General features: G+C 76.2%; 54 protein-coding genes and 1 riboswitch (2 of these 55 cut by a window edge). Of the genes, 31 read left to right on the top strand and 23 right to left on the bottom strand.

What is annotated here, in order from left to right; all coding sequences use genetic code 11:
* Window positions 1–1,168 carry the 5' portion of an AMP-binding protein gene (locus tag ACI782_RS04045; RefSeq protein ID WP_456906345.1) on the bottom strand. Its footprint begins 497 nt before the window's first position, so only the first 1,168 of its 1,665 coding nucleotides appear in the window; its start codon is at window positions 1,166–1,168; the stop codon falls past the left edge of the window.
* Between the two features lie 6 nt (window positions 1,169–1,174).
* Entirely contained in the window at window positions 1,175–2,173 is a 999-nt protein-coding gene (locus ACI782_RS04040; RefSeq protein WP_456906343.1) for a cyclase family protein, read from the bottom strand.
* A 212-nt stretch (window positions 2,174–2,385) separates the two neighbouring features.
* Between ACI782_RS04040 and ACI782_RS04035 the strand changes: the two genes are divergently transcribed.
* From ACI782_RS04035 to ACI782_RS04020, 4 genes are all read left to right on the top strand, one after another.
* The gene (locus tag ACI782_RS04035; protein WP_456906341.1) at window positions 2,386–2,523 is read left to right on the top strand and encodes a Dyp-type peroxidase domain-containing protein; all 138 of its coding nucleotides are present in this window, start codon (window positions 2,386–2,388) and stop codon (window positions 2,521–2,523) included.
* A gap of 7 nt (window positions 2,524–2,530) precedes the next feature.
* On the top strand, window positions 2,531–3,181 hold the full coding sequence (locus ACI782_RS04030) for a Dyp-type peroxidase (protein WP_456906339.1): 651 nt from the start codon (window positions 2,531–2,533) through the stop codon (window positions 3,179–3,181).
* Window positions 3,182–3,399: 218 nt separating this feature from the next.
* Window positions 3,400–5,037: a protein kinase domain-containing protein gene (locus ACI782_RS04025; RefSeq protein ID WP_456906337.1), complete on the top strand. Its 1,638-nt coding sequence runs from the start codon at window positions 3,400–3,402 to the stop codon at window positions 5,035–5,037.
* A 76-nt stretch (window positions 5,038–5,113) separates the two neighbouring features.
* Entirely contained in the window at window positions 5,114–6,715 is a 1,602-nt protein-coding gene (locus ACI782_RS04020) for a protein kinase domain-containing protein (RefSeq protein ID WP_456906335.1), read from the top strand.
* Between the two features lie 15 nt (window positions 6,716–6,730).
* Here the strand turns inward: ACI782_RS04020 and ACI782_RS04015 are convergent, their stop codons facing one another.
* Window positions 6,731–7,345 (bottom strand): hypothetical protein, encoded by a 615-nt coding sequence (locus ACI782_RS04015; RefSeq protein WP_456906333.1) that lies wholly within the window; start codon window positions 7,343–7,345, stop codon window positions 6,731–6,733.
* Between the two features lie 125 nt (window positions 7,346–7,470).
* Between ACI782_RS04015 and ACI782_RS04010 the strand changes: the two genes are divergently transcribed.
* From ACI782_RS04010 to ACI782_RS03960, 11 genes are all read left to right on the top strand, one after another.
* Complete coding sequence (locus ACI782_RS04010) at window positions 7,471–8,742, top strand: competence/damage-inducible protein A (RefSeq protein ID WP_456906331.1); 1,272 nt, start codon at window positions 7,471–7,473, stop codon at window positions 8,740–8,742.
* Complete coding sequence (locus ACI782_RS04005; protein WP_456906329.1) at window positions 8,739–9,125, top strand: SRPBCC family protein; 387 nt, start codon at window positions 8,739–8,741, stop codon at window positions 9,123–9,125. Before ACI782_RS04010 ends, ACI782_RS04005 begins: the two co-directional genes overlap by 4 nt.
* A gap of 510 nt (window positions 9,126–9,635) precedes the next feature.
* Window positions 9,636–10,223: a hypothetical protein gene (locus ACI782_RS04000; RefSeq protein ID WP_456906327.1), complete on the top strand. Its 588-nt coding sequence runs from the start codon at window positions 9,636–9,638 to the stop codon at window positions 10,221–10,223.
* A 116-nt stretch (window positions 10,224–10,339) separates the two neighbouring features.
* A complete protein-coding gene (locus tag ACI782_RS03995) occupies window positions 10,340–11,959 on the top strand; it encodes an acyl-CoA dehydrogenase family protein (protein WP_456906325.1) in 1,620 nt (539 codons plus the stop codon).
* A 166-nt stretch (window positions 11,960–12,125) separates the two neighbouring features.
* The gene (locus ACI782_RS03990) at window positions 12,126–14,177 is read left to right on the top strand and encodes a putative bifunctional diguanylate cyclase/phosphodiesterase (protein WP_456906323.1); all 2,052 of its coding nucleotides are present in this window, start codon (window positions 12,126–12,128) and stop codon (window positions 14,175–14,177) included.
* Between the two features lie 127 nt (window positions 14,178–14,304).
* Window positions 14,305–15,006 carry an NYN domain-containing protein gene (locus ACI782_RS03985; RefSeq protein WP_456906321.1) on the top strand — a complete coding sequence of 234 codons (702 nt, stop codon included), beginning with the start codon at window positions 14,305–14,307 and terminating at the stop codon, window positions 15,004–15,006.
* Window positions 15,007–15,011: 5 nt separating this feature from the next.
* On the top strand, window positions 15,012–16,508 hold the full coding sequence (locus tag ACI782_RS03980) for a phospholipase D-like domain-containing protein (protein ID WP_456906319.1): 1,497 nt from the start codon (window positions 15,012–15,014) through the stop codon (window positions 16,506–16,508).
* A 62-nt stretch (window positions 16,509–16,570) separates the two neighbouring features.
* Window positions 16,571–16,807: a hypothetical protein gene (locus ACI782_RS03975; RefSeq protein ID WP_456906317.1), complete on the top strand. Its 237-nt coding sequence runs from the start codon at window positions 16,571–16,573 to the stop codon at window positions 16,805–16,807.
* A gap of 168 nt (window positions 16,808–16,975) precedes the next feature.
* Entirely contained in the window at window positions 16,976–17,617 is a 642-nt protein-coding gene (locus tag ACI782_RS03970) for a flagellar brake protein (RefSeq protein WP_456906315.1), read from the top strand.
* Window positions 17,618–17,647: 30 nt separating this feature from the next.
* On the top strand, window positions 17,648–19,345 hold the full coding sequence (locus ACI782_RS03965; RefSeq protein WP_456906313.1) for an ABC transporter: 1,698 nt from the start codon (window positions 17,648–17,650) through the stop codon (window positions 19,343–19,345).
* Window positions 19,342–20,934: a GTPase gene (locus tag ACI782_RS03960; RefSeq protein WP_456906311.1), complete on the top strand. Its 1,593-nt coding sequence runs from the start codon at window positions 19,342–19,344 to the stop codon at window positions 20,932–20,934. Before ACI782_RS03965 ends, ACI782_RS03960 begins: the two co-directional genes overlap by 4 nt.
* Before the next feature lie 127 nt (window positions 20,935–21,061).
* Here the strand turns inward: ACI782_RS03960 and ACI782_RS03955 are convergent, their stop codons facing one another.
* A complete protein-coding gene (locus ACI782_RS03955) occupies window positions 21,062–21,559 on the bottom strand; it encodes an ATP-binding protein (RefSeq protein ID WP_456906309.1) in 498 nt (165 codons plus the stop codon).
* A 154-nt stretch (window positions 21,560–21,713) separates the two neighbouring features.
* Between ACI782_RS03955 and ACI782_RS03950 the strand changes: the two genes are divergently transcribed.
* The gene (locus ACI782_RS03950; RefSeq protein WP_456906307.1) at window positions 21,714–22,442 is read left to right on the top strand and encodes an ANTAR domain-containing protein; all 729 of its coding nucleotides are present in this window, start codon (window positions 21,714–21,716) and stop codon (window positions 22,440–22,442) included.
* On the opposite strand, the gene ACI782_RS03945 is transcribed toward ACI782_RS03950, so the two are convergent.
* A complete protein-coding gene (locus ACI782_RS03945; protein ID WP_456906305.1) occupies window positions 22,405–23,358 on the bottom strand; it encodes a nucleoside hydrolase in 954 nt (317 codons plus the stop codon). The two genes, ACI782_RS03950 and ACI782_RS03945, sit on opposite strands and share 38 nt — an antisense overlap.
* A 306-nt stretch (window positions 23,359–23,664) precedes the next feature.
* Between ACI782_RS03945 and ACI782_RS03940 the strand changes: the two genes are divergently transcribed.
* Together ACI782_RS03940 and ACI782_RS03935 are read left to right on the top strand one after the other, a co-directional pair.
* On the top strand, window positions 23,665–24,402 hold the full coding sequence (locus tag ACI782_RS03940; protein WP_456906303.1) for a hypothetical protein: 738 nt from the start codon (window positions 23,665–23,667) through the stop codon (window positions 24,400–24,402).
* 855 nt (window positions 24,403–25,257) lie between these two features.
* Window positions 25,258–27,303, top strand: coding sequence for a SpoIIE family protein phosphatase (locus ACI782_RS03935; protein WP_456906301.1), 2,046 nt, complete (start codon window positions 25,258–25,260; stop codon window positions 27,301–27,303).
* A gap of 86 nt (window positions 27,304–27,389) precedes the next feature.
* On the opposite strand, the gene ACI782_RS03930 is transcribed toward ACI782_RS03935, so the two are convergent.
* From ACI782_RS03930 to ACI782_RS03900, 7 genes are all read right to left on the bottom strand, one after another.
* On the bottom strand, window positions 27,390–27,818 hold the full coding sequence (locus ACI782_RS03930) for an ATP-binding protein (protein WP_456906299.1): 429 nt from the start codon (window positions 27,816–27,818) through the stop codon (window positions 27,390–27,392).
* A gap of 118 nt (window positions 27,819–27,936) precedes the next feature.
* On the bottom strand, window positions 27,937–28,470 hold the full coding sequence (locus ACI782_RS03925) for a DUF1697 domain-containing protein (protein ID WP_456906297.1): 534 nt from the start codon (window positions 28,468–28,470) through the stop codon (window positions 27,937–27,939).
* A gap of 45 nt (window positions 28,471–28,515) precedes the next feature.
* Window positions 28,516–29,289 carry an energy-coupling factor transporter transmembrane component T family protein gene (locus ACI782_RS03920; RefSeq protein WP_456906295.1) on the bottom strand — a complete coding sequence of 258 codons (774 nt, stop codon included), beginning with the start codon at window positions 29,287–29,289 and terminating at the stop codon, window positions 28,516–28,518.
* Window positions 29,286–30,617 carry an ABC transporter ATP-binding protein gene (locus tag ACI782_RS03915; protein WP_456906778.1) on the bottom strand — a complete coding sequence of 444 codons (1,332 nt, stop codon included), beginning with the start codon at window positions 30,615–30,617 and terminating at the stop codon, window positions 29,286–29,288. Before ACI782_RS03915 ends, ACI782_RS03920 begins: the two co-directional genes overlap by 4 nt.
* A gap of 92 nt (window positions 30,618–30,709) precedes the next feature.
* Entirely contained in the window at window positions 30,710–31,324 is a 615-nt protein-coding gene (locus tag ACI782_RS03910) for an ECF transporter S component (RefSeq protein ID WP_456906293.1), read from the bottom strand.
* A riboswitch (TPP riboswitch) is annotated at window positions 31,321–31,424 on the bottom strand. (Overlaps the previous gene by 4 nt.)
* Before the next feature lie 55 nt (window positions 31,425–31,479).
* On the bottom strand, window positions 31,480–32,772 hold the full coding sequence (locus ACI782_RS03905; RefSeq protein WP_456906291.1) for an Nramp family divalent metal transporter: 1,293 nt from the start codon (window positions 32,770–32,772) through the stop codon (window positions 31,480–31,482).
* Window positions 32,773–32,869: 97 nt separating this feature from the next.
* Entirely contained in the window at window positions 32,870–33,607 is a 738-nt protein-coding gene (locus ACI782_RS03900; protein WP_456906289.1) for a Mut7-C RNAse domain-containing protein, read from the bottom strand.
* Window positions 33,608–33,703: 96 nt separating this feature from the next.
* Here ACI782_RS03900 and ACI782_RS03895 point away from each other — a divergent pair, with 96 nt between their 5' ends.
* A complete protein-coding gene (locus ACI782_RS03895) occupies window positions 33,704–34,216 on the top strand; it encodes a VOC family protein (RefSeq protein ID WP_456906287.1) in 513 nt (170 codons plus the stop codon).
* A gap of 53 nt (window positions 34,217–34,269) precedes the next feature.
* A complete protein-coding gene (locus tag ACI782_RS03890) occupies window positions 34,270–34,824 on the top strand; it encodes a GNAT family N-acetyltransferase (RefSeq protein ID WP_456906285.1) in 555 nt (184 codons plus the stop codon).
* Here ACI782_RS03890 and ACI782_RS03885 read toward each other — a convergent pair whose 3' ends face one another.
* A complete protein-coding gene (locus ACI782_RS03885; protein WP_456906283.1) occupies window positions 34,825–35,271 on the bottom strand; it encodes a rhodanese-like domain-containing protein in 447 nt (148 codons plus the stop codon). It lies immediately after the preceding gene.
* 113 nt (window positions 35,272–35,384) lie between these two features.
* Here ACI782_RS03885 and ACI782_RS03880 point away from each other — a divergent pair, with 113 nt between their 5' ends.
* Both ACI782_RS03880 and ACI782_RS03875 read left to right on the top strand, forming a co-directional pair.
* The gene (locus ACI782_RS03880; RefSeq protein ID WP_456906281.1) at window positions 35,385–36,044 is read left to right on the top strand and encodes a GntR family transcriptional regulator; all 660 of its coding nucleotides are present in this window, start codon (window positions 35,385–35,387) and stop codon (window positions 36,042–36,044) included.
* Complete coding sequence (locus tag ACI782_RS03875) at window positions 36,031–37,050, top strand: 1-aminocyclopropane-1-carboxylate deaminase (RefSeq protein WP_456906279.1); 1,020 nt, start codon at window positions 36,031–36,033, stop codon at window positions 37,048–37,050. Before ACI782_RS03880 ends, ACI782_RS03875 begins: the two co-directional genes overlap by 14 nt.
* 47 nt (window positions 37,051–37,097) lie before the next feature.
* On the opposite strand, the gene ACI782_RS03870 is transcribed toward ACI782_RS03875, so the two are convergent.
* The 6 genes from ACI782_RS03870 to ACI782_RS03845 form a co-directional block, all read right to left on the bottom strand.
* Window positions 37,098–37,424: a hypothetical protein gene (locus ACI782_RS03870; RefSeq protein ID WP_456906277.1), complete on the bottom strand. Its 327-nt coding sequence runs from the start codon at window positions 37,422–37,424 to the stop codon at window positions 37,098–37,100.
* Entirely contained in the window at window positions 37,421–37,552 is a 132-nt protein-coding gene (locus ACI782_RS03865; protein WP_456906275.1) for a hypothetical protein, read from the bottom strand. Before ACI782_RS03865 ends, ACI782_RS03870 begins: the two co-directional genes overlap by 4 nt.
* The gene (locus ACI782_RS03860; protein WP_456906273.1) at window positions 37,528–37,767 is read right to left on the bottom strand and encodes a hypothetical protein; all 240 of its coding nucleotides are present in this window, start codon (window positions 37,765–37,767) and stop codon (window positions 37,528–37,530) included. Before ACI782_RS03860 ends, ACI782_RS03865 begins: the two co-directional genes overlap by 25 nt.
* Before the next feature lie 94 nt (window positions 37,768–37,861).
* Window positions 37,862–38,545, bottom strand: a complete 684-nt coding sequence (locus ACI782_RS03855) for an alpha/beta fold hydrolase (RefSeq protein WP_456906271.1) — start codon at window positions 38,543–38,545, stop codon at window positions 37,862–37,864.
* A 2-nt stretch (window positions 38,546–38,547) separates the two neighbouring features.
* Complete coding sequence (locus ACI782_RS03850) at window positions 38,548–38,757, bottom strand: hypothetical protein (protein WP_456906269.1); 210 nt, start codon at window positions 38,755–38,757, stop codon at window positions 38,548–38,550.
* Window positions 38,758–38,785: 28 nt separating this feature from the next.
* Entirely contained in the window at window positions 38,786–39,808 is a 1,023-nt protein-coding gene (locus ACI782_RS03845; RefSeq protein ID WP_456906267.1) for an NADP-dependent oxidoreductase, read from the bottom strand.
* 119 nt (window positions 39,809–39,927) lie between these two features.
* Between ACI782_RS03845 and msrA the strand changes: the two genes are divergently transcribed.
* From msrA to ACI782_RS03820, 5 genes are all read left to right on the top strand, one after another.
* A complete protein-coding gene (msrA, locus tag ACI782_RS03840) occupies window positions 39,928–40,581 on the top strand; it encodes a peptide-methionine (S)-S-oxide reductase MsrA (protein ID WP_456906265.1) in 654 nt (217 codons plus the stop codon).
* 14 nt (window positions 40,582–40,595) lie between these two features.
* Window positions 40,596–41,729: a class I SAM-dependent methyltransferase gene (locus ACI782_RS03835; protein ID WP_456906263.1), complete on the top strand. Its 1,134-nt coding sequence runs from the start codon at window positions 40,596–40,598 to the stop codon at window positions 41,727–41,729.
* A 57-nt stretch (window positions 41,730–41,786) separates the two neighbouring features.
* Window positions 41,787–42,878 carry a class I SAM-dependent methyltransferase gene (locus tag ACI782_RS03830; protein ID WP_456906261.1) on the top strand — a complete coding sequence of 364 codons (1,092 nt, stop codon included), beginning with the start codon at window positions 41,787–41,789 and terminating at the stop codon, window positions 42,876–42,878.
* 128 nt (window positions 42,879–43,006) lie between these two features.
* Window positions 43,007–44,590, top strand: a complete 1,584-nt coding sequence (locus tag ACI782_RS03825; protein ID WP_456906259.1) for a methyl-accepting chemotaxis protein — start codon at window positions 43,007–43,009, stop codon at window positions 44,588–44,590.
* Window positions 44,591–44,687: 97 nt separating this feature from the next.
* On the top strand, window positions 44,688–45,176 hold the full coding sequence (locus ACI782_RS03820) for a hypothetical protein (RefSeq protein WP_456906257.1): 489 nt from the start codon (window positions 44,688–44,690) through the stop codon (window positions 45,174–45,176).
* Here ACI782_RS03820 and ACI782_RS03815 read toward each other — a convergent pair.
* From ACI782_RS03815 to uraD, 4 genes are all read right to left on the bottom strand, one after another.
* Window positions 45,173–45,739: a DUF6461 domain-containing protein gene (locus ACI782_RS03815; protein ID WP_456906255.1), complete on the bottom strand. Its 567-nt coding sequence runs from the start codon at window positions 45,737–45,739 to the stop codon at window positions 45,173–45,175. The genes ACI782_RS03820 and ACI782_RS03815 overlap by 4 nt on opposite strands.
* Window positions 45,739–46,629, bottom strand: a complete 891-nt coding sequence (gene pucL, locus ACI782_RS03810; RefSeq protein ID WP_456906253.1) for a factor-independent urate hydroxylase — start codon at window positions 46,627–46,629, stop codon at window positions 45,739–45,741. Before pucL ends, ACI782_RS03815 begins: the two co-directional genes overlap by 1 nt.
* A gap of 63 nt (window positions 46,630–46,692) precedes the next feature.
* Window positions 46,693–47,010 (bottom strand): hydroxyisourate hydrolase, encoded by a 318-nt coding sequence (uraH, locus tag ACI782_RS03805; RefSeq protein WP_456906251.1) that lies wholly within the window; start codon window positions 47,008–47,010, stop codon window positions 46,693–46,695.
* Window positions 47,007–47,504: a 2-oxo-4-hydroxy-4-carboxy-5-ureidoimidazoline decarboxylase gene (gene uraD / locus ACI782_RS03800; RefSeq protein ID WP_456906249.1), complete on the bottom strand. Its 498-nt coding sequence runs from the start codon at window positions 47,502–47,504 to the stop codon at window positions 47,007–47,009. Before uraD ends, uraH begins: the two co-directional genes overlap by 4 nt.
* Window positions 47,505–47,572: 68 nt before the next feature.
* Here uraD and aceB point away from each other — a divergent pair, with 68 nt between their 5' ends.
* The 4 genes from aceB to ACI782_RS03780 all read left to right on the top strand — a co-directional run.
* Entirely contained in the window at window positions 47,573–49,144 is a 1,572-nt protein-coding gene (aceB, locus tag ACI782_RS03795; RefSeq protein WP_456906247.1) for a malate synthase A, read from the top strand.
* A 165-nt stretch (window positions 49,145–49,309) separates the two neighbouring features.
* Window positions 49,310–50,560, top strand: a complete 1,251-nt coding sequence (locus ACI782_RS03790) for a DUF6986 family protein (RefSeq protein ID WP_456906245.1) — start codon at window positions 49,310–49,312, stop codon at window positions 50,558–50,560.
* Window positions 50,561–50,604: 44 nt separating this feature from the next.
* On the top strand, window positions 50,605–55,713 hold the full coding sequence (locus tag ACI782_RS03785) for a SpoIIE family protein phosphatase (protein ID WP_456906243.1): 5,109 nt from the start codon (window positions 50,605–50,607) through the stop codon (window positions 55,711–55,713).
* 101 nt (window positions 55,714–55,814) lie between these two features.
* Window positions 55,815–56,661, top strand: partial view of an anti-sigma factor RsbA family regulatory protein gene (locus ACI782_RS03780; RefSeq protein ID WP_456906241.1) — the 5' portion only. 158 nt of this gene lie beyond the right edge of the window; the window shows 847 of its 1,005 coding nt (coding positions 1–847); the start codon lies at window positions 55,815–55,817; its stop codon lies off the right edge, out of view.

Raw genomic sequence — 56,661 nt, 5'->3', positions numbered from 1 at the left:
CGAGGATGCGGACGAGCGTGTTGTAGACCGGCACCCCGACCGACAGCGCGCCCGAGTCGGCGTCCACCGGCGCCTTGCGGCCCAGCGGGACCAGGTGCGACGGGGAGTTGGTCTCGGTGAGCCCGTAGGCGTTGTGGACGTAGTGCCCGGTCAGGGCCTCGAACTGGTCGGTCACGGCCGGGGCGATCGGCGCGCCGCCGGAGTAGATGGCGCGGAACGACGCGAAGTCGTCCCGGGACACCCCCGGCACCCCCATGAGGGAGATGAACACGGTGATCGACCCGATGGTGAAGGTCGGCCGGTGCTCGCGGATCGTGTCCAGCACCGCCTCGGGGTGGAAGCGGTGGGCCAGCACCAGCGGACAGCCGACCAGCAGCGCCACGGCGACGTGCGCGACCAGCCCGGTGATGTGGAACAACGGCGCGATGCCCAGGACGCTGTCCTCCGGCGTCAGCCGGACCCAGTCCCGGTAGGTGTAGGCGTTGAACACCATCGTGCGGTGCGTGTTCATCGCCCCCTTGGGCACGCCCGTGGTCCCCGACGTGTAGGTCAGGATCGCCACGTCGTCCCCCGACGGCGCCGGGGCGCCCGGCTCCTTGCCGGCGTGCGTCGCGAGCAGCTCCTCGAGGTCGAGGGTGCCCTCGGGCCGGGAGCGGACGACGTCGCCGAGGACCCGCGGGTCGTCGCGGCTCTGCCGGTCCAGCGCGGAGCAGGTGACCACGGTGCGCACCTGCGTCTCCGGCAGGACGTCCCGGGCCACCGACTCGTACAGGTCGTCCAGGCACAGCAGCGCCGTGGCACCGGAGTCGCTGAGCAGGTAGGTCAGCTCGCGGGCCTTGTTCATCGGGTTGATCGCCACCGCCGTGCCGCCGGCCTTCCACGCGCCGAGCAGCCCGATGACGAACGCCGGGTCGTTCTGCACGTAGACGCCCATCCGGTCGCCCGGGGCGAAGCCGGCCTCGGCCAGCCCGACGGCGAGGGCGTCGGAGGCGGCGTCGAGGTCGGCGAAGGTGAGGACGCCGTCGAAGTAGCGGATCGCGACGGCGTCCGGCGCGGCCGCGAGGGAGGCCTCGAAGACCTCCAGCACCGTCGAGTGCTCGGGGCTGATGTCGCCGGGCTGGCCGTCGGCGTAGAGGGCCAGCCACGGCCGTTCCTCGTAGACGCTCATGACCGCCTACTTGATCGCGAGGGGGTTGACCGGGGAGCCGGTCGCCTGGTGCACCTTCAGCGGCGCGGCGGCGTACAGGAACGTGTACTGCTGGTCCTGGGCGCAGTCCTCGCCGAGCCGCTCGAGGTCGCAGATCTCGGTGAGGGTGACACCGAGGTTGCGCATCAGCGCGCAGTGCAGGGGGAGTGCGGTGCCGTTGTTCGGGTCGTAGGTGACCTCGTTGGCGATGGTGTCGGTGACCAGGTTCGGGATCTCCATCTCCTGGAACCAGCGCACCAGCTCGGGGCTGTACACCAGGCCGGGTTCGTTGAAGCCGTCGTAGAACTTCTCGCCCTGGTCGTAGAACAGCTGCAGGAAGTTGGTCCGGATGACGAGAACGTCGTGCTTCTCGATCCGGGTGCCCTGGGCCTCGGCGCAGGCCAGGAGGTCCTCGTGGCTGAACGTCTCACCCTTGTCGAGGGTCTTCTTCCCGCGGAAGCGGGCCATGTCCAGCAGGACGCCGCGGCCCACGACCCCGCGCTGGGCGATCGGCTCGACGCTGGCCTTGTCCATCCCGCCGACCGTCGTCCGGGCGTCGTAGCCGTTCCAGATCTTCCCGCCGTACCAGACGTGCCCCAGGGCGTCGTACTGCGTGGAGCCCTGCAGGAAGGCGTTGATCTTGTCGTCGGCGTAGTGCAGGCCGCCGGGGAACTGCGGGGCGTCGGGGGAGTCCCAGCTGGACTCGTCGAGGATCATCGTCCGCTCGGCCGGTGAGCGCCCAGGCCACACCGGGTCGCCCTTGGGGTCCCCGATCAGCCGCTGCAGCGTGAAGACCTTGCCCTGCTTCACGTGCTGGATGCCGCGCAGCACCTCCTCGGCGGTCAGGTAGTTGAGCGACCCGACCTCGTCGTCCGGCCCCCACTTGCCCCAGTTGGTCGGCGCGTCGGCCAGGACCTCGGTCATGTCGGGGACGGCGCGGGGTGGGGTGGGGGCCTGTTCCTCGGCCTGTTCGGCAGCGTTGGTCATCGAAGGGGACCGTCCTCTCGGCGTTGGGAGGTGCCCGGCGGCCCGGACCGGCCGCCGGGGTGTCCACCGTCACAGTCGGCCGTTGCACCTGGCAAGCGTTCGGCGCGCACCGAGCGGTACCGCTGCAACGTCGGCGCAACGGCCGGGGTCGGGGCGCCAGGGTCCTCCGGCCCTTCCCGCCCGGGACGGATGGCCGACGCAACCCTCGCTCGGTGGAGCTGCCCGCGTTCCCCGGCGACCAGCTCGACCCGGCGCGGAGCGGCGGAGACCTGTGCATCCAGGCCTGCGCCAACGACCCGCAGGTGGCGGTGCACGCCGTGCGCAACCTGGGATCGGCGCCGGCGTGGTGACCGTCCGGTGGGTCCAGCTCGGCTTCGGCCGGACGTCGTCCACGACCACCGGCAGGACACCCCGCGCAACCTGTTCGGCTTCAGGGACGGGACGGCCAACCTCAAGGCCGAGAACACCGCCGCCCTGGAGAGGTTGGTGTGGGTCGGTGACGACGACGCCGACGGGGGCCGGGCCTCCTGGCTGGCCGGCGAGACCTACCTCGTCGCCCGGCGCCTCCGGATGACCATCGAGACCTGGGACTCCTCCTCGCTGTTCGAGCAGGAGCAGGTCATCGGCCGGACCAAGGGCGCCGGCGCGCCGCTCGGCCAGCGCGACGAGTTCGACCCGATCGACTTCACCACGCAGGTGGACGGCGAGTTCGCCATCCCCGCGACGTCGCACGTGCTCCTCGCGCACCCGACGAACGAGGGGACGGCGATCCTGCGGCGCGGCTACAGCTTCGTCGACGGCACCGACGGCCTGGGCCGGCTGGACGCCGGGCTGTTCTTCCTCTGCTTCCAGCGCGACCCGGAGACCGGCTTCGTGCAGATCCAGCGCAACCTGCGGACCGACGAGCTCAACGAGTACATCCGGCACACCTCCTCGGCCGTGTTCGCCTGCCCGCCGGGCGTCCGCGGGGACGACGACTGGTGGGGCCGCGGCCTGTTCGAGGCGTGACGAACGACCTCGCCCCAGGGGTCCGCTGACCTGGGATCATGGGGGTGTTCCCCGCGTCGGGCAGCCGCCTCCGCGCCCCCGGACGGCGACACGCCCGGGACGCGGACGGCGGCCGGTCACATGTGTAGCGACCCCCGCCGCGGGACATCCTGACCAGGGGGGACCGGCGCCCCCGGGCCGGGGCAGTCCGGCCGGTCGCAGGCGAGGGGTGAGCCACCGTGGTGGAGCCGGGACGGCGCAGCCTGGGGGACCGCTACGAGCTCGTCGAGCTGATCGCCGCCGGTGGCATGGGCCAGGTGTGGCGGGGCAGCGACGGCCTGCTCGGCCGCTGCGTCGCGGTGAAGGTGCTCCGCAGCGAGTACACCGCCGACCCCACGTTCCGGGCCCGCTTCAAGGCCGAGGCGCAGCACGCCGCCGCCCTCAGCCACCCGAACATCGCCGCGGTCTTCGACTACGGCGAGACCGAGACACCCGACGGCGAGGCGCTGTCCTACCTGGTCATGGAGCTCGTCGAGGGCCAGTCGCTGTCGGCGGTGCTCCAGCGGGAGGGCCGGCTCGACGCCGAGGCCACGCTCTCGCTGCTCGAGCAGACCGCCTCCGCCCTGGCCGAGGCGCACCGCGTCGGCCTGGTGCACCGCGACGTCAAGCCGGGCAACATCCTGGTCCGCCCCGACGGCAGCGTGAAGATCACCGACTTCGGCATCGCCTGGTCGGCCGACAGCGTGCCGCTCACCCAGACCGGCCAGGTCATCGGCACGCCGCAGTACCTGGCGCCCGAGGTCGCCGAGGGCCACCACGCCACTCCCGCCAGCGACGTCTACGCCCTCGGCCTCGTCGGCTACGAGTGCCTGTGCGGGCACCCGGCGTTCGAGGGCGACAACGCGGTCACGATCGCGCTCAAGCAGGTGCGGGAGGACCCCGACCCCCTGCCCGACGACCTGCCTGGTGAGGTCCGCACGCTGATCCGCCGGGCGCTGAGCAAGGACCCCGCGGTGCGGATGCCCGACGGCGCGGCGTTCGTGGCGGCGATCGAGGACGTCCGGGCCGGCCGTCCCCAGCCGGAGCCGCCGGCCACGCGCGCCGTCGCCGTCCCGCCGCCCCCGCCGCCGTCCGACAGCGGGGAGCACGTCGCCCTCGCCCCGGGGCCGCCGAGCCCGCGGACGGACGGCACGCCCGCTCCGCACACGATCAGCCCGCCGGCGCGCCGCCGGCACCGCCCGGCCGCCGTCCTCGTGCCGCTGCTCGCGCTGCTGCTCGGGGCCGGGGCCGCCGCCGCCGTCTTCGTGGCCGTGAGCGACGAGCCGCCTGCCTCGCCGCAGCCGGCCGCGCAGACCGAGGACGCGCAGATCGCGCTCGACTCGGCCGACTACGTGGGCCGGCCGGTCGACGAGGTGGCGCTGGCGCTCTCCGCGCTCGGCCTGCTGGTGTCCCGGGAGGAGCAGGTCAGCCCGGACACGGTGCCCGGGCTGGTCACCGGGCTCGAGCCGCCCCGCGGGTCGCTGCGGCCCGGCGACGAGGTCGTCGTCCGCTACGCCGTCGCGCCGCCGGTCACCCGGACGCCGGCGCGGGACTCCACGCCGGTGACCGGCCACGCCGGGGACGAGAGCGCGCCGGCCGCCCCCGCGCCGCAGGAGGACGACGTCCCGGCCGCGCCGCCCACGACGTCCGCGACCGCGGAGCCGTCGCAGCTGCCGGGCAGCACGGCGCCGTCGTCGCCCACCACGACGGCCCCGACGACCACCACGACCGCCCCGACGACCACCACCGCGCCGACGACGACCACGAGCACGTCGACGACCACCCGTTCGGAGGACTCCTGGCCCCCCGATGAGGAGGACGACGAGGACGAGGGCTGACCACTCCTGGTGTGGGCCGCCGTGCGCGGTGGCACGCTGGGAGGCCGCTGAGAACAGGCGAGGTCAGGGGGCGGGTGTGACGGAGCCGGAGCGGCGCACGCTCGGCGACCGCTACGAGCTGCAGACCCTGCTCGCCACCGGCGGCATGGGCCAGGTCTGGCGGGCGCGCGACCGGCTGCTCGACCGCGCCGTCGCGGTGAAGGTGCTGCGCAGCGAGTACACCGGCGACCCCACCTTCCTCGCCCGCTTCCGCGCCGAGGCACACCACACCGCCCGGCTGCTGCACCCGGGCATCGCCGCGCTGCACGACTACGGCGAGGTGGTGTCCGGGGAGGGGGAGACCCTCGCCTACCTGGTGATGGAGCTGGTGGAGGGAGAGCCCCTCTCCGCGCTGCTCGCCCGGGAGGGCCGGCTCGGCCCGGAACGGACCCTGGACGTCGTCGGGCAGGCGGCGGCCGCGCTGGCCGTGGCGCACGCCGCCGGGGTGGTGCACCGCGACGTGAAGCCGGGCAACCTGCTGGTGGATGCGGACGGCGGCGTGAAGGTCACCGACTTCGGCATCGCCTGGTCGGCCTCCAGCGTGCCGCTCACGCGGACCGGCCAGGTGGTCGGCACCGCCCACTACCTGTCCCCGGAGCAGGCCGCCGGCGGCCGGGCGGGCCCGGCCAGCGACGTCTACGCACTCGGCGTGATCGCCTACGAGTGCCTCGCCGGGCGGCGCCCCTTCGACGGGGAGAACCCGGTGCAGATCGCGCTGATGCAGATCCGCGACGAGCCCGATCCGCTGCCCGGCGACGTCCCCGGTCCGCTGCGCACCCTGGTGGCCACCGCGCTGGTCAAGGACCCGGTCGCCCGCTTCCGGGACGGTGCCGCCGTCCGGGACGCCGTCGCCGACGTCCGGGCCGGGCGGGCGCTCCCGCCGCCCCCGACCGCGCCGCTGACCCTGGCCGGGTCCGTCCCGGTGCCGCGCCGCCGGCGGCTGCTGGTGCCGGTCGCCGCCCTGCTGGCCGGCGCGGGCATCGGGATCGCCGCGCTGCAGGTCGCTCGCGACGACGGCACCGCAGTGGTGGCCGCGCCGCCCGCCGCCGCGGCGGTCCCGGCGTCCGAGAGCGTGCTGGTGGCCGCCGCCGACCACCTGGGCCGGCCCGTCGACGAGGTGGAGGCCGCGCTGGCCGCGCTCGGCCTGCGGGTGGAGCGGGTGACGCAGGAGCGCGGCGACGTCCCCGCCGGGCAGGTGACCGCCCTCGGCCCGGTCGGGGCGCTGGCCCCCGGCGACCTCGTGACGCTCACCGTGGCGGCGGCCCCGCCGCCGGAGCCGGTCGTGGAGGAGCGGGTGGTGGTGGAGACCGTCGTCCCGCCGGTGGCGCAGCAGCCGGCGCCGGCTCCCCTTGCGGTGGACGTGGTCGACGAGGCGGGGCGCTCCGACGACGCGTCGGACGACTCCCGGGACGACGCGTCGGACGACTCCGAGGACGACTCCGGCGGCGACCGGAGCGACTCGGACGACTCGTCGGACGACGACGGGTCGGCCGCCGACGACGGGTCGGAGGACGGGGACTCGGGGAACGGCAACGGGAACTCGGGCAGCGGCAACTCGGGCAGCGGCAACTCGGGGAGCGGCAACGGGAATTCGGGGAACGGCAACTCGGAGAACGGCCGGGGGAACGGCCGCGGCTGACCGGCCCCGGGTGGGTCAGCGCCGGCGGGCCGGGGCGATCCAGAGCGCCGCGCCCAGCGCGGCGAGCGCGCCGGTGAGGACGAAGCCGCGGTTGCTGTCCACCTGGGGCAGGACCACGAGCACCCAGAAGACCGCCAGGCCGGTCAGGCCGGCGGCGGCCACCCGCCACGCAGCTTCCGGGCGCCGCCGGACGCCGGCGACGACCCGCCCGGCGAACGGCAGCAGGCCGAGCAGGCCGGCGAGCGTGGCGAACGCCGACCACAGCGGCACCGTCGACCAGAGGGAGGCCTCGCCGAAGCCGACCGTCAGCCCGACCTCGACCAGCAGCAGGCACAGGGCGGCCAGGCCCGCACCGGCGAGCGAGGCCCGCTGCCGCGCGTCCACCGGGACCGGGCGCTGCCTCAGGGGGTCCCGGCGGGTGCGCGCCTCCCTGCCCTTCCGTGGCCGCGGCGCCGTGGCCACGGGCGGCGGCAGGGTGCCGGCGCCGGGCGGCCCCGGGACGAAGTCGACCGGGCCGGTCGCCTGGACCGGCGGCCCGGCCTGGGTCCGCGGCAGCTGCTGGGTGCCCGCCGCGGCGCTCGGCGCGTCCGGCACCCTCGCCGGCTCGGGGCTGGTGGTCGGCTGGTGCACGGTTCCTCCTCGCTCGCGCGCGGCGTCCGGAAGCGGACCGGTCCGTCCCCGGCACGGTAGCGGGGTGGCCAGCGTGTTCCTCGTAGGCGACGCGGCGGGTCGTCGACCTCACTAGGGTCGGCCGGGTGGGTGTGCGCGCGGGGATCGTCGTCACCGGCACCGAGGTGCTGACCGGCCGGGTGACCGACCGGAACGGGCCCTGGCTGGCCGAGCAGCTGCGGCTCCTGGGCGTCGACGTCGGCGCCGTCCTCGTGGTGGGGGACCGGCCCGAGGACCTGCGCGGCGCGCTGGGGTACGTCGCCGGCGAGGACCTCGTCATCACCAGCGGCGGTCTCGGGCCGACGGCCGACGACCTGACCGCGCAGATCGTGGGGGAGGTCCAGGGCCGGCCGTCGTCGGTGGACCCGTCGCTCGAGCGGGAGATCGGCGCGATCGTCGAGCGCCTGATGGCCCGCCGCGGGTGGCGGGCCGACGCCGAGGCCACCGCGGCGGGTGTCCGCAAGCAGGCGCTGGTGCCCGAGGGAGCCACGGTGCTGGCTCCCGTCGGCACGGCCCCCGGCCTCGTCGTCCCCCCGGCCGCGGGACGCACGGGGCCGGTCGTCGTCGTGCTGCCCGGGCCGCCGTCCGAGCTGCAGGGCATGTGGCCCGCCGTCCTGACCGACGAGCGGGTGCAGGCGGCGCTGGCCGGCCGTGCCGAGCTGCGGCAGGAGACGGTGCGCCTGTGGGGGACGCTCGAGTCGCAGCTCGCGGCCACGCTGCGCCGCCATGACTTCCCTGGGCTGGAGATCACCACCTGTCTCCGGGACGGCGAGCTGGAGATCGTGTCGCGGTTCGGCCCTGACGCGCAGGCGGAGTACGACCGGCTGGTCGACGTGCTGCGCGAGGCGCACGGCGAGCAGCTGTTCTCCACCGGCCCGACCGTCGACGACCTGGTCGCCGAGGCACTGGGTTCGCGCGGGCTCACCGTGGCGACCGCCGAGTCGTGCACCAGCGGGCTGCTCGTGGCACGGCTGACCGAGCGGGCGGGCTCGTCGGCGTGGGTCCTCGGCGGGGTGGCCTCGTACGCCAACTCGGCCAAGGAGCACCTGGTCGGCGTGCCGGCGGAGGTGCTGGCCGAGCACGGCGCGGTGAGCACGCAGGTGGCGGCGGCCCTGGCGGAGGGGGCGCGGGCCCGCTTCGGTGCCGACGTCGGCGTCGGCATCACCGGGATCGCCGGACCCGGCGGCGGGTCGGTGGAGAAGCCGGTCGGCACGGTGCACCTGTGCGCCGTCGGCCCGGACGGGCACCAGCCGCGGTCGGTGGTGCTGCCCGGGTCGCGGTCGGCGGTCCGGCACCGGGCGGTGTCCCTGGCGATGCACCTGCTGCGTCAGCTGCTGCTCGGCGGCCCGCCGGCGTGACCGTCCTGACCCTGCACGCGACCGGCTCCGCGCCGCCGGCGGAGGTGTGGGAGCGCTACGCCGTCCCGGCGCGGTGGCCGGAGTGGGCGCCGCAGATCACCGGGGTGGAGCTGCCCGTGCCCCGTCTGGCGGCCGGTGTGCACGGCCGGGTGCGCGGGCCGGTGGGCGTGATGCTGCCCTTCACGGTGGACGCCGTCGACGAGCCGGCCCGGCAGTGGGCGTGGACGGTCTTCCTCGGGCCGGTGCGGCTGCACCTGCTGCACTGGGTGGCAGAGGGGCCGGACGGCGGCAGCACCACCGGGCTGCGGATCGACGGTCCGGCGCCGCTGGTGCTCGGCTATGCGCCCCTGGCCCGGCTGGCGATGGGCCGCCTGGTGCGCTGACGACCCGGGCTACGCCTCGGGGTGGGCCTCCGCCCAGACGCCCAGGTCACCCGGATCGTGCTGGGTCCCGACGGGGCGCCGCTGGACCACGGCCGCACCCTCCGCCTGGTCCCTCCGCATCCCCGGCGGGCGGTGGAGGTGCGCGACGGTGGCTGCGTGTTCGCCGGCTGCGGCGCGCCGACCTGGTGGTGTGACGTCCACCACCTGCTGGAGTGGATCCACGGCGGCGAGACCAGCCTGGAGAGCAGTGCTCTCCTCTGCGAGCGGCACCACACCAAGGTCCACCACGGCTTCGCGCCGACCGACGACCCGACGGACGCCGGCGCACCCGGCGCCCCGACGGCACGAGATCCCCACCGGCCCACCCCTACCCGCAGCAGCCTGACGCCGCCGACCCGCCTGTCGCTGCAGGTCGGCGCGCGTCCGTATGTGCTGGTGTCGGCATGCGCTGGCCTTGCGAGCCATCGGACCTGGTGGACGGCGAGACCGGCGCGCCGCACCATGCGGGTCGTGGACGGACCCCGGCCGGTGCTGCCACTGGTGCCGGTACCGGCCCTCCTGGTCGCCGCGCTCGCCTTGGCCGCGTGCGGCACCGGCGTGGGTGGACCGGGTGCGCCGTTGCCCCACGTGGCGGCGTTCGCGCTCGGAGGGGACACGCCTGAAGCGCGGGAGTTCGTGCTCACGCCGGTACCCGGACCCGACATCCAGGTGCTCCCCGAGCCGTCCCCCGCACCGCCGTCTCCCGACCTGGGGGAGTACGTGCCGACGCGGCCGCCCGCTGACCCGTGGACACCGCCCGATCCCGGCGGGTGGCCGTCCTTCCAGCCCTCGGTCGCGTGGGTCAACGACGGCCGGTACCTCGCGGTGGTCACCTTCGGCAGCAGCAGTTGTCCCAGCGGGCCGTACGGGATCGAGGTCGTCGCCGAGCAGGAGATCGAGATACGCATTGGTCCGCTGTTCGCTGATCGGGACGTCTGCTCCGCGGACATGAGCGGGCACGTCACCGTGGTGGAGGTGCCGCAGGGGATCACGCCGACGAAGCCGCTGAGGGCCCGCTTCGGGGAGCGGGAGGTGACGATCCCCGCGGTCGGTCGCTGACCGCCGGGCGCCGCAGCGGCGGCGGCGAAGACGGCGGCGGAGGGTTGCGACCGGCCGCCCGGTAGCCCCGCGGCGGGCGCGTTCCACGTGGAACCGCCCCGTCGTACGGTGCCGCCATGGGTGTCACGCACGAGGTCACCAACCAGGTCCCGCCGCTGGCCGGCCACGACCCGATCGCCGGGGACGCCGTCCTCGCCGCGGCCTGCGTGCGGCACGCGGACACCGCGACCCTGGAGTCGCTCAAGGCCCTCGGTGCGCTGGCCGGGAGCGAGCAGGCGCAGGAGTGGGGCCGGCTGGCCAACGAGAACCCGCCGCGCCTCCGGACCCACGACCGCTACGGGCACCGCGTCGACGAGGTCGAGTTCCACCCCGCCTGGCACGACCTGATGCGCACCGCCGTCGAGAACGGCCTCGCCGGCGCGCCGTGGACCTCTCCCGAGGCACACGCGCACGTGCGCCGGGCCGTCGGTCACCTCGGCTGGACCCAGGTCGAGATGGGCCACGCCTGCCCGGTGACCATGACCTACGCCGCCGTCCCCGCGCTGCGCGCCGCGCCCGACCTGATGGCCCGTTACGAGCCCGGCCTCACCGCGACCGCCTACGAGTTCGGGCTCGCCGAGCCGACCGGCAAGCGCGGTCTCGTCGCCGGGATGGGCATGACCGAGAAGCAGGGCGGCTCCGACGTCCGCGCCAACACCACCCGCGCCGTCCCCAACGCCGACGGCACCTACGCGCTGACCGGCCACAAGTGGTTCACCAGCGCCCCGATGAGCGACCTCTTCCTCGTCCTCGCCCAGCTCCCCGAGGGCCTCTCCTGCTTCCTCGTCCCCCGCGTGCTGGCCGGCGGCAGCCGCAACGTGTTCCGGCTGCAGCGGCTCAAGGACAAGCTCGGCGACCGCTCCAACGCCTCGAGCGAGGTGGAGTTCGAGGGGACGACGGCCTGGCTGGTGGGGGAACCCGGCCGCGGGGTCCCCACGATCATCGAGATGGTCAACGCGACCCGGCTGGACTGCGTGCTCGGGTCGGCCGCCACGGTGCGCGCCGCGCTCACCCAGGCGATCCACCACGCCCGCCACCGGAGGGCCTTCGGTGCGCTGCTGGCCGACCAGCCGCTGATGCAGAACGTGCTCGCCGACCTCGCCGTGGAGAGCGAGGCGGCCACGGCGCTGGCCATCCGGCTGGCCGCGGCCGTCGACGCGGGGGAGACCGACCTCCTCCGCCTGGCCGGGGCCGCCGCGAAGTTCTGGGTCTGCAAGCGCACCCCGACCGCGGTCGCGGAGGCCATGGAGGTGCTCGGCGGCAACGGCTACGTCGAGGAGTCGGGGCTCCCGCGGCTCTACCGCCAGGCCCCGCTGAACTCCATCTGGGAGGGCTCGGGCAACGTCATCGCCCTCGACGTGCTCCGGGCGATGGGTCGCTCCTCGGACGCCCTGGCCGCCGTCCGCGCCGAGATCGACCTCGCCCGCGGAGCCGACCCGCGGCTGGACGCCGCGGTCGGCCGGCTGGCCGGCGAGCTGGCCGATCCCGACGAGCTGCCGATGCGGGCCCGCCGCGTCGCCGCCCTGCTCGCCCTCTGCCTGCAGGGCTCGCTGCTGCTGCGGTTCGCCCCGGACGAGGTCTCCGACGCGTTCTGCGCCACCCGCCTGGCCGGGGACTGGAGCCCGGCGCTCGGCACCCTCCCGGCCGGGACGGCGGTGCGCCGGATCGTGGACCGGGCGACAGTGGAGGCTGCCTGAATTACATGCGTGCCGTTACCCTCGGTACTGCGTCGGACGCCGGAGCCGTGGGGGGACGGACCGTGGCGTCGTCCCACCGACCGGGGCCGGCGTGACACCGCAGGGGGAGAGAGAGCGGCTAGTGCACGGACACGTCCGGAGTGGGCACCTCGCGCCAGCCGACCCCTTGTCGCCGGTACCCGACGCCGTCTACCGCCTCGACCGCGACTGGCGGTTCACGTACGTCAACGCCGCCGCGGCGGAGCTGTTCGACCGGGACGTCGACGACATGCTCGGGGAGTTCGCCTTCGAGCTCTTCCCCGAGGTCCGCGGCACCGTCATCGAGGACGAGTACCGGGCGGTCCTGCGCGACAGGCGGCCGCGCAGCTTCGAGTACTTCTACGTCCCCTACGGCCGCTGGTACGAGATCCGGGCCTTCGCCGACGCCGACGGGCTGACCGCCATCCTCCGCGACGTCGACGAGGAGCGCCGCAGCGAGCGGCGGACCGCGGCGGAGCTGCACCAGCTCTCCGCCGTCCTCGAGGCGCTGCCCCAGGCCACCGTGCTGCTGGACCCCGACGGCCGGATCGCCTCGGTGAACCGCCGCTGGCTCGCGGCCAGCGACATCATCCGCGCGGCGGGGTTGCGGCCCGGCCGGATCGGGGACGCCTACCTGGAGACCCTGTCGCAGAACCTCGCCCTGGCAGACCTGCGCACCATCTCCGCCGGGATCGGCGAGCTCCTCACCGGTGGCCCGGGGACGGTGGACCACGCGTTCGTCCACGACTACGCCCACCCGATGGGGCCCGACCAGAACTGGTTCCGGCTGCAGGCCGCCCGGGTCGAGCCCTCCGGGCAGGTGGTCATCACCCACACCGACATCACCGAGCGGGTCCAGGTACAGGAGCAGCTGGCCTGGCAGGCCAGCCACGACGACCTGACCGGGCTGCCCAACCGCTCGCGGCTGCTGCAGCTGATCGGTGAGGCCATCTCCGAGCCGAACGCCCGGGCCTCGCTGCTCTTCCTCGACCTCGACGGCTTCAAGACGGTCAACGACTCCCTCGGCCACGAGGTCGGCGACGAGCTGCTGCGCCAGGTGGGCGGGCGGCTGGCCGACCAGGTGCGCCCCACCGACGCCGTCGGCCGGCTCGGCGGCGACCAGTTCCTCGTCCTGGCCCGCGGGTGCGACACCTCCGAGGCCGCGGCGCTGGCGTTCCGGCTGCAGACGTCGTTCGTCCGCCCGTTCGTCGCCAACGGCATCTCCGTCCCGCTGTCGGCCAGCATCGGCGTCGCCTCCGCGCAGCCCGGCCCCCAGCAGGCGCACCAGCTGCTCAGCGACGCCGACGCCGCGGCCTACGCCGCCAAGGGGTCCGGCCGCGACCGCATCCACCTGTTCACCCCGGGGCTGCGCGAGGCCGCGCGCTGGCGGCTGGAGGTGGCCAACCGGCTGCGGGACGGCGCGGTCGATGAGTTCGTCGTCCACTACCAGCCGGTGGTCCGGGCGGACACCGGCGAGATCGACGGCGTGGAGGCGCTGCTGCGCTGGAACCACCCCGAGCGCGGGCTGCTCACCCCGGACGCGTTCCTGTCGGTGGCCGAGGAGACCGGCCAGCTGATCCCCATCACCCGCTGGCTGCTGGGGGAGACCACCCGGCAGGCGGCGGCGTGGGCGGCGCAGGGCCTGCCGCTGCGCATGTCGGTCAACATCAGCGCCCGGCACTTCTCCGCCGAGACGCTGGTCCACGACGTCCGCGTGGCCCTGCACGACTCCGGCCTGCCGCCGGAGCGGCTGGTCCTCGAGCTGACCGAGACCAGCGTCGCCGAGGACCCCACCCGCGCCGAGGACCAGCTGTCGGTGCTGCGCAACTTCGGCGTCCGGGTGGCCATCGACGACTTCGGGACCGGCTGGTCCTCCCTGGCCCAGCTGCTCGCCCTGCCCATCGGCACGCTGAAGATCGACCGCTCGCTGCTGACCGCGGCGGCCCGGCTGGCCGCCGGCGGCACCGGCGCGGTGCTGGCCGCGATCGTCTCCCTGGCCCGCACCCTCGGCATCCGGTCGGTCGCCGAGGGCGTGGAGACCGCCGAGCACCTGCGGATGGTCCGGGAGGCCGGCTGCGACCTGGCCCAGGGCTACCTGGTGGCCCGGCCGATGCCCGCCGACGACGTCCCCCGCTGGGCGTCCCGGGTGCGCGAGGCCGGCGGCGACTCCTGTGCCCTGGCCCTGCAGGGACGCCGGTGACGGCCGGCTGGTGACCGCGTCCCGCCTCCGCCGGAGGGTGTCCCGTCGGGCCACCGCACCGGCCGGTCCGCCGCGCCCGGCCGCGTCGCCGTCCACCGCTGCGTCCTCGACCCGGCAGACTGCCCCCGTGAGCGACCTCGACCTGGACCTGGCCGCCGAGCCGGACGCGGACACCGCCGCGAGCGCGCCCGAGGGCCGGGCCCGCCCGGCGTTGGACCTGCTCATCTGGGACGCGCCCAACATCGACATGACCCTGTCGACGGTGATCGGCGCCCGCCCGACCGCCGCCTCCCGGCCGCGCTTCGACGCCATCGCCGCCTGGTTCGTGGAGGGCGCGGGCGACCCGGGGGCGCCCGACGCGCCCGAGGTCGAGGCGTGCGTGTTCGCCAACATCCCGCCGGTCGTCGGCTCGCTGCAGCGGTGGGTCGAGGCGCTGCGCAGCTTCGGGTTCGCCGTCTTCGCCCGGCCCAAGAGCCAGCCGGACGACGACATCGACCAGGACATGCTCGACCACATCGCGGTGCGTCAGCACAGCCACCGGCTGCGCCGGCTGGTCGTCTTCTCCGGGGACGGACGCAACTTCGCCGAGCCCCTGGAGGAGCTGGCCCGGGCCGGCACCCAGGTGGTCGTCGTCGCGTTCAGCGAGGTCGCCGGCTACGCGATCGGGTCGGACCTGCTGGAGTTCATCGACATCGAGGACGTGCCGGGCGCCTTCGCCGCCCCGCTGGACCGCGTGCGGCTCGACGCCCTGCCGCCGGACGGCGCCTGGCTGCGGCCAACCCGGAGCCTGCGCGACTTCGTGTCGGGCTTCCTCCGCCGCAACGGCTGACCGGGGTGGCAGACGGGGGGCTCGGACCGGTCGCCGCGGAGGACCTCCTGGTCCCGGGTGAGACCTGCTGGCGGGTGGAGCGGGCCGAGCGGCACGCGGTGTTCGTCGACGCCGCGGACTACTTCGCGGCGCTCAAGGGCGCGGTGCTGCGTGCCGAGCGGCGGGTGCTGTTCATCGGCTGGGACTTCGACCCGCGGATCCGCCTGGACCCGCGCGGCTCCGGACGGCGGCGCACGGGCGCCCGGCGCGCGGACAAGCTGGGCCGGGTGCTCGAGGACGCCGTCAAGGCCAACCCGCAGCTGGAGATCGGCGTCCTGCAGTGGGACTACGGGATGCTGCTGGCCCTCGGCCGGGGGGTGGCGCCGATCGTGCTGCTCAACCGGCGCACGCCGTCCCGGTTGACCATGACCGTCGACACCCACCACCCGGTGGGCGGCGCGCACCACCAGAAGATCGTCGTGATCGACGACTGCCTGGCCTTCGCCGGCGGCATCGACGTGACCGCCGACCGCTGGGACACCCCCGAGCACCTCGACCGGCAGCCGCTGCGCCGCCGTCCCTCGACGCACCGGCCCACCGGGCCCTGGCACGACGTCACCAGCCTGGTGTCCGGGCCCGCCGCCCGCGCGCTCGGCGACCTGGCCCGCGAGCGCTGGGCGAGCGGCACCGGCCGCCGCCTGGAGCCGGTTCTCGACGTGGAGGCGTGCTGGCCGCCGGAGGTCGAGCCGCTGCTCACCGACGTCGACGTCGCCATCTCCCGGACCCGCCCCGAGCACGGCGACGACCCCCTCGTGCACGAGGTGGAGCTGCTGTGGCTGGCCGCGATCGCCGGTGCGCGGCACACCGTCTACATCGAGAGCCAGTACTTCGCCAACCGCCGGATCGCCGAGGCGATCGCCGAGCGGCTGCGCGAGGACGACGGGCCGGAGGTCGTCGTCGTCAACCCGGAGAGCGCCGACGGCTGGCTGGAGGAGAAGGCGATGGGCACCGCCCGCGCCAAGCTCCTCGCGCTCGTCCGGGACGCCGACGTGCACGACCGGTTCCGGCTGTACGTGCCGGTCACCGCCGGACGGCGGCCGGTGTACGTGCACGCCAAGGTCATGGTGGTCGACGACCGGCTGCTGCGGATCGGCTCGTCCAACCTCAACAACCGGTCGATGGGCCTCGACACCGAGTGCGACCTGTCGATCGAGGCCCGCGGCGCCGATCCGCGTCGCGACGAGCTGGCCGCGACGATCACCGGCTTCCGCGACCGGCTGCTCGGCGAGCACCTCGGGGTCCCCCCGAAGGCCGTCGCCGAGGCCGTCGCCGGCTGCGACGGCTCCCTGGTGCAGGCGGTGGAGAGCCTGCGCCGGCCGGTCGGCCGCTCGCTGGTGCCGTTCCGGGCGCCGGACCTCGGCCCGGTCGAGCGGGTGCTCGCCGACACCGAGCTGCTCGACGCCGAGCGGACGCCGAACCGGTGGCGGCGCGTCCGGCGCAGCTTCCGTCCGCGGCGGCGCTGACCGCCGGGTGTCCGGGGGCCGGTGCGCGGGAACTCCCGGGGCCCGGACGACGAGGAGGGGCCATGGCGGTCTGCGAGGTCTGCGGCAACGACTACGAGATGGCGTTCGAGGTGGTGGCCCAGGGCGCGCGGCACACCTTCGACAGCTTCGAGTGCGCCATCTCCAAGATGGCGCCGGTGTGCGAGCACTGCGGGTGCACGGTCATCGGCCACGGGGTGGTCGTGGCGGGCTCCTTCTACTGCTGCGCGCACTGTGCCCGGCAGGAGCACGGGGACGCCCCGGTGAGCGACTCCGCCTGACGACAGCGGGGTCCTCCCACGCGGCGCGGGGTCAGGCCCCGGGGCACCGCCTGACCCCACGGGGTGGGAAGACCGTCGCGGCACGGTTGCGCCCCGCAACGGCGGTTACCGTTCCATGCGGCGCGCCATCCGCAGGGTTGCGGTGTCGCGGAACGGAACGGAGCGCGGATGGACGTCGTGGCGGGGGACCTCCGCCCGGGGGCGGACGCGGAGGCCGAGCTGACGGTCGCCGGTTCCCGGGTCTGCGTGAGCACCCGCGTCGAGACCTGCGGGGACACGGCGCTCGTCGTCCGGCCCTCCAGCACGGAGTCCGTCGACCAACAGGTGGTCCGCGTCGGCGACCGCGTGCAGGTCTTCTGGCGCGACGGCGTCGGCGGCTGGATCCTGCCCGCGGACGTCGCCACCGTCGCGCGCGGCGCCGTGCCGCGCTGGCACCTGACCGTCACCGGCCCGGCCGAGCACACCCAGCGCCGGGAGGCCGTCCGCGCCCGGGTCGTCCGCCCCCTCGTGCTCGCCGTCCACGGCGTCGACCTCGAGGGGGAGAGCCGCGACCTGAGCGAGGACGGCACGCGCTGCGTCGCGGAGGCCTGCGGCAACCCGCCGCTGCCCGGCGAGACCGTGGGCGTCACGCTGGAGCTGGAGGAGGGAGTCTTCACCACCCGCGCCGAGGTCGTGCGCCAGCGGACCCGCGGCGCCCGGTGGCAGCTGTCCCTGCGCTTCCTCGACCTCCCCGAGCGGGAGCAGGACCGGCTGCGCCGCCGCGTCTTCCAGGCACTGCGCGAGGAACGCGCGGGTCGCGGCGAGGACTGAGGACGGCGGTGGCGGGGCAGTCCCCTGGACGTGACCCTCCCCGCCCGCCTGCCCGAGGCCCTGGTCGCCCTCCGGGACGCCGTCGCGGCCGCTCCGCTCGGGCTGGCCACCCCCGGGAGCGAGCCGGCCCGCCGGGCCGCCCGCGGTGTGGTGGAGCAGGTCGACGACTACCTCCTGCCGCGCCTGCGCGACCTCGACGCCCCGCTGCTCACCGTGGTGGGCGGCTCCACCGGCGCGGGGAAGTCGACCCTGGTCAACAGCCTGGTCGGCGCGCCGGTGACCACCGCGGGCGTGCTCCGGCCCACCACGCGCGCCCCGGTGCTGGTCTGCGCCCGCGCCGACCTGCCCGCCTTCGAGGGGGACCGCGTCCTCCCCGGCCTGGCCCGGGTCACCGGCGCGGCCGGGGGCTCCGGAACGCTGCAGCTCGTCGCTCGGGACGACGTCCCGCCCGGGCTCGCCCTGCTCGACGCGCCGGACGTCGACTCGGTGGTGGAGTCCAACCGCGAGCTCGCCGCCCAGCTCCTGGCCGCCGCCGACCTGTGGGTCTTCGTCACCACCGCCGCCCGCTACGCCGACGCCGTCCCCTGGGACGTGCTGCGGACCGCCCAGGAGCGCGGCACCGCGCTGGCCGTGGTGCTGGACCGGGTGCCGGTCGGTGCCGCGGGCGAGATCGCCCCCGACCTCGCCGGGATGCTCGAGCGCGCCGGCCTCTCGGGGGTCCGGCTGTTCGTCGTCGAGGAGCGGCCGCTGGTCGACGGCCGGCTCCCCGAGGACCAGGTCGCCCCGCTGCGGCAGTGGCTGCACGGGCTCGCCGTCGACCAGGAGCAGCGGGCGGCGGTCGTCCGGCAGACCCTCACCGGCGCGCTGGCCAGCCTGGAGGAGCGGGTGGCCGGCATCGCCGCGGCCGTCGACGAGCAGGCCGACGCCGCCACCGCGCTGCGCGCCGCCGCGGCCGCCGCGTACACGGCCGCGGGGGACGGCGTCGAGGAGGGCGTGCGCAGCGGCAGCCTGCTGCGCGGGGAGGTGCTCGCCCGATGGCAGGAGTTCGTCGGCACGGGGGAGTGGATGCGCTCGCTGCAGAGCTCGATCGGCCGGCTGCGCGACCGGGTCACCGCCGCGCTGACCGGGCGCCCGACCCCGGCCGAGGACCTCACCGGCGCCCTGGAGTCCAGCGTGGAGACGCTGCTGCGGGCCGAGGCCGACCGCGCCGCCGAGCGGACGGTCACCGCCTGGCGGGCGCTGCCGGGCGGCCCGGCGCTCCTGGCCGCGAGCGACGAGGACCTCGAGCGGGTCTCCGAGGACTTCCCCGAGGCCGCCGCCGCGCAGGTCCGCGACTGGCAGGGGTACGTGCTCGACCTGGTCCGCGAGGAGGGCGCCGGCAAGCGCACCCGCGCCCGCGTCCTCTCCTGGGGGGTCAACGGCGCGGGCGCGGTCGTCATGGTCGCGGTCTTCGCGCAGACCGGCGGGCTGACCGGGGGCGAGGTCGCCGTCGCGGGCGGGACGACGGCGCTCGGCCAGCGGCTGCTGGAGGCCGTGTTCGGCGACGCCGCCGTCCGGGACCTGGCCGCCCGGGCGCGGGAGGACCTGCAGGCCCGCGCGGACTCCCTGCTCCGCTACGAGCAGGGCCGGTTCGACGACCTGGTGGACGCCGTCGGCCCGGCGCCGGACGACGCCGCCGGGCTGCGCGCCGCCGCCGCCACCCTCGGCGCCGCCCGGAGCGGCCGGTGAGGCGCGGGACGCCGCCGCTGGCCGACCGGCTGGCGGCCCTCCGGGAGGCCGTCGAGGTGGCCGAGGGCCGGCTGGGGGTGGGCAGGGAGGCCAGCCTGGTGGGGCGGGCCCGCGCGCTGCTGGCCAAGGCCGGCGCCCGCGAGGCGCTCGGCGACGCGACCGTCGTGGCGCTGGCCGGGGCGACCGGCAGCGGCAAGTCCACCCTGTTCAACGCGCTCTCCGGAGCGGAGGTGAGCACGCCGGGCATCCGCCGGCCGACGACCGGGGTCGCACACGCCACCGTCTGGGGCGAGGACGGCGCCGACCGGCTGCTGGACTGGCTGGAGGTGCCCCGCCGGCACCGGCACGCGGCCGAGCCCACGCTCGACGGCCTGGTCCTGCTCGACCTGCCCGACCACGACAGCGTCAAGCTCGAGCACCGGCTGGAGGTCGACCGGCTGGTGCAGTTGGTCGACGTGCTGGTGTGGGTGCTCGACCCGGAGAAGTACGCCGACGCCGCCGTCCACGAGCGCTACCTCGTGCCGCTGGCCGGGCACGCCGGCGTGCTGCTCGTCGTCCTCAACCAGGTCGACCGGCTCGACCCCGCGTCGGCGCGGGCCTGCCTGGAGGACCTGCGGGCCCTGCTGGACCGGGAGGGGCTGGCGGCGACCCCACTGCTGGCGGTGTCGGCGCGCACCGGCACCGGCGTCGGCGAGCTGCGAGCCGAGCTCGCCCGGCGGGTGTCGGCCCGGAGGGCGGCCACCGACCGGCTCCGGGCCGACGTCGGCGAGGTGGCGGGCGCCCTGTCGACCCAGTGCGGCGACCCCGGCCCCGGGGTGGGCCGGCGGGAGCGCGAGCAGCTGACCGCCGCGCTGGCCGATGCCGCCGGGGTGCCGACCGTCGCCGCCGCCGTCGAGCGCTCCGTGCGCCGCGACGGGACCGCGACCACCGGCTGGCCCGTCGTCCGGTGGACCCGCAAGCTGCGCGCCGACCCCCTGGAGCGGCTGCACCTCGGGGACGAGGGCAGCCGGACGTCGCTGCCGCAGGCCGGTGCCGTGCAGCAGGCGGGCGTGACGCGGGCGGTGCGGGAGGCCCGCGAGGCCGCCGGCGAGGGCCTGCCCCAGGCCTGGCGGGACGACCTGCGGCGCACCGTCGAGGCTTCCGAGCAGGTGCTCGCCGACCGGCTCGACCGCGCCGTCGCCGGCACCGACCTGGGCCCGCAGCGCACGCCGCTGTGGCAGCGCGGGGTCGGGGGCCTGCAGTGGTTGCTCACCCTCGTGGCGCTGGCCGGCGCGCTGTGGCTGCTGGGCCTGGTCGTCCTGGGTCTGCTCCAGCTCGACGACGTCGTCCCGCTGCCCCGCGTGGAGGGGCTGCCCCTCCCGACGCTCCTGCTGGTCGGGGGGCTGCTCGCCGGGGCGCTGCTGGCACTGGTGGCGCGGCCGTTCGTGCGGCTGCGGGCCCGGCGGAGGGCGCGGCGGGCCGAGCAGCGGCTGCGCGCCGCGGTGGACGTGGTGGCGCAGGAGGAGGTGCTGGGGCCCATGGCGGAGGTGCGCGAGGACCACGACCGGTTCTGCGCCGCGGTCACGCGTGCTGGCCGCGACAAGGCCTGAGGTGCGTCGCCCTGCGGGGCACGGGGGAGGAGCGGGGGCCGGAGGCTCCCCGACGAGTTCGTGGGTTCGGCTCAGCGCAGGTCGGGGACGACAGTGTCACCGCGGTGTCGTCCGGAGGGCGACGACGTCATTCTCGGGGGACCTCCGGGGCCCGCGGCTCGGGCAGCCACTCCTGGGCGGTCTCCAGCGGCTCGCGGCCGTTGGGGAGGCGGGCCCACACGTGCTTGCGCCCGGGCCGCTGTTCCCAGCCGTACTCGGTGGACAGCTGGGCGACCAGGTGCAGGCCCATACCGCCCAGCGCGGGGTCGCGGTCGACGGCGGGGACCGGGGGCCGGTCCGGGGCCTCGTCGCTGAGGTCGAGCAGCCAGCCGTCCGTGCCGGCGACCACCAGGGCCCGGACGGCGCCGCCCCCGTGCCGCAGGGCGTTGGAGGCCAGCTCCTCGAACACGAGCAGCAGGCCGTCGCGGGCGTCCTCGGTGGAGGAGGAGCAGACCGAGGGGTGGGCGATGCGGGCGCGCAGGTCGGCGCGGACCCGGGAGACGACGTGCATCGTGTCCAGCGCCCAGTGCCAGACGTCGCCGGGCAGGGAGGGGACCGCAGTGTGCGGCCACGGCTCCTGCCCCATCGCGACCTCCTCGCCGAACTGAGCGGACCAGCGGCCCGTCGGCGCCCAGTCCGAGACCCATCCTGACCGAAAGGTCCGAGTCCTGCAGCGGCGGGTGCGGGTGCGGACGAGACACGGGTCCTCAGGAGCGGGCGGGCACGGCAGACTGGCGCCCGTGGAGGAGTTGCTGCGCGACCTGACTCGGGTGGTGCTCGCCGACCGGAGCCTCGCCGACGTCCTGGGCGAGATCACCGAGCTGGCCAACCGCGCCATCCCGGGTGCGGAGTCGACCTCCATCACCCTCGTCCGCGGGGACAAGGCGTTCACCGCCGCGCACCACGGCGAGATGGCCCTGGCCGCCGACGAGATGCAGTACGAGCGCGGGTACGGCCCGTGCATGGACGCCGGACGCGGCGGGGTCGTGCTGCGGGTCGACGACATGCGCGACGAGCAGCGGTGGCCGGACTACACCGCACGCGTCATCGAGGTCGGCGTCCACAGCTCGCTGTCCGTACCGCTGCCGTACCAGGGCACCGTGATCGGCGCGCTCAACGTGTACTCCACGAAGCCGGCGGCCTTCGCCGCGCCGGAGTCGGAGGCGGTCGGCACGTCGGTGGCCGAGGCCATCGCCGTCGCCGTGGCCAACGCCGACGCCCACGAGCGGCTCGCCGACCAGACCCGCAACATGCGGCTGGCGATGGAGTCGCGGGCGGTGATCGAGCAGGCCAAGGGGGTGCTCATGGCCCAGCGCCGGGTCGACGCCGACCAGGCGTTCGAGATCCTCCGCGACGCCTCGCAGCGCTACAACCGCAAGCTGCGGGAGATCGCCGCGGGCATCGTGGAGTCGACGCAGGGCGGTGGCCCGGTCAGCGGGCGCCCCGGCTCAGCGCCTCCAGCCGGCTGACCAGGAACTCCACCGCGGCCGCGGTGTCCACCGTCTCGGCCACCTCGACGGCGGCGGGGGAGTCCGACACCCGGCGGCGGTCGACCAGCGTCTGGCCGCGGCCGGCGCCCAGGGTGGTGTCGACGACGACGTCCCGCCGGACGGTGCCCAGCGTGCCGGGCGCGATCGCCTCGGTCAGCGCGAGCGCGTCGTGCACGACGACGCCGGTCGTCCCGTACCGGGTGCGGGCGTGGTCCACGTACTGCTGGAGCACCGCGGCCGCCGTCGCCCCGATCGGGCCGGCTGCGGCGAACCGGGCGATGCCGTCGTCGTCCAGCACCGTCGGGAGGGTGACGTCGAGCCCGACCAGCACGGTGGGCACCGCCGAGCCCAGCACCCGCTGTGCGGCCTCCGGGTCGGCCCAGACGTTGAACTCCGCGGCCGCGGTGACGTTGCCGCCCCGGCCGGCCGAGCCGCCCATGAGCACCAGCCGGCCGATGCGGTCGGCGGCCTCCGGATAGGTGGCCAGCAGCAGGGCGATGTTCGTCCACGGGCCGATCGCGGCCACGGTCACCGGCTTCTCCGAGGTCAGCAGCAGCTCGGCCAGGGCCACCACGGCGGGCCGCGGGTCGACGGCGGCCGGCGACGGCGGCAGCTCCACGCCGCCCAGCCCGGTACCGCCGTGCACGTGCCCGGCCCGCTCGGGTTGGCGGTAGACCAGGGAGTCACGGGCCCCCGCGGCGACCCGGACGTCGGACCGACCGGCCAGGTGCAGCACGCGCAGCGCGTTCTCGGTCGTCTGCGTCAGCTCGACGTTGCCGTGCACCGTGGTCACCAGCCGCAGGTCCACCTCGGGACTGGCCAGCGCCAGCAGGATCGCCAGCGCGTCGTCGATGCCCGGGTCGGTGTCGATCACCAGGGGGGTGCGGTCGGCCACCGGGCCATCGTGTCAGCGGCCCGGGCGAGGCGTCGCTCCCCCTCCGACACGCCGGCGCGCCGGGGTGTGTCCCCGGGTGACCGAGGCCCTCACCAGGGCCTCCCACGCTCGGGACCGCACGGCTTGTCGACAAGGCAGCGGTGCGGACGAGGGGTCGCCGACCGCCCGGACGGGCCGCTGCAACGGTTCGGTCACGCGCCCTCCGGGACGTGTCCCGAACGGCCGTCCGCGCGGGCCGCCGTCCCTACCTTTCTCCTTGTCCGCGGCACCTTCCCCAGCCGCGGCGACTACCTGCAGGAGGACGTCATGGCGGTGGACCGGGCACCCGTGACCCGCGCGTCCCACGTGGCGGACGACCTGACCCTCAGCGGCCTGCTCGACGTGCTCGAGCGCGCCGAGGAGCTGCCCCTGCGGCGGCCCCGGCCGGGACGGGCGGCGGTGCTGCGCCCGGGTGCCGTCCGGCGGCCGGTCCGCGGCCTCCCGGCCGCCCGGCCGGTGCCGGTGCCGCGGCCCCGCCCGGTCGCGCCGGCGTCCGCCGCGCCGGCGCCCTCCGCCGCGGCCGCGCCGTCCAGCGGGCCCGCCGCCGGATCCGCCCGGCCCGCTCCCGTCGAGCCGCCGCGGCCGACCCTGCGCGCCCGGCTGCGCGCGCTCGTCCGGCGGCTCGCCCTGTGGGGTGCCGGACCCGGCGGCGCCCACCTCGCGTGGGGCCGCCCGGTCCCCCCGGCGCCCCGCCCCGACGGCCCGGTGGTGCTCACCGAGCTGCCGAACACCCCCACGATCCAGCCCGTGGCGCCTTCCCCCGCTGCGGCGCTCCGTCCGGCCGGGCCCCCCCGGCCGGCCCCGGCCCGGGCTCCCCGGCCGGTCGCCCCGCCCCGCGTCCCGGTGGTCGCCCCGCTCGCCCGGCAGGTGCCGGCACCGCGGCCCACCCCCACCCCGGGATCCGCGCCGGCCGGGCACCGCCGAGGTACGCCCCGGGCCTCCGGTCCGGCCCGCGCGCGGGGCGACCCGCGTCCACCGCCCGCCCGGGGATCGCCGTCCGGCTGATCCCGGCGCGACCACGGCCCTCGCCGCGGACGCCGTCCACCGCACCCCCGCCAGCCCGCCGGCTGCCGGTCACCGCCTTCCCCTCCGGTGACCGCGACCGTCGCCTCGGCACCGTCTCGCTCCTCCTGGCCGACCTCGCACCGCCCCTGGCCGTCCCCTCCTGCGGTGGCACCCGCCGCCCCAGTCGTCCCGCACCACCGGTACTCGCCTCGACCTCCCGCCGACTGCGCCCCGACGCAGCGCGCGGACCCTCCAGGGAGGCGCAGACCGCTGGTCGGCCGGCTGCCGGCACCGGGCCACCGCTCCGGAGAGGGACCAGGTCACCGCCGGCACCCGCGCCCCCGGGTCCGACCGGCACGACCTCGCCGGGTGCCGTCGCGGGACGCGCCGCCGGGTTCCTCCCGGCGCGGCCGGAGTCGACGCCGGAGACCGGCCGGGCCGCACGGAGCCGACGCGCTCGACGGGCAGGGAACGCTGGACGCCCGCACGCAGGACGTGACCCTCGTGCCGGCGGACGACGACCCGTCCGCCTCCCCGCCCGAACGGCGGGCGCCCCACCGGACCGGGGCGCCCGCCGTTCGGCTCTTCCACGGCCGGGCCGTAACCGGCCGGGTACCCGCTCGTTGCCCAGCGTGGAGGAACGCTCCACGACGCGATCGCCCGGCGATCGCTCCGGGTCCCGCCTGCCCTGCCCCCGGGGCGGGGCTCGACCGGGATGTCGATCACGCCACACCGAGTGGCCGGGAGGCGGCGGTCGTGAGACAAAGGACTGTCGGCCGTCTCCCCACTGGTGCCGGCGAAGCCGCGGCCGTGCCGCGTCAGCCCCGGCCCCCTGGAATGCGAGTGAGTCGAGACGTGAGCGCGGACCGGCCGCGTCCGGCCGTCGGGATGCCCGACCCCGAGCTCGCCCGCCTGCGCTTCGACCTCGCGATCGACGCCGCCGGGATCGGCAGCTTCGACTGGGACCTCGTCACCGGCCACCTGACCTGGGACGACCGGCTGCTGGCGATCTTCGGCTACGACCGCGCGTCGTTCGACGAGACCATCGACGCCTTCGCCGCCCGCGTCCACCCGGACGACCGGGACCGGACCATGGCAGCCCTGCAGGGCGCCATCGACGACTGCGGCGACTACGACGCCGAGTTCCGGGTCGTGCTCCCCTCCGGGCAGACCCGCTGGGTGCAGGGCCGCGGCCGCGCGCTCGTCGACACCCACGGGGTCGCCGTCCGCCTGCTGGGGGCCGGCTACGACACCACCGACCGCCGGCAGGCCGACGCCCGCGTGGCCCGGGTGCTCGAGTCGATGAACGCCGCCTTCTTCGCCCTGGACCGGGAGTGGCGGTTCTCCTACGTCAACGCCGAGGCCGAGCGGGTGCTGGGCCGTTCCCGGGGGGAGCTGCTCGGCGGGGACATCTGGGAGCTGTACCCGCACGCCGTGGGCAGCGAGTTCGAGGTCCACTACCGGGGGGCGGCGGCCGCCGGCGAGGAGCGGGTCTTCGAGGCCTACTACCCGGCGCCGCTGGACGCCTGGTACGAGGTGCGGGCGTGGGGCGGCCCCGACGGCGTGTCGGTGTACTTCCTCGACGTCAGCGAGCGCCGGGCGGCGGAGGAGCGCGCCCGCGCCGGCGCGGCCCGCCTGGCGGTGATCGCCGAGGTCAGCGCGGTGACGGCCGGGACGCTGACCGCCGGGGAGGGCGTGGAGACCGCGCTGCAGCGGCTGGCCGAGGCGGTCGTGCCGGTGCTGGGTGACTGGGCGATCGTCAGCCTCGCGGGCGAGGACGGGCGGATGCGGGACGTCGGCTCCTGGCACCGCGACCCCGCCCTCCGGCCCACGGTGGAGCGCTACGCAGGCCTCCGGCTGGCCGCCATCCGGCCCGACGCGCCGGTCATGCGCGCGCTGGCCTCGGGCCGGACGCTGACCGTGGACGACGTGGGCGCGACCGTCGGCAGGACGCTGGACGGCGCGGCGGCCGACGTCTTCTGGCAGCTCGCGCCGCGGACGGCGGTGACCCTGCCGCTGTCCGCCCGCGGGCGCACGCTCGGCGCGCTGAGCGTCTACCGGTCCGCGGACCGGCCGAAGCCCGACGCCGACGACGTCGCGGCCGCCCAGGAGGTCGCCTCCCGGATGGCGCTGGCCGTGGACAACGCCCGCCTCTACGAGCAGCAGCGCAGCCTCGCCGAGGGCCTGCAGCGCAGCCTGCTCACCGAGCCCCCGGCGCCGGACTCGGCGGAGATCGTGGTGCGGTACCTGCCCGCCGTCGAGGTCGCCGAGGTGGGCGGCGACTGGTACGACGCCTTCCTGCAGCCGGGCGGGTCCGCGGTGCTGGTCATCGGGGACGTCGTCGGCCACGACACCGCGGCCGCAGCCGCCATGGGGCAGCTGCGCGGGATGCTGCGCGGCATCGCCCACCGGCCCGACGTCGGCCCGGCCGGCGTGCTCACCGACCTCGACGCCGCGATCCACGGGCTGGGCATGCGCACGATGGCGACCGCCGCCGTCGCGCGGGTCGAGCAGTCCCCCGAGCAGCGCGCCGCGGGCCTGACCACCCTGCGCTGGTCGAACGCCGGGCACCCGCCGCCACTGCTGCTGCACGCCGAAGGCCGGGTCGAGGAGCTGGCCGGGCGGCGTCCGGAGCTCATGCTGGGGGTCGACCCGGCCACCCGGCGCAGCGAGCAGACGGTGACGTTCCGCCGCGGGGCCACCGTGCTGCTCTACACCGACGGCCTGGTGGAGGGGCGCGACCTCCCGCTGGACGACGGCATCGCCCGGCTGCGCGGTGCCCTCGGCGAGCTGGGCAGCCTGCCCCTCGAGAGGTTCTGCGACGCGGTCATCGAGCGCCTGCGGCCGGAGGGCCTGCAGGACGACATCGCGCTGGTCGCCATCCGCCTGCACCCCCAGTAGAAGGACCCCGTCCTCCTCACCGCTCGCAAGCTCGTGGCGAGCCTCTGAACGGGGCCGACCGCGAACCGGCCTGGACAGGGCCGTTCTCAGGAGGCGAGCACGGCCCAGACGTGCTTGGTGCCGGCGGACACGTACCAGCCGTGGTCGGTGGCCAGCTCGGCGATGAGGTACAGGCCGAGGCCGCCCTCGCTGGGGTCGCGGCCCACCGCGGGGGTCGGGGGCGTGGCCGCGGCGCTGTCGGAGACCTCGATCAACCAGCCGGACCCGGTCGGGCGCAGCGCCGCCGCCACGTGGCCGCCGCCGTGCCGCAGCGCGTTGGACGCCATCTCGTCGAGGGCGAGCACCAGCCTGTCCCGCAGGTCGACCGCGACCGGGTTGGCGGCACCGAGGTGCCGGCGCAGGTCTGCCCGCACCCGCGGCAGCTCGGCGACGTCGGTGAGCTCCCACTGCAGTCCGCCATGGGCCGCCGGGGGGGTGGCCGACGGCCAGACCGGCCCGGCCGTCTCCCGTGTCACGCCGCTGGTCCCCTCACGTGCTCGTCGCCCGGAGGCGCGCCTCGCTGCGGCCCGCGGGCGAGCCGAACACCTGCGTATGGCTCCCCGGGATGCTCGCTAAACCTGACTGTTGCAGGAGTCACACGGCGCCCAGCTCGGCCAGCTTCCGGACGGTGTTCCAGTTCCGCGAGGTCCCGGGCACGCCGAGCAACGCGTCCCACCGCCAGGACGCCAGCGGTGTGTTCGCGATCCCGTCGGGCAGCCAGAGGAGCAGCTCGCGGCCGGTGACCCGGTACTCGCCGCGGTCGGCCGGGGGCAGCGCGGCCACCCGGTCCGGGTCGGGTGGCCGGGGCAGGAAGGTGACGAGGTAGCGCGCGGGGTCCGTGGCGACGGCGCCGAGCGGGTCGGCGGCCACCAGGTCGGCGACCTCGCTCCCGGTCCGGACGACGACCGGGACCTCGAAGCCGAACCGCTCACGCAGCGCCGCTTCGACGTCCGCGGCGAGCTCGTCGGCGGGCAGCGGGCTGTCGAGGACGACGTTGCCGCTGCGCAGGTGGGTCCGGACGCCCTCGTGCCCGCGGGCGGTCAGGGCCTCCCGCAGCTCGGCCATCCCCATCTGCCGGGCCCGCCCCAGGTTGATGCCACGCAGCAGCACCACGTAGCGCGTCGACACGGGCGGCACGGTAGCGCCCCGGACCGGGCGGTCGTGGGACCCGGGTCAGCCGCCGGAGAGGACCGGGTCCCAGGCGCCGGTGGCCAGGCTCAGCGCCACGGCGAGTGCGCACACGGCCACCGTGCCGGCGACGAACCAGCCGTCGCGGGCGCGCAGCACCGAGCCGCGGGCGTTGGTCCGGGGGACGTCGGAGTCGAAGCCGCGGGCGTCCATCGCCGCCGCCAGCCGGGTGCCGCGGCGGATGGCGGCCACCAGCAGGGCGAAGGCCGTGCTCACGACCAGCCGCGCCGCGGCCACCGGGCTCACCCCGGCGTCGACACCTCGGGCCCGCCGGGCCAGCCGGATGGTCTCCCACTCCGCCGCCAGCAGCGGCACCAGGCGCAGCGCGGCCAGGGCGCCGTAGGCGAACCGCGCCGGCACGCGCCAGTGCACCGTGAGCGCGTCGGCCAGCCGGACCGGGTCGGTGGCGGCCACCAACAGGATCCCGGGCAGCGCCAGCGCGGTGACCCGCAGAGCCCAGGTGGCGCCGCTGAGCCAGGCCTGCGCGCCGTCCAGTGCCCCGAAGGCGACGTTGACCCAGGCGACGCCGGCCGCACTGAGCAGCAGCGGCCAGGTCCGGCGCAGGACCTCCCGCGGGGTGGTCAGCCCGGCGGCCGGCAGCAGCGACAGCTCGGCGGCGAGCACCACCGCCGAGGTCACGAGGTCGCCGCTCACCAGCAGCACTCCGGTGAGGACGGCGATGGCGCCGAGCTGGGCGACCGGGTTCACCGCCGACAGCGGCACCGGGCGCACCGGTCCGAGGGCGAGCGGCGCGGTCACGGGACCGCCACCGGGGTGCCGAGGCTCAGCACGTCGTCGGCCAGCGCGGCGACGACGTCCGCGTCGTGGGTCACCAGGCACACGGCTCGGTCGCCGTCCTGCTGCTCGGCCAGCAGCGCCACCAGCTCCGACCAGGTGTCGCGGTCCTGGCCGAAGGTGGGCTCGTCGAGCACCAGGACCGGCGGGCGGGTGGCCAGCGCCGTGGCGACCGACAGCCGCCGCTGCTGCCCGCCGGAGAGGGTGAACGGGTTGGCGTCGGCCAGCGGCGCCAGGCCGAGCCGCTCGAGCAGCACGTCGGCGCGCCGGTGGGCCGCCCCGTGTCCGGCGCCGGCGCGCCGGGGGCCCAGGGACAGCTCGTCGCGCACCCGCCCGGTGAGGAACTGGTGCTCGGGGTGCTGGAACACGGTGCCGACCCGCTCGACCAGCTCGGCGGCCCGCCAGCGGGACGGCGGCCGGTCCGGTCGCCGCAGCCCCGCGGTCAGGCCCGGTCCGGCGGTGACCCGGCCGGTCGTGGGCGCGCGCAGGCCGGCCAGCAGCAGCGCCAGGGTGGACTTGCCGGTGCCGTTGGGGCCGGTGACCGCCAGGGTGCGCCCCGCCCGCAGGACGGCGTCGGTCGGCGGCAGCGCCGGCGTGGGCGAGCCCCGGTGGGTGAACCCGGCCGCCTCCGCGGCGAGCAGCACCGGCCCGGCGGGGGAGCTGCGCCGGTCGGGGAACCGCAGCGGCGCCGGTGCCCACCCGGGGGCCTGCTCGGCGATCCCGCCGCCCGGCAGCAGCTCGACGACCCGGTCGACCTGCGGCAGCCAGGCCGCGGCGTCGTGGTCGACGACGACGAGCGTGGCGCTGCGGTCGGCGACCGCCCGGGCCACCGCCCCCCGGACCAGCTCGGCGCCGGCCGGGTCCAGCTGGGCGGTCGGCTCGTCCAGGAGCAGCAGGCCGGGCCGCGGGGCGAGCGCGCCGGCCAGCACCAGCCGCTGCTTCTGCCCGCCGGACAGCGCGCCCGTCGGCCGGTCCCGGCCGAGGTCGAACCCGACCGCGGCCAGGGCGGCGTCCACTGCCGGCCCGATCGCGGCCGGAGGGGTGCCGGCGTTCTCCAGCCCGAAGGCGACGTCGTCCCCGGCGCGGGTCATGACCAGCTGCGAGTCGGGGTCCTGGAAGACCATGCCGACGCGCTGCCGCCCCCGGTCGGGCGGCTCGCCGTCGACGGTCAGCTCGCCGACGGCGTCCCCGCTCTCCGGCTCCAGCAGCCCGCCCAGCGCCCGCAGCAGGGTGGACTTGCCCGACCCGGAGGCGCCGGTGAGCAGCACCCGCTCGCCGGGGGCGACGGTCAGGTCGACGTCCCGGACCGCCCACCCCCGCCGGGTGGCGTGCCGGAAGCCCCACCCGGCCAGCCGGACGGCGGCCGGGGAACCACCGGTCAGCGTCAGACCCGGGTGCGGCCGGACGCGAACGCCGAGAGGGCGCCGCTGGCGGCGAGCGCGCGGGTCAGCGCCGTGCCGCCGACGCCGGCGATGACGGCGGTGCTGGCCACGACGAGCGCCACGTAGGTCGTCTTCCAGCCCGCAGTCCAGTCCGGGTAGTAGTAGAGGAGGTCGAGGACGGCGGCCATCGCACCGGCCAGGGCCGCGGACAGCAGCGCCTGCGGCCACCCGAACCGGCGGTACCGGAACGCGGCGAAGCCCGCCTCACCGGCCAGGCCCTGCAGCAGGCCGTAGACGATCGTCGTCGTCCCCCAGGCCGAGCCGAGCAGCGCGGAGACGATCGCGGCGACCAGCTCGGCGAACAGGCCGGCGCCGGGCTTGCGGACGACCAGCGGGGCGAGCACGGCCGGGACCAGCCAGACGCCGTACATGAGGGCCTGCCCGGGCGGGAAGGCGGCGAACGCCGTCCCGGTGCCCGCCCACAGCATGCCCCAGGCCCAGAAGACGACGCCGAAGGCGACGCCCAGGACGGCGGTGACGACGATGTCGACGGTGCGCCAGCGCGAACGCGCCCCGGTGGGCGCAGCCGACGACGGACGGACGGCCTGGTCGGCCATGACTTCCTCCAGACTCCCTGCGCCGGCATGACCCGGATCAGGTTCGAGGGTCTGCGGGATCCCGCACTCTCAGCGCCGAAGCGCTCCCCTGCTGTGTGTTCGGTTGTGGTGCCAGCCTAGCCCGTCTGCCGGCCCGTGATCGCCGCGCGGCCCCCTCAGCCGAGGACGAAGCCCAGCAGCAGATGGGCGTTGAGGCCGATGATCAGCGCGGCGACGACCGCGCCGGCGACCGTGGTGACCGGGCGGTTGACCCAGGAGCCCATGACCGAGCGGCGGGCGGTCAGCCACAGCAGCGGCACCAGGGCGAAGGGGATGCCGAAGGAGAGCACCACCTGCGACCAGACCAGCGCGGTGGTCGGGTCGCCGCCGAGCAGCAGCACGGCCAGGGCCGGGGCCAGGGTGATCAGCCGGCGGGCGAGCACCGGGACGTGCCGACGCAGGAAACCGGCCATGACCACCTGGCCGGCGTGGGTGCCGACGGACGAGGAGGCGAACCCGGAGGCGAGCAGCGCGACGGCGAAGGCCAGCGCGGCGCCGGTGCCCAGCTGGTCGCCCAGCCCGGCGTGCACGCTCTCCAGCGAGGCGATGCCGTCGTCGGCGGTGAACAGCTGCGCGGCGATCACCAGCATGGCGGCGTTGACCAGCCCGGCCAGCCCCATGGCCACCAGGACGTCGACCCGCTGGGCCCGCAGCAGCCGGCGTCGTCCGCTCGCGGTGCGCCCGGCGGTGACCACGTCGCCGTAGCGGCCCGGGGTGAGCGCGGAGTGCACGTAGATGACGTGCGGCATGACGGTGGCGCCGAGGATCCCGGTGGCCAGCAGCAGGCTCTCCGAACCGGCGAACGAGGGCACCAGGCCCCCGGCGACGCCGCCGGCGTCCACGCCCGAGCCCAGCAGCGTGTAGCCGAAGCCCAGGCCGATCACCAGCAGCAGGCCGGCGATCACCCGCTCGAACGGCCGGTGCCCGCGGGACTGCGCGGCCAGCAGCACGAACGCCACCACCGCCGTGATGACCCCGCCGACCGGCAGCGGCACGCCGAAGAGCAGGTTCAGCGCCACCGCGCCGCCGACGATCTCGGCCAGGTCGGTGGCGATGGCGACCGCCTCGGCCTGCAGCCACAACCCCCGCGTCACCGGCCGGGGCAGCTGCTCGCGGCACAGGGTGGCGAGGTCCCGGCCGGTGGCCAGCCCGAGCTTGGCGGTCAGCGACTGGATGAGCATCGCCATGAGGTTGGCCGCGACGATCACCCACAGCAGCGTGTAGCCGAACGATGCGCCGCCGGAGAAGTTGGTCGCGAAGTTGCCCGGGTCGACGTAGGCCACCGCGGCGACGAACGCCGGGCCCAGCAGCGGCCAGATCCGCCGCCGTCCGGACGCCGTCGGTGCCGGTCTCGGCGCGCCGACGAGCGTGGTCGGCAGGACGGCGGCCTCGGTCTTCGACAGGTACACGGCGGCCTCGCAGGGGCGGAGCGGGTGGGTGGGCGCTCCTGTCTGTGCCCGCCGGGGGTGACACGTGCGGGCCAGCCCGTGGCCCCGGCGGGCCGACCTAGCGGGTCGCGGTCCGGACCAGGGCGTCGATGCGGCGGGCGTGGGCGCCGCGCCAGTAGACCCGGTCACAGGAAGGGCAGCGGGAGAACTCGTCGTAGGTCCGCCGGGTGCCGTCCGGCAGCCGGTCGGCGACGTCGGCCTTGGCAACCGGCTGCAGCCGGGCGCCGCAGGCGGTGCAGCGGGTCAGCGGTGCGAGCGGGGGAGCGAACCGGTCGAGGACGTCGGCGAGCTGGTCGTCGGGCCGGGCGCCCCGGACCAGGGCGGCTCGTCCGCTCCCCGCCCGCCCGAGCGCCCGCCGCATGAGCAGGCCGCGGTCCTGGGTGAGCAGGGCGCGCTGCTCGGCGGTCGCGCGGGCCACGAGGTCGGCGTCGTCGGCGTCGTTGGACCACGCGGCGTCCAGGCCGAGCAGCCGCAGCCGGCGGGCCAGCGCGCCCAGCCCGACGTCCAGCAGGAAGCCGCCGGGCGGCAGCGACTGCGGCCGGGGCGCCTCCGAGAGCTCCACGGTGCTGCCCGGGCGCGTCCGGTCGGAGGCGCCGGCGGGGGCACCGTCGACCCGGAGGTCCCCGACCTCGGTCAGCGGCACCCCGGCGGCCTGCACGAGGTGGCCGACGGTGGCGTCCGGGTCGAACTGCACCCGCCGGATCCCCCGGTGCCGGTCCCGTCCCGGCAGCAGGAAGCGCAGCGGCGCCGGGACGACGACGTCCACCGGGGAGGGCGTCCCGGCGGTGCCTGCCACGGCGGAGGCGTACCCGATCGGGCCGGAGCAATGCTTGAAGTCTCAAGCAAGTCGGCGCACACTGGGTGCAGCCCACCCGGGAGACAGGAGCTCGCCATGCCCGTCCAGCGCCTCAACCACGCCGTCCTGTACGTCCGCGACGTCGCTCGCAGCCATGCGTTCTACCGCGACGTCCTGGGCTTCCGCGTGAAGACGGAGATCCCCGGTGCCGCGGTGTTCCTGCAGGCCGAGGGGTCGACCAACGACCACGACCTCGGCCTGTTCCAGATCGGCGCGGGCGCGGGCGCCTCCGAGGCCGGCCGCCGCACCGTCGGCCTCTACCACCTGGCCTGGGAGGTCGACACCCTCGCCGAGCTCGCCCGCATCCGCGATGCGCTGGTGCAGGCCGGGGCGCTGGTCGGGATGTCCGACCACGTGACCACCAAGGCCCTCTACGCACAGGACCCGGACGGCCTGGAGTTCGAGGTGTCCTGGCTGCTGCCGGCCGAGCTCATCACCCCCGAGCTCACCGAGGGGGCCGCGATGACCTCGCCGCTGGACCTCGACAGGGAGATCGCCCGCTACGGCGCGCACACGCGGGGCGGCGTCGGCGTCTCCGTCCCCGCCTGAGAGAGGATCCCCTGCCCCCGGGGGCCTCGGCGCGGGGCGGGCCGTCGGGAACGATGCCCCGCGTGATCCCCGACGAGCTGACCGCCGGTGCCCTGCGGCTGCGGCCCTGGCGGGAGGACGACGTCCCGGACGTCTACGCCGCGCTGCAGGACCCCGACTGCCGGCTGTGGAGCGGGGCGGGCACCGTCTCGCGGGAGGACGCCGCGGCGATGGTCCGCATCCGGATGGACCCGGCGCTCGAGGACCGCGCCGCGTGGGCCGTCGTCGACGCCGGGGGCGCGCTGCTGGCCTCGGTGTCCCTGCACTCCATCGACCGAGCTCGGGCGGACGCGGAGATCGGCTACTGGACCGTCCCCGCGGCCCGGGGGCGGGGGATCGCCCCGGTCGCCGTCGACGCCGCCTGCCGCTGGGCCTTCGCCCGCCTGGAGATCGACCGGGTGGAGCTGTGCCACGCGGCGGAGAACACCGCCTCCGCGCGGGTCGCCGAGAAGGCCGGCTTCACCTTCGAGGGCCGGCTCCGCCGCTCCTACCGCTACGGCGACGGCTTCAAGCACGACGAGCTGCTGTGGGCGCGGCTGTCCGACGACCCGGCGCCGACGTTCGGCTGATCAGCAGCCGCAGCGGGCGCCGGCCGGGGCGGTGAGCGGGTCGACGGCGGGCCGGGAGACGCCCTCCGCGGTCGCCACAGGCAGGCCCTCCCGCGCCCAGTACTCGAAGCCGCCGATCATCTCGCGCACCCGGTAGCCGAGCAGGGCCAGCGCCAGGGCGGCTCGGGTGGCGCCGTTGCAGCCGGGCCCCCAGCAGTAGGTGACCACCGGGGTCGCCGGGTCGAGCTCGGCCGCGGCGCGCCGCGGGATCTCGCGGCCGGGCAGGTGCACCGCCCCGGGGACGTGCCCCTGCTCCCAGGCGTCGCGGCTGCGGCTGTCGAGCAGCACGAACCCGGGCGTCCCGGACTCCAGCGCGGCGTGCACGTCGCTCACGTCGGTCTCGACGGCGAGCCTGCGGGCGAAGTGCGCGGCGGCGTCGGCGGGCGGCGTGTTCCAGTCGTCGATCACGCCGTCGATGGTCCTGGCGCGGGCCGCGCGCCACGACGTCCCCGGCTGCCAACGACCGCAGCGTCTCCGCCCGGCACTTGACGAGGCCTGCTCTGACATCTGAGATGTCAGCCATGTCCCTCGCGCCGGTGAGCCGCGTCCTGCTGCGCGACGTCGCCCTGGCGCGCATCCGGGCGGCGATCGTCGCCGGCGACCTCGCGCCGGGCGCGGTGGTGAAGGACGCCGAGCTGGCCGGCCGGCTCGGGCTGTCGGTCGCCCCGGTGCGCGCGGCGCTGGCCCGGCTGGCCGATGAGGGCCTCGTCGAGGCCAAGCCGCAGAGCCACACCCGGATCACGCCGCTGCGGGTGCGCGACGTCCGCGATGCCGCCGTCGTCGTCCGGGCGATGCACGAGCTCGCCGTCCGCGAGGCGGTGCCGGCAGTGACCTCGGACGACGTCGCCCGCATGCGCGCGGCCAACGAGCGCTTCGCCGCCGCGGTCGCGGCCGGGGACGTCGACGCCGCGCTGGCCGCCGACGACGAGCTGCACGGCGTCCCGGTCGAGCGCTGCGGGAACGCCGCCGTCACCGCGACGATCAACCGATTCACCCCCGCCGTCCGCCGGCTGGAGCGGGCCCGCTTCGCCGCGGCGCACGGCCAGGAGTCCGTCGTCCTGCACGACCGCCTGATCGCCGCCTGCGCCGCCTCCGACGTCGACGCCGCCGTCGCCACGACCACCGAGATCTGGACGGCGCTGCTGTCCGAACTGGAGGAAGCCCCCGATGGCTCTGTCTGACTATCCCCGCTACCCCCTGCTGTTCGGCCCCTCGCCGGTGCACCGGCTCGACCGGCTCACCGAGCACCTCGGCGGCGCCGCCGTGTGGGCCAAGCGGGAGGACTGCAACTCCGGCATCGCCTACGGCGGCAACAAGACCCGCAAGCTCGAGTACCTCGTGGCCGACGCACTGGAGCAGGGCTGCGACACGCTGGTCTCGATCGGCGGCGTGCAGAGCAACCACACCCGCCAGGTGGCCGCGGTCGCCGCGCGGGTCGGGCTGCAGTGCGTGCTGGTGCAGGAGAGCTGGGTCGACTGGCCCGACGCGGTCTACGACAAGGTCGGCAACATCCTGGTCAGCCGGCTGGCCGGAGCCGACGTCCGGCTGGTCAAGGCCGGGTTCGGCATCGGCTTCAAGGAGAGCTGGGAGGCCGCGCTCGCCGACATCGAGGCGCGCGGCGGCAAGCCCTACGCCATCCCGGCCGGCGCCTCCGACCACCCGCTCGGCGGGCTCGGGTTCGCCGGGTGGGCGGAGGAGGTCGCCGCGCAGGAGGCCGAGCTCGGCGTCTTCTTCGACACGGTCGTCGTCTGCTCGGTGACCGGCTCGACCCAGGCCGGCATGGTCGCCGGCTTCGCCAAGCTCGAGGAGGACGGCGCCCGGCCGCGGCGGGTGCTCGGCATCGACGCGTCGGCCAAGCCCGCCGAGACCCGCGAACAGGTGCTGCGGATCGCCCAGCGCACGGGCTCGCGGATCGGCCTGCGGCGCGAGCTCACCCGGGACGACGTCGAGCTCGACGAGCGCTACCACGCCGGCGTCTACGGGATCCCCGACGAGACGACGATCCGCGCGATGGAGCTAGCCGCCCGCACCGAGGGCATGGTCACCGACCCGGTGTACGAGGGGAAGTCGATGGCCGCGACCATCGACCTGGTCGGCCGCGGCGAGATCGACCCGTCGTCCACCGTGCTCTACGCCCACCTCGGCGGGCAGCCCGCGCTCAACGGCTACAGCGCCCTGTTCTCCTGACGCACCGGAGGGGATCCGTGCGCGTCACGCGCACGGATCCCCTCCGGTCAGGCGCGCCAGGCCGGCCGGACCAGCTGCTCGAGGGGCGGCAACCGTCGCCGGTGGGCTGGTGGCGGCCCGCCGGACCAGTTGCGCCGCGCCGTGCGGAGCCCCGCCCCGGCCAGGCGCCGGATCACCACGATGGCCGCGGCGGTGGCGAGGGCTCGCCAGCCGGGGTCGCCGGTCAGGCGCAGCAGGCCGGCGGCGAGCAGGAGGTCGAGGAACAGGGCGAGGGCCAGTGGCGGGCGGCGGGTCACCGCGGGGGCGAGGACGCCGGAGAGCACAGCAGCAGCGACGACCGCGACCGCCGCTGTGCTCGTGACCTGCTCGATCACGCCGTCCGCCCCCGGCTCCGGTCGGCCGGGTCGACGGTCTCCCGCCCCTGCTCCTCGGCGACCTGCCGGCGCTTCTCGGCGATCTCCCTGCTCGAGAAGTAGTTCAGCGCCGTGCGGATCGCCGCCACCGCGGCCGGCTGACCAAGCTCGCGGACTCCAGGCCGAGGGCGAGGAAGCGGCCCGGCGTCAGGCGCACCGGCACGAACGCCGCCGCGCTGCGTTCCCGCAGCCCCACCCAGACGAAGCGGACGAAGGCCCACACCGCCCCAATGATCACAGCGGCGCCACAGGCCTCCACGACGGTGACCAGGACGCCGACGACCTCGGCGAGCACTTCCTCCACCGGGAAGCCGTACCCCGGCCGGGGGCTCTCGCACTCAGGGGCCGAGCGTCTCGTCGGCGGGCCGGGCCGGTGACGGGCGCGAGGGGCGCCGGGCTCACAGCGGGACGGCGAGCTCCGTGCGCTCCAGGGCCGCGGCCAGGTCGGCCCGCCACGGCGCCAGCCCGGCCCCGGCCAGGACGACGTCCCGCACGAACGCGTGCCACACCGGCGCCCGCCGCACCATGCTGTGCCCACCGGCGATCGTGAACCGGGCGATCCGGGCGCCCGCGGCACGGGCCCGGACGGCGTAGTCGGCGGACAGCGCCGCTGGCACCCAGCGGTCGCCCCGCCCGTGCAGCACCGCCACCGTCTGCTCGCGCAGGTGCTCCACCGGCTCGCCCGGTGGGGTCCACGGGGCCAGCGCGCAGACCGCCCGCACCGACGCGTCGCCCCCGGCGCGCAGCACCGCGCGGCCGCCCATCGAGTGGCCGACCAGCACCACCGGGACGTCGTCCCCGTGGCGGGCCCGCAGCTGGGCGAGGGTCCAGGCCACGTCGGCGTATGCGTCGGCCGCCACGCCGTTCCAGCCCGCGACCCGGTAGCGGACCAGGTAGGTGCCGACCCCCTGCTGCGCGGTCGACGCGCGGACGAACTGCTCGATCGCCCGCATCCGCAGCAGGGACAGCGCCCGCTCCCGCGGCGGCTGGACGCTGGCCACGGTGCCGCCGTGGCAGAACACCGCCAGCGCCCGCAGCGGGACCGCCGGCGGGACGTGCTCGAGCGCCGGGTCGACCGTCACCGTCACCGGTGCCGGCGCCGGCGTCCGCCACGGAGCGCCGTCCGGGCCCGGTCGCCCAGGTCACCGGCGCGGTGGAGCCCGCGGGTGAGCGGGGTCGAGCCGGTGCGCCGCTCCAGGGCGCGGCCGGCCCGGCGGAGCACGCCGGAGGTCAGCGGGACGACGACGGACAGCACCAGCCACATGCGGAACCGGCGGGTCAGGAACAGCCACATGCCCCCAGACTGCCCCGGACCCGTCAGTTCAGTCGGGGTCGGGCGCCAGCCGGACGACCATCTTCCCGGTGTTGGCCCCGTGCAGCAGGTCGAGGAAGGCCGGCACGGCGTTCTCGATCCCCTCGTACACCGTCTCCCGGACGACGAGGTCGCCCGACCGCAGCCAGCCCGACACCGTCTCGGTGAACTCCTCCCGCAGGTCGGCGTGGTCGCCCACCAGGAACCCGCGCAGCGTCAGCCGCTTGCCGACCATCAGCGACATGTTCCGCGGCCCGGGCGGCGGCTCGACGGCGTTGTAGCCGGAGATCGACCCGCACAGCGCCGCCCGCCCGTGCACTCGCAGCACGTTCAGCGCCGCCTCCAGGTGCGCGCCGCCGACGTTGTCGAAGAAGACGTCGACGCCGTCGGGCGCGGCTTCGGCCAGCGAGAGCGCCACCGGGCCGTCGCGGTGGTCGAAGGCGGCGGTGAAGCCCAGGTCGCCGGTGAGCCAGGCGACCTTGGCCGGGCTGCCGGCGCTGCCCACGACCCGCCCGGCGCCGCGCAGCCGGGCGAACTGCCCGACCAGGCTGCCCACGGCGCCGGCGGCTGCGGAGACGTAGAGGTCCTCCCCGGGGCGGAACCCGGCGATCCGGAACAGCCCGGCGTACGCGGTGAGCCCGGGCATGCCGAGCACGCCGAGGAACCAGGACGGTGGGACGTCGGTCAGCGCGGGCAGCCGGGTCACCGCGGCGGCGTCCAGGACGGCGACCTCCCGCCACGCCGCGTCGGTGAGCACCAGCGCGCCCTCGGGCAGGTCCGGCGCGCGCGAGGCGACCACCCGGCCCACCGCGCCGCCCCTCATCACCTCGCCCACCTCCCAGGGCGGGGCGTAGGACGGCGTGGAGCGCATCCGGCCGCGCATGTACGGGTCGACCGACATGGCGACCATGCGGACGACGACCTGTCCCTCCGCCGGGTCGGGCACCGGGACCTCGACCAGCTGGAAGTCCTCCGGTGTGGGCTCGCCGTGCGGGCGGGCGGCCAGGTGCCACTCGCGCGTCGTCGCGGCCATCGCGGCTCCTCCCGGCCGGGTGGGGGTACGCGGTCGATCCTGCCGCCGGGGCGCCGTCCCCGCCGTCCGGGGTCGTAAGGCACACGACCGGGGTGGCGGGGCGCGCCTACGCTCGGACCATGCTGTTCTCCCGGTTCAAGACCCAGCCGGTGTCACCCGAGGACGCCCTGCCGGGCCGCCCCGACCCCCTGCCCGGCGTGCCCGAGGTGCACGCGGTCAACGGCAACCGCATCAAGCCGCCGTTCCCCGAGGGCCTGCAGACCGCCGTCTTCGGTGGCGGCTGCTTCTGGGGCGTGGAGAAGGTGTTCTGGCAGACCCCGGGGGTGTACTCGACCGCGGCGGGCTACGCCGGCGGCTACACCCCGAACCCGACCTACGAGGAGGTCTGCTCGGCGCGGACCGGGCACACCGAGGTCGTGCTGGTCGTCTTCGACCCGGCGGTCATCTCGTACGAGCAGCTGCTCAAGGTGTTCTGGGAGGACCACGACCCGACCCAGGGCATGCGCCAGGGCAACGACGTGGGGACCCAGTACCGGTCGGCCATCTACGTCGACGGCCCGGAGCAGGAGGCCGCCGCGCTGGCGAGCCGGGAGGCGTTCCAGACCCGGCTGACCGAGGCCGGCTACGGCGAGATCACCACCGAGATCGCGCCGCTGCGCGAGTTCTACTACGCCGAGGACTACCACCAGCAGTACCTCTACAAGGTGCCCAACGGGTACTGCCCGATCCACTCGACCGGCGTCTCCTGCCCCGTCGGCCTCCCCGGCGTATGACCCCGAGGGCAGAAATGGCCATTTCTGCCCCTCGCGAGAAGCTGTTCACGCAGCTGCGGCGGGCGCCGGACGTCGAGGCGCCGGACCTGGTCGCCGTCGACGCCACCGACGGGCTGCTGCTCGACGAGGCGGCCGAGGCGCTCGCGGCCGCCGGGCCCGGGCAGGTGGTGGTCGTCGACGACTCGTACGGCGCGCTGACCCTCGGCGCGGTGCTCGGCGGCGCCCACGACGTCCGGGTGCACCAGGACCTGCTGGTCGGCGAGCTGGCCCTGGCCCGCAACGGCGAGCGCACCGGGCTCTCCGGCACGTACCGCTCGCTGCCGCTCACCCCCGAACTGGTGGACGGCGCCCGCGTGGTGCTGGCCAAGGCGCCGAAGTCGCTCGACGCGCTGCGCGAGCTGACCGAGCTGGCGGCCGGCGCGGGTCCGGACGTCACCCTCTACGTCGGCGGCCGGGTCAAGCACATGACGCTCGCGATGAACGACGTCCTGCGCCTGGGGTTCGCCGAGGTCGCGGCCACGCTCGCCCGGCAGAAGTCGCGGGTGCTCGTCGCCCGCGGGCCGCGGCCGGGCGTCGCGCCGTCCTTCCCGCGCCGGCAGGTGCACGCCGACCTGGGCCTGACGGTCTGCGCGCACGGCGCGGCCTTCGCCGGGACGCGGGTGGACGTCGGCACCCGGCTCCTCCTCGCCGCCGTGACCGGCGCCGCCCCCGACGCCGCGACCGCGCTGGACCTCGGCTGCGGCACCGGCGTGCTGGCCACCGCCCTCGCGCTGGCCCGGCCGGGGCTCGTGGTCGACGCGAGCGACCAGTCCGCGGCCGCGGTCGCCTCGGCCGCGGCGACGGCGGCGGCCAACGGGGTGGCCGACCGGGTGCGGGTGCGCCGGGACGACGCGGCGTCCGCCGTCCCCGACGCCAGCGTCGACCTGGTGGTCTGCAACCCGCCGTTCCACCTCGGCGCCGCCGTGGTGACCGGCGCCGCCGACCGGTTGTTCGCCGCGGCGCACCGGGTGCTGCGGCCCGGCGGGGAGCTGTGGACCGTCTACAACAACCGGCTGCCGCACCGGGCGGCGCTGCGCCGGCTGGTCGGGCCGACCCGGGTGGCGGCGTCCGACCGCCGGTTCACCGTCACCGTGTCCACCCGCCGGTAGCGAGAGGGTCGGAGGGCCCTGGCACGGCGCGCGCCGCGCGCGGCACGGTCCGGGGGCATGACGACGACCGAGACCCCGCCCGCGGGCACCGCCGCCGACCTCGCCGAACGCATCCTCGGCGGGGTGACCGCCACCCTCGAGCTGGCCGCCCTCGAGCTCGGCGTCGAGCTGGGCTGGTACCGCGCGCTGGCCGACGCCCCGGCCACGGCGCCCGAGCTCGCCGACCGGACCGGCGCCGACGCCCGCTACGCGCGGGAGTGGCTCGAGCAGCAGGCGGTGGCCGGGATCCTCACCGTCGACGACGTCCGGGCCGAGCCCGACGCGCGGCGCTACACGCTGCCGGCGGAGTACCGCGGCGTGCTGGTCGACGAGCTCGACCCCTCCTACATGCCGCCGTTCGCCCGCGTCGCGCTGGCGTTCGTCCGCAACCTGCCCCGGCTGCGCGAGGCCTACCGCACCGGGGCCGGGCTGAGCTGGGCGGAAATGGACCCCGACGCCCGGGAGGCGCAGGGCGACGCCAACCGCCCCTACTTCCTCGGACCGATGGCCACCTCCGACCTCCGCTCCCTGCCGCAGGTCGACGCCGCGCTGCAGGCCGGCGGCCGGGTCGCCGACGTCGGCTGCGGCATGGGCTGGTCGGCCATCGGCATCGCGCGGGCGTACCCGCAGGCCCGGGTGGAGGGCTTCGACATCGACGAGCCCTCCGTCGCGCAGGCGCGGCGCAACGCCGAGGGCGCCGGGGTGGCCGACCGCGTGCGGTTCACGACCGTCGACGCAGGGTCGTCCGGCGGCGAGGCGGGTGCGTACGACCTGGTGACGGCGTTCGAGTGCGTGCACGACATGCCCGACCCCGTCGCCGTCCTCGGCGAGATGCGGCGCATGGCCCGGGCCGACGGCATCGTGCTGGTCGTCGACGAGAAGGTCGCCGAGGAGTTCACCGCGCCCGGCGACGACATCGAGCGGCTGATGTACGGCTACAGCCTCACCTGCTGCCTGCCCGACGGGCTCTCCACCCGGCCCTCGGTCGGCACCGGGACGGTGATGCGGCCGGCGACCCTGGAGCGCTACGCCCGGGAGGCCGGCTTCTCCGGCGTGGAGGTCCTGCCGGTCGACAACGACTTCTTCCGCTTCTACCGGCTCGTGAGCTGAGGCGCGTCCCAGGACCGCGACGGTCCGTGAGGACTGCAGCAGTTCCGCTGTAGTCACTACAGCGACCTGCCGAACTGTCAGGTAACGGTGCGCACCTCCGCGCCGATCCCGGTTCGCAGGAGTGCCCGATGGCGCGCAACCTCTGGTCCGACCGTCCCCTCGGCGTCAAGCTCGCGGCCCTCGTCGCCGCCGGTGCCGTCGTCCTCGCCCTCTTCGCGGTCATCGCGGTGCGGGCGCTCTCCGCCACGGGGGAGCGCACCGACCAGCTGCTCGCCACCACGGCCGCCACCGGGTCGGCGCTGGAGGCGGACATGATGCACGACGCCGTCCGCGGCGACGTGCTGTCCGCGCTGCTGGCCGCTCCCGGGCCGGAGCACCGCGCCGCGGTCGCCGACCTCGCCGAACACACGACCACCTTCCGGCAGGTCCTGGCGGCGGTGTCGGACGGCGGGCTCGCCCCGGCCGTCGCCGATGCCGTCGAGGAGGTCACCCCCGAGGTCGAGGCCTACCTGGCCTCGGCCGACCGGATCGTCGTGCTGGCCGGCAGCGACCCGGCCGCCGCGCGGGCCGCCTACCCGCAGTTCGCCGAGGCGTTCGGCGCGCTCGAGGAGGCCCTGCCCACGGTGGACGGAGCCGTTGCCCGGGAGGCGGCGGAGGCCGCCGCCGAGAGCGCCGCTCAGCGGACGACCGCGATCACCCTCTCGGTCGTCGTCGCCGTCGCTGGGGTCGGCGTGCTGGGCGCGCTGGGGTGGGGGGTCACCCGCTCGGTCGTCGGGCCCCTGCGCCGGGTCGAGGCCGTCCTGCTGGGTCTCGCGGACGGCGACCTGCGGGGCTCGGCAGGGGTGACCAGTCGCGACGAGGTCGGCCGGATGGCGGCTGCGCTGGAGACCTCGATGGGCAACGTGCGCGCCGTCCTGGCCACGATCGGGGACACCTCGACGACGCTGGCGTCGGCGACCGAGGAGCTGTCGGCGACCGCGCAGGACATGACCCGGCTGGCCGACGAGTCCTCCGTGCAGAGCGGGGCCGTGGCCGAGGCCGCGGGGCAGGTGTCGGTCAACGTGCAGACGGTCGCCGCCGGCTCGGAGCAGATGGGCGCCTCGATCCGGGAGATCGCCCGCAACGCCGGCGAGGTGGCCCGGGTGGCGGGGCAGGCCGTGGAGGTCGCCGACGCGACCAACGCCACCGTGACGAAGCTGGGGGAGTCCTCGGCGGAGATCGCCGGCGTGGTCGCGGTGATCACCGCGATCGCCGAGCAGACCAACCTGCTGGCCCTGAACGCGACCATCGAGGCGGCCCGGGCCGGTGAGGCGGGCAAGGGCTTCGCCGTCGTGGCCAACGAGGTCAAGGAGCTGGCCCAGGAGACGGCCAAGGCGACGCAGGACATCACCGCCCGGGTCGAGGCCATCCAGGGGGACACGGCCGGCGCCGTCCGCGCCATCGGGGAGATCTCCCGGATCATCGGCCTGATCAACGACTCGCAGGGCACGATCGCCACGGCCGTCGAGGAGCAGACCGCGACCACCACGGAGATGAACCGCAACGTCGCCGAGGCGGCGACCTCGGCCGGTCAGATCGCCGAGAACATCGCCTCCGTCGCGGGTGCCGCCGGCGCCACGACCCGCGCGATGACCGACGCGCGGACGGCGATGGACGAGGTGGCCCGGATGGCCGCCGCACTCAGCTCGTCGGTGGGCCGGTTCCGCTACTGAAGGAGCGCGGCCGCTCGGGCTCGCTCACCGGGGCGATGATCGGCAGGTGCGGGTGTCGCCCCTGGGCAACGGGCCGGCATCCCGGCAGGCTGGGGGCATGACGACGTCGCGCCGCCTGCCCCCCGCCGTCCGCAGGGTGCTGCCCTGGCTGCTCACCTGGTGGGCGGTCCAGGCGGTCGTGGCCGTCACCGGCCGGATGGTCGCCCGCCGCAAGGACGAGGGCGACGAGAGCACGGCCGGGATCCGGCGGGTCGTCGCGGTCGGCGGCGTGCAGCTGCGGCCGGTGAACCCCGAGCTGTCGCGGGTGCGGCTGGACCTGGTGATGGGCGGTGGCGAGCTCGACCTGACCGCCCTGGATCGCGTGCCCGGGGGCGTCGACCTCACCGTGCGCACGCTGATGGGCGGGCTGGGGGTCCGCGTCCCGGCCGGCTGGCGGGTCTGGTGGTCCTTCCGCGGCGCCGGCGGGATCGGACTCGCCGAGGGCGAGGGCGTCACCCGCACCGACGACGAGCGCGGCGCCGACCTGCGCATCCACGCCCACGTCCTGTTCGGCGGCATCGGGATCGAGGGGAGCGGGGCCTCCTAGTCGGACAGGGTCGCGCAGAGCAGCCGGCCCTCGAGCGCCTCCCGGGTCACGGTCAGGCCGAAACGGCGCTCGACGAGCTCCGCGCACGCGGCCGCCGGCCGGGGGCCGCCCGTACGGAGCGGCCCGCCCTCGCGCAGCAGGCCGGCCTCGACCAGGTCGCCGTCGAGGGCGTGTGGCTCCCGGCCCCACCGGAACTCCGGGATCGTGACGTCGAAGCCGGTCACGTACACGCCGTCCCGCGCGTGCAGGCACGAACTGGTCGTCGGCGTGAAGCACAGCGCGACGGCCTCGCCGCCGCCGGCGGTCAGCCGCTCGAGCAGGGCGGGGTCGGCGCCGCGGACCGTCGTCGACTCGACCGCGTACACCCAGCCCTGCGCCGTCCCGACCCGGACGGCGGGCAGGTCTGCGTCCATCGCCTCGCGCAGCGTGCACTCCCCCCGGTCGACCTCGCTCGCGTCCAGCGCGGCCAGCAGGTCCTCGGCCCCCCGCCCGCGCGCCGCCGTCAGGGTGAGCAGCACGTGGTCCGCCACCCAGTCGGCGAACCAGTCGAAGCGGGCGGCCATCAGCAGAAGCCGGGCGTCCCCAGCCAGGCCGCCTCGGCGGGCGGGACGTCGTCGCGCAGCACGGTGCCCTCGATCAGCCCGTAGGGCCGGTCGTCGGCGTGGTAGACGACGTCGGGGTTGTCCAGCCCGAAGGCCGAGAGGTCGGTCAGGAAGTGGTGCCGGTTCGGCATCGACATCCGCACCTCGGCCACGCACGGGTACCGCTCGAGCACCGCCTCGCCCATCGCGTACAGCGTCTGCTGCAGGGCTCGGGAGTGGGTCGCGGCGAAGGCCTCCAGCAGCGTCGTCCGGACCCCGGCGAAGACCTCGTCGAAGTCCAGGTCGGCGGTCGTGCAGCGCCAGCGGGCGGTCACCGCGGTGGCGAGGATCCGCTCCCGGGTCTCGGCCAGCGTCGTGTACCGATCCCGGGGGAAGCCCCAGAACTCCGAGCCGGTGGTCTTGAGGACGACGAGGTCGCGCAGCCCGGCGAGCACGTGCACGTCGTCCCCGTCGACGGTCACCACCGCCGTCCGGACCTCGCCGCCGTCGCGCCGGAAGGCGTGCTCGTGGGGCCGCCCGTCGACGGCGATCCGGTCCCAGCCGTATGACTCGATCGCCACGCGGGCGCCGGTGATCCACGGGTACGCGCCGGCGAAGTGGCGGGCCAGCCGCAGGCCGAACGACTCGATCGCGCCGACGCCGTCGCGGGCGAAGGCGAAGACGGTGTTCTTCTGCGTGTCCGTCGGCAGCACGTGCGCGTTGTCGCCGGCGGTGTGCGCGGCGGTGAAGTCCCCGCGCAGGCTCGTGCTGACGTTCAGGTCGGCCAGGGTGTGCCGCGGGCTGCTCCGGTCGACCGCGACGACGCGGACCTCCGCCTTGCCGTACTGGTTCGGGCCGAGCCGGATCGCCATGCGCGGCACTGTTGCACGTGGAACGTCGCGGCGGCGCCTCGTGCGGGACCCGGACCGGGGCCGTCAGGACCCGCGGTAGGTCGAGTAGGCGAAAGGGGCCAGTAGCAGCGGCACGTGGTGGGGGTCGGCGGGCTCGGTGACGGCGAAGGTGAGCACCACCTCCGGGTAGAAGGTCTCCCGCCCCTGCTCGGCGAACCACGGCCCGGTGGCGAACGTCAGCCGGTGGGGGCCCGGGCCGGTCGCGCCCTCCACGAGCCGGCAGCGGCCGTCGGCGTCGGTGACCCCCTCGGCGAGCAGGTCCGTCCCGGCGTACAGCCGGACGGCGATCCCCATGGCCGGCCGCCCGAGCACCGAGTCGAGGACGTGCGTCGACACGCTCACGACACGAGCCCCCGCACCCGCAGCGCGGTGATCTGCGCCAGCTGCTCGGTGGCCTCCGCCCGCTCGGCCTGCTCGTCGTTGCCCAGCCGGCGGCGCAGCTCGGCCAGCATCTCCTCGGGGCCGCGGCCGGCGGCACGCACGAGGAACACGTGGCCGAAGCGCTCCTCGTACGCCCGGTTGCCCTCCACCAGGGCGGTCCGCGTGGCGTCGTCCGCCCCGGCCATCGAGCTCTGCTCCCGGCGGGAGGCCTCGGCGCCGGCGGAGGAGCCCTCCGGCCGGTCGCCGATCCGCGGGTGTGCGGCCAGGGCCAGCTCGACCTCCTCCCACGGCAGGCCGCGGGCGACCTCCTCCGCGCGGGCCACCAGCGTCTCGACGTCCCGGTAGGGCCGGCCGGCGGCCACCTCGGCGGCGAAGCGCGGTGCGTCGTTGCACGCCCGCAGCAGCTGGACGGCGCGGTCGGCGGGCTCGGCGTTGAAGTCGTCGAGGGCTGCCATGCGCCGAGGATGCCAGCCCGCCGTCCTCCGACGGCCCGACGAGCCCGCGGACGTGGCAGGGTGCCGCCATGGTGGACGTGCGCGTGATCGGCCCGGACGTCGAGCGGGGCGAGGAGGTCCTCACCCCCGAGGCCCTGGAGTTCGTGGCCGATCTGCAGACCCGCTTCGGCATCCAGCGCGACGCGGCGCTCGCCGCCCGTGCCACCCGGCGCGCGGAGATCGCCACCGCGCGCTGGCTGGACTTCCGCCCGGAGACCGCCGAGATCCGGGACGGCGACTGGCACGTGCCCCCGCCGCCGCCCGGCCTGGTCGACCGGCGGGTGGAGATGACCGGCCCCACCGAGCCGAAGATGGCGGTGAACGCGCTCAACTGCGGCGCGAACGTGTGGCTGGCCGACCTCGAGGACGCCAACACCCCGCACTGGCGCAACGTCGTCGGCGGGCAGGCGGTGCTGCGCGACGCCGTCCGCCGGACGCTGGCGCACACCGCACCCGACGGCCGGGAGTACCGGATCCGTGAGGACGCCGTCCTCCCGACGATCGTGCCGCGTCCCCGCGGCTGGCACCTGCCCGAGCGGCACCTGCTGGTGGACGGCGCGCCGGCGGTCGGGGCGCTGGTCGACGCCGGGCTGTACCTGTTCCACAACGCCCGCGAGCAGCTGGAGCGCGGCAGCGGCCCGTACTTCTACCTGCCCAAGATGGAGGGCCACCTCGAGGCCGGCCTGTGGAAGCTGGTCTTCGACCACGCCGAGCAGGTGCTCGACCTCCCGGCCGGCTCGATCCGGGCCACGATGCTCATCGAGACCATCCCGGCGGCCTTCGAGATGGACGAGATGCTGCACGCGCTGGGCGACCACGCCGCCGGGCTCAACGCCGGCCGCTGGGACTACCTGTTCAGCGTCATCAAGGTCTTCCGCGAGGCGGGTCCGGACTTCGTGCTGCCCGACCGGGCCGCGGTGACCATGACCGCGCCGATGATGCGGGCCTACACCGAGCAGCTGGTCGCCGTGTGCCACCGGCGCGGGGCGATGGCGATCGGGGGCATGGCCGCGGCCATCCCCAGCCGGAAGGACAAGGAGGCCAACGAGCGGGCGCTGGCCAAGGTGCGCGAGGACAAGACCCGCGAGGCCGGTGACGGGTTCGACGGCTCCTGGGTGGCCCACCCCGACCTCGTGCCGACCTGCCGCGAGGCGTTCGACGCCGTCCTCGGCGAGCGGCCCAACCAGCTCGACCGGCAGCGGCCGGAGGTGGCGGTCACGGCCGCGCAGCTGCTCGACGTCGCCGGGGTGCCCGGCGGGCACACGATGGCCGGACTGCGGACCAACGTGGAGATCGCGATCCGCTACCTGGCCGCGTGGCTGGGTGGCAACGGCGCGGTCGGCATCCACGGGCTGATGGAGGACGCCGCGACGGCGGAGATCAGCCGGTCGCAGGTGTGGCAGTGGGTGCACAGCGGGGTGGAGCTCGACACCGGCGAGGTGGTCACCGCCGAGCTGGTGCGCCGGGTGGTCGCCGAGGAGGTCGGGGAGATCGGGGAGCTGGACCGGCTGGACGACGCCCGGCGGCTGTTCGAGCAGGTGGCGCTGGCCGACGAGTTCCCGGACTTCCTGACGCTGCCGGCGTACGAGCTGATCGATTGAGCAAGGACCCCCCTGCCCCCCACCCCTCGCAGGCTCGGGGTGGGCCCCTGCACGGGGGCCGTCATGCCATCGGAGTGAACGCATGACCTTGCCCCCTGCCCCCCACCCCTCGCAGGCTCGGGGTGGGCCCCTGCACGGGGGCCGTCATGCCATCGGAGTGAACGCATGACCTTGCCCGACGAGGTCTACGCCGAGCTGGACCGGCGGCTGGGGCCCGTCGACACCGCCCGCGCGGCCGCACACCCGGGGGAGCGCCCCGGCCGGCAGCCGGTGCACACCTGCTACGTGCCCGCCGACGCCGTCGTACCCGGGGTGGCGGCCGCCTGGGGCGACGCCGCGCTGGCCGCGCTCGAGGAGCACGGCCTGCCCGACCTGGGGCTCGACGGCGGGCTGGTCGAGCAGGTGCTGCCGCGGGTGCGCGCCAAGCTGGCCACCGAGCCGGTCGAGGACCTGCGGGTGGACGCCGAGGACGGCTACCGCGGCGGCCCCGGCGCGGAGGACGTCGACGTGCGGGCCGCTGCCGCCGCGGTCGCCGCCGACCTGCGTGCCGGCACGGCCCCGCCGTCGGTCGGCATCCGCGCGAAGTCGCTGGAGGGCCCCACCCGGCGCCGCGGCGTCCGCACCCTCGACCTCTTCCTCGGCGCGTTGGCGGAGTGCCACGGCGCGGGAAGTGCGCCCCTCCCACTTCGCTGCACCGTCACGCTGCCCAAGGTCACCGACGTCGAGCAGGTGCGCGCCTTCCTGCCGGTCCTCGACGCGCTGGAGGCCGCGCACGGCGTCCCCCTCGACCTGGAGCTGCAGGTGGAGACGCCGCAGGCGGTCATCGGACCGGACGGGAGGGTCACCGCCGCGCGGCTGGTCCACGCGGCCGGCCCCCGGCTGACCGGCCTGCACTACGGCACCTACGACTACAGCGCGGCCCTCGGCATCGCCGCGGCGCACCAGGCCTCGGACCACCCCGCCGCCGACTTCGCCAAGCACGTGGTGCAGGTCGCGGTGGCCGGTACCGGGGTCCGCGCCGTCGACGGGTCCACGAACGTGCTGCCCGTCGGCCCGCGGGACCGGGTGCACGCGGCCTGGCGGCTGCACGCCGGGCTCGTGCGGCGGGCGCTGGAGCGCGGCCTCCACCAGGGCTGGGACCTGCACCCCGCGCAGCTGGTGACCCGCTACCTGGCCACGTACGCCTTCTACCGCGCTGCCCTCCCCGCGGCCGCGGAACGGCTGGCCGCCTACCGGGCACGCGTCGACGGTGGCGTCCTCGACGAACCGGCCACCGCGCGGGCGCTGGCCGCCGTGCTGCTGCGCGGCCTGGACTGCGGCGCGATCGACGACGCGGAGGTGGCGGCGGCCGCCGGGGTGGACCGCGCGGCCCTCGACGGGCTGGCCGGCCGTACCGGGGGTTCCGGAACGGTGTGAGCCATCCGGCCGCGCACCACCTACGATCCCAGCGTGATGCCCCGGTGAACGAGCCAGGCCCCGAGCGGTCGCTGTTCGCCGGCGGCGGCGAGGTCGGCCGCGCGATGGCCGAGCGTGACTGGGCCGAGACCCCCCTCGGCCCGCCCGACACGTGGCCCGCGGAGCTGCGCAACGTCGTCCGGATCGTCCTGACGTCCCGGTTCTCCATGTGGGCCGCCTACGGCCCGGAGCTGACCACCTTCTACAACGACGCCTACAAGCACGACACCCTGCAGGCCAAGCACCCCTGGGCCCTGGGCCGCCCCGCCCGCGAGATGTGGGCGGAGATCTGGGAGGACATCGGGCCGCGCATCCGGTCGGTGCTCGACACCGGCGTCGCGACCTGGGACGAGGACCTGCTGCTGTTCCTCGAGCGCAACGGCTATCCCGAGGAGACCTACCACACCTTCTCGTACAGCCCGATCGACGATGCCGACGGCCGCACGCAGGGGATGCTCTGCGTGGTCACCGAGAACACCGAGCGAGTGGTCGGCGAGCGCCGGATGGCCACGCTGCGCGACCTCGCGGCCGCGGTCGCGGCCACCCGCACGGAGGGCGACGTCCTGGACGTCGTCTGCGAGCAGCTCGCACGCGACGTCGCCGACCTGCCCTTCAGCCTCACCTACGTGGTCGAGGCCGACGGCGTCGCCCGGCTGGGGTGCGCGGCCGGGATCGAGGGCGGATCGCCCGCGGCTCCCGCCGTCCTGACGGCGGGGGACGGCGTCTGGCCGGTGCGGCGGGTGCTGGCCGGGGAGCACGTGCTGGTCGAGGACCTCGGCGAGCGCCTCCCCGGCCTGCCGACCGGCGCCTGGCAGCGGCCCCCGACACAGGCGGTCGTGGTGCCGATCGCCTCGGCGGCCCAGGGGCAGGTGGCGGGCTTCCTCGTCGCCGGGCTCAACCCGCACCGCCGCTACGACGACCCCTACCGCGGGTTCCTCGAACTGGTCGCCAACCAGATCGCCTCGGGCCTGCAGACCGCGCGCAGCTACGAGGCCGAGCGCAGCCGGGCCGAGGCGCTGGCCAAGCTGGACCGCGCCAAGACCGACTTCTTCAGCAACGTCAGCCACGAGTTCCGCACCCCGCTGACCCTGATCGCCGGCCCGGTCGCCGAGCTGCGCAACTCCCCGGTGGCCACCGCCGACCCGCGGATCGGGCAGGAGCTGGAGGTCATCGAGCGCAACGCGCTGCGGCTGCAGAAGCTGGTCAACACGCTGCTCGACTTCTCCCGCCTCCAGGCCGGCCGCATCGACGCGCGCTTCGAGCCCGTCGACCTGGCCGCCACCACCAGCGAGCTGGCCAGCGTCTTCCGCTCGGCGGTCACCCGCGCCGGACTGGACTTCACCGTCGACTGCCCGCCGCTCGGGGAACCGGTGCACGTCGACCGGGACATGTGGGAGAAGGTCGTCCTCAACCTGCTCTCCAACGCGCTGAAGTTCACCTTCACCGGCGGGATCACCGTCCGGCTGCGCCCCGCGGACGGCGCCGCGCAGCTCACCGTCAGCGACACGGGGACGGGCATCCCGGCCGACGAGCTGCCGCGCCTGTTCGAGCGCTTCCACCGGGTCACCGACGCCCGCGGCCGATCCGGGGAGGGCAGCGGCATCGGCCTGGCGATGGTGCGCGAGCTGGTCGGGCTGCACGGCGGCACGATCGACGTCGCCAGCGCCGCGGGCCGGGGGACGACGTTCACCGTCACGCTCCCGTTCGGCACCGGCCACCTGCCGGCCGACCGGCTGGCCGAGGCCGCGGCGGACGCCCAAGCCGTCTCCCCGGCCGCCGCGCCGTTCGTCACCGAGGCGCTGCGCTGGCTGCCCGGCGGGGACGACGGCGCCGGTCCCGTCGCGGTGCCCGCGGCCGGCGACCCGGCCGGCCGCGTCCTGGTGGCCGACGACAACGCCGACATGCGCGAGTACGTGACCCGGCTGCTGGCCCCGCGGTACGACGTCCTGGCGGTCGCCGACGGCCGCGCGGCCCTCGAGGCCGTCCTCGCCGACCCGCCGGACCTGGTCGTCAGCGACGTGATGATGCCCGGGCTCGACGGCATGGAGCTGCTGGCCGCGCTGCGCGCCGACACCCGGACCGCGCGGGTCCCCGTGGTGCTGCTGTCGGCCCGTGCGGGGGAGGACGCGGCGGTCGAGGGCCTGGCCGCCGGCGCCGACGACTACCTGGTCAAGCCGTTCTCCGCCCAGGAGCTGATCGCCCGGGTCGGCGCGCACCTCGGCCTGGGCCGGGCCCGTCGGGCCGCCGAGGAGCGGTTCACGGCAATGGCCGACCTGGCGCCGGCGCTCATCTGGGTGTCCGACCTCGAGGGACGCCGGGTGTTCGTCAACCGCGGCTGGCCCGCGTACACCGGCCGCGCGGCGCGGGAGGAGCTCGGCCGCGGCTGGACCGACGGGCTGCACCCGGAGGACCACGACCGCTACGCGGCCACCGTCGACGCGGCCGTGGCCCGGCGCGAGGGCTGGGAGGTCGAGTTCCGCCTCCGCCGCAGCGACGGGGCCTACCACTGGCTGCTGGAGCGGGCCGTCCCGATCGGCGCGGGGGAGACCTTCGCCGGCCACGTCGGCAGCTGCACCGACGTCAACGCCCGCATCCGCGAGACCGAGCGGCAGACCCTGCTGGCCGACGTCGGCGCCGCGCTGGACCAGGAGACGACCCTCGACGGGCAGATGGGCGCGCTGGCCCGGCTCCTGGTGGACCGGCGGCTGGCCGACCTGTGCACGGTCCGGCTGGTCGGCGAGGACGGCCGGCTCCGCTGGGCGGGCATCGCCGGCCTGGACGGGCCCACCGAGGCCGCGCTCGCCGACCTGGACCCGGACGTCGGCGTGGGCCCGCAGGTGGTGCGCTCCCGCCGGTCGGTCGTGCACGCGGCGCTGGCCGGGGCCACCGACCTCGGCGCGGACCACCCGGCGCTCGCGCCGCCGCTGGCGGTCGCCTCGGTGCTCGCGCTCCCGCTGACCGTGCGCGGGCGGGTGCTCGCCGTCCTCGCCCTGGGCCGCCGGGCGGACGCCCCCGCCTACACCGACGACGACCGGACGCTGGCCGAGGAGATCGCCGCTCGGTCCGCGCTGGCCGTCGACAACGCGGTGCTGCTCACCGAGGAGCGCGCCGCCGCCCACCGGCTGGCCCTGCTGCACCGGGCCACCGCGGAGCTGTCGGCCGCCACCACGCCGGTCGAGGTGGCCGCCGCGGCCGCCGGTCACGTCCGCGCGCTCACCGGCCCCGACAGCCGGGTCGCCGTGTACGAGCTCGACCCGTCGCACCGGTCCCTGAGCGCGCTCACCATCAGCGGCGGCTCCGAGGAGGGGCAGCGGCTGTGGCAGACCCTGCCGCTGTCGGCGCCGCTCGTCGCCACGGAGGCGGTCACCCAGCGCCGTCCGGTGTGGGTCGAGGACGTCGCCACGCGACCGCCCGGGGACCGGCCGCTGCCCGCGGAGCTGGCGGCCGCCCTGCGGTCGTACGGGCTGGTCGCCAACGTCGGGCTCCCGCTCGTCGTCGCCGGCCGGGTCGTCGGCGTCATGGCCGTCGCCTGGCCGACCGCGCAGCGCTTCTCCACCACCGACCGCGCGATGCTGCTGGCCGTCGCCGAGCAGTGCGCCCAGGCCCTCGACCGTGCCCGCCTGTACCGATCCGAGCGGCGCATCGCCGAGACCCTGCAGCTGAGCCTCCTGCCCGCCCAGCTGCCGCGGCTGGAGCACCTGGCGCTCGCCGCCCACTACCTCCCCGGTGCCGAGGGCAGCCAGGCCGGCGGGGACTGGTACGACGTCGTGGAGCTCGACGACGGCCGGGTGGCCATCGCGGTGGGCGACGTCGTGGGGCAGGGGCCGACCGCCGCGGCGGTCATGGGGCAGCTGCGCAGCGCCCTGTCGGCGGCCCTCCTGCAGGGCTGCAGCCCGGAGGAGGCGCTGGAGCTGCTGGACCGGTTCGCCGCGCGGCTGCCGGGCGCGCTGGCCTCGACCGCCGCCTGCCTCGTGCTCGACCCCGCCTCCGGGACGGTGTGCTGGGCCCGGGCGGGGCACCCGCCGGCGTTGCTGGTCACCCCCGACGGCGCCCGGCTGCTGGACGGCTCGGGCGCCGGCACCGTCCTCGGCGTCCCCGGCCGGGCGCCGTACACCCAGGCCGCCACCGAGGTCCCCGTCGGGGCGACCCTGCTGCTCTACACCGACGGGCTGGTCGAACGCCGCGGCGAGGTCCTCGACGAGGGACTGGACCGGGTCCGCACCACGGCCGCGCGGCACGGCGCCGCCGACCCGGCCCGGCTGACCGCCCGGCTGCTGGCGGAGGTCCTCGCCGACACCGACCAGCCCGACGACGTCGCGGTGATCGCCGCGCGACTGCTGCCCGGCCCGCTGGCCGAGACCCTGCCGGCCGACCCGGGCCGGCTCTCCGCGGTGCGCCGCCGCGTGACCGCCTGGACGAGGGCGGCCGGGCTGCCCGAGGAGACCGCCGAGGACCTCCAGCTGGCGCTCGGCGAGGCCCTGGCCAACGCGGTGGAGCACGCCTACACCGGCGGCGCGGAGGGCCGGTGCTCCTACCGGGTGGCCCGCGACCCCGACGGCGGGGTGCAGGTGGAGGTCCGGGACACCGGGGTCTGGCGCCCGCCGCCGGAGGACCGGGGCTACCGCGGGCGCGGACTGGAGCTGATCAGCGCGCTCGCCGCCGACGTCGAGGTCCGGCACGGGGAGGGGGCCGGCACGACCGTCCGCTTCCGGGTGCCGCCCCCGGCCGCCACGGCCGGCGCCGCGCGGCGGTCCGTCCACGTCGCGGAGGACGGCGGCGTCCCGGCGCGGCTGCTGACCTCGGACGGGGCGGAGGGGCTGCGGCTGGAGCTGGTGGGCGAGCTCGACCTCGCCTCCACCGACCCGCTGCGGGAGGAGCTGCTCGGCCGGCTGGCGCAGCTGCCGGTGGGCGCGCGGGCCACCCTCGACCTGCGCCGGACGACGTACCTCGCCAGCGCGGGCGTCGGGCTGCTGCTGCAGGCTCTCGCTCGTGCGGGTGAAGCGGGGCTGGAGCTCCGCGTCACGACGGAGCAGGGCACGCCGCCGGCGCGCATACTCGCACTGGCCGGGCTGGACGAGCACTCGGCCGGGGGAGCCGCGCGTCCGTCCCCGTGACGACGCGCACAGCCCTCCCCGGTGACGGACACCGGGTCGGGATGTCCCAGAATGTCGCTTCGGCCGGCTGGAGCGACCCGGTCAGGAAGAGGACGTACACCGTGCACCGTGGGGCAGACGAGCGTGCCGCGCTGCGCACGCACCACGTCCTGCCCGGTCCCGGCGCCAGCGCCCGACCGCACGCCGCCGCCCTCGTCGGCTCCGACGACGAGCTGCTCACCGTCGCGGTCTCCTTCGTGGAGGAGGGCCTGCGGGCCGGCGACCTCACCCTCCTGGCCTGCGGGCCGGACACCGCCGCGCTGCTCGCCGGGGCCTTGGGGGAGCGGGCCGCGGAGGTCGAGTTCGACGCGCGCGTCGCGCTGGTGGACACCCGCGCTCCGGATGCCGTCAGCCTCACCCAGCGGCTGCTCGACCGCGCGGCGGCCGCCTCCTCCTCGGGGTGGCTGCGGGTGCTCGGCCAGGTCGACTTCGGCCCGGAGCCGGCGACCTGGCGGGAGGGCCAGCGCTACGAGGCCGCGGTGAACGCGCTGCTCGACGGTTGCCTGCTGACCGCGATGTGCCTCTACGACAGCCGGGCGCTGCCGCCCGAGGTGCTGGAGAGCGCCACCCGGACCCACCCCGAGCTGGTGTCCGGCGGCCGGCGCTCGGCCAACTCCGGTTACCGCGACCCCGCGCAGTACCTCGCCGCGCTGCCGGTGCCCCGCGAGCCGATGGAGGACACCCCGCCGGTCCTGGCCGTCGACGACGCCCCTGCCCTGGCCGGACTGCGGCACGCGCTGGGCGCGGCGCTCGCCGCCCACGTGCCCGACCGCGAGCAGCGGGAGGACCTCCACCTGGCCACCAGCGAGGTCGCGGCCAACGCGTTCCGGCACGGCCGGCAGCCGGTGTCGGCCCGCCTCTGGACCGACGGGCGGCGGATGGTCTGCGCCATCACCGACTCCGGCACCG

It is taken from the genome of Geodermatophilus sp. SYSU D00703 (genome assembly GCF_054050155.1).
The sequence above is the reverse complement of the archived record's forward strand: the minus strand, read 5'-3'. Positions and strand labels throughout refer to the sequence as shown.

Bases quoted from the DNA above. Each gene is read 5' to 3' on its own strand.
- ACI782_RS03830 (WP_456906261.1), top strand. From the start codon at position 41,787: ATGACGACGACCGAGACCCCGCCCGCGGGCACCGCCGCCGACCTCGCC.
- ACI782_RS03835 (WP_456906263.1), top strand. From the start codon at position 40,596: ATGGCCATTTCTGCCCCTCGCGAGAAGCTGTTCACGCAGCTGCGGCGG.
- ACI782_RS03955 (WP_456906309.1), bottom strand. From the start codon at position 21,559: ATGGGGCAGGAGCCGTGGCCGCACACTGCGGTCCCCTCCCTGCCCGGC.
- ACI782_RS03940 (WP_456906303.1), top strand. From the start codon at position 23,665: ATGGCGGTGGACCGGGCACCCGTGACCCGCGCGTCCCACGTGGCGGAC.
- ACI782_RS03880 (WP_456906281.1), top strand. From the start codon at position 35,385: ATGTCCCTCGCGCCGGTGAGCCGCGTCCTGCTGCGCGACGTCGCCCTG.
- msrA (WP_456906265.1), top strand. From the start codon at position 39,928: ATGCTGTTCTCCCGGTTCAAGACCCAGCCGGTGTCACCCGAGGACGCC.
- ACI782_RS03815 (WP_456906255.1), bottom strand. From the start codon at position 45,739: ATGGCCGCCCGCTTCGACTGGTTCGCCGACTGGGTGGCGGACCACGTG.
- uraD (WP_456906249.1), bottom strand. From the start codon at position 47,504: ATGGCAGCCCTCGACGACTTCAACGCCGAGCCCGCCGACCGCGCCGTC.
- aceB (WP_456906247.1), top strand. From the start codon at position 47,573: ATGGTGGACGTGCGCGTGATCGGCCCGGACGTCGAGCGGGGCGAGGAG.
- ACI782_RS03845 (WP_456906267.1), bottom strand. From the start codon at position 39,808: ATGGCCGCGACGACGCGCGAGTGGCACCTGGCCGCCCGCCCGCACGGC.
- ACI782_RS03975 (WP_456906317.1), top strand. From the start codon at position 16,571: ATGGCGGTCTGCGAGGTCTGCGGCAACGACTACGAGATGGCGTTCGAG.
- ACI782_RS03825 (WP_456906259.1), top strand. From the start codon at position 43,007: ATGGCGCGCAACCTCTGGTCCGACCGTCCCCTCGGCGTCAAGCTCGCG.
- ACI782_RS03820 (WP_456906257.1), top strand. From the start codon at position 44,688: ATGACGACGTCGCGCCGCCTGCCCCCCGCCGTCCGCAGGGTGCTGCCC.
- pucL (WP_456906253.1), bottom strand. From the start codon at position 46,629: ATGGCGATCCGGCTCGGCCCGAACCAGTACGGCAAGGCGGAGGTCCGC.
- ACI782_RS03970 (WP_456906315.1), top strand. From the start codon at position 16,976: ATGGACGTCGTGGCGGGGGACCTCCGCCCGGGGGCGGACGCGGAGGCC.
- ACI782_RS03875 (WP_456906279.1), top strand. From the start codon at position 36,031: ATGGCTCTGTCTGACTATCCCCGCTACCCCCTGCTGTTCGGCCCCTCG.
- ACI782_RS03895 (WP_456906287.1), top strand. From the start codon at position 33,704: ATGCCCGTCCAGCGCCTCAACCACGCCGTCCTGTACGTCCGCGACGTC.
- ACI782_RS03890 (WP_456906285.1), top strand. From the start codon at position 34,270: ATGCCCCGCGTGATCCCCGACGAGCTGACCGCCGGTGCCCTGCGGCTG.
- ACI782_RS03850 (WP_456906269.1), bottom strand. From the start codon at position 38,757: ATGTGGCTGTTCCTGACCCGCCGGTTCCGCATGTGGCTGGTGCTGTCC.
- ACI782_RS03790 (WP_456906245.1), top strand. From the start codon at position 49,310: ATGACCTTGCCCGACGAGGTCTACGCCGAGCTGGACCGGCGGCTGGGG.
- ACI782_RS04040 (WP_456906343.1), bottom strand. From the start codon at position 2,173: ATGACCAACGCTGCCGAACAGGCCGAGGAACAGGCCCCCACCCCACCC.
- ACI782_RS03910 (WP_456906293.1), bottom strand. From the start codon at position 31,324: ATGGCCGACCAGGCCGTCCGTCCGTCGTCGGCTGCGCCCACCGGGGCG.
- ACI782_RS03995 (WP_456906325.1), top strand. From the start codon at position 10,340: ATGGGTGTCACGCACGAGGTCACCAACCAGGTCCCGCCGCTGGCCGGC.